Genomic DNA, 47,359 nt, shown 5'->3' on the forward strand with positions numbered 1-47,359 from the left:
CCTTTTCACAGCTATTTGGTATGGATATAACGAAACCAGTAATACTGTGGATGATTGCTTATTCAGCAATCTACGGCATATATTATATCTTTACAGTTCGTTCATTCTATAAAATTATTAGACAGGGGAATTAATATGAAAAAGGTCTTCTTAGGTATAGGAGCATTGTTCTTATTGTTCGTAGCAGGTCTTGTTGTTCTGATGACCGTAGATTTTAACCGTTTAAATAAAGAGGCATACTATGTTCATATCACTACTGATGGTAAAATAGAGGAATATAAGGTAAGTAATGGTGAAATATGGAAGTCATATTGGTACGAGATACCTGCTTATGACGAAAACGGTAAAGAGCAAACATTAAAGTTTTCAGCTCAGAAAAATTTACGTCACGATGCATACATGAAGCTTTATGTAAAAAAAGAAACGGAAGTTACATCATATGATGAAGTAAAATTCCATGAGCTACCTGCAAAAGTACAGGAGTTAATGAAGAAATAAGAAGAAGGAGTAGTCCCTAGTATCGGGCTACTCCTTTTTTCCTTCTAGTAATTGAATGCTGACAGTTGTACCTTGTTGCTCTTCAGAGGTAATAGTTACAGTTCCTCCGTGCGCTTCAATAATATCTCTAGCAATAGCAGTACCTAACCCAGTACCATGTGTTTGCTCAGTATTTGTACCACGATAATAGCGCTCAAAAATATGTTCAAGGTCTTCTGCAGAAATGCCGTTACCGTTATCAGAAATCGTAATAGAATGATCATCAACAAGAATATTAACTGAAACATCAGAAGGATTATGGAGCAATGCATTGTGTAAAAAATTCATCACTGCTCGTCGCATAAAGTGCTCGTCAATGTGATGCTTGATGACATCTTTAGTTGCATTAAATTCGATATTGGCTTGCTCATATTGTGGTGTATTGAGTGTATCAATAACAATTTCGCGAATAAATTGCACCATATTTACCTCAGTTAAGCTGAGCGGCAGCTGCTGATGTCTTAATCGCATAGTTAAGTTTAAATCATCCAGTAAATCCTGCATATGCAATGATTGTTTTTCGATAATCTGCGCATAGTCTGTTTGTTCATGAGGAGTCAATTTCCCATCATTGAGCAGCTCCGCATAACCGCGAATGGAGGCAAGAGGTGTTTTCATATCGTGTGAGACATTACTGATCCATTCCTCGCGCATCATCTCTAATCTTTTACGCTCCTGCTCATGTGCAGCAAGCTCTCTCGATACCTCATTTAAATTCTCAAAAACGGGTTTGTACACACCACCGGGCATTTTACTAGGCATATGCTCACGATTCTTTAAATGACGAATACGTTCAATCATTGCATGTAGAGGTTTGGTCAACGTACGACCGAAAAGCCATCCAACTAATGTAGCTACTAATAAGTCAGCGATGACAATGAATAACCCAAACTTGCCAATAAACTGTAATACCGATGAGCCAGAAAAATGAGTGACATATCTAGTAACGCCACTGCCCTTGATGCCGATAAGATAACTAATACTTTCTTTACTTCCCACATACACGGTTGTATCAACATCGAATTCTTTATATTTATAAACTTGAATTAAGTCAATCGGTGCATAGTGTGAAGGAGCTTTATCTGGAGCGAAATTGGCTTCAACGACCTGTCCGTTATTATCAAGTAATTGGATCCAAGCATTTCGCTGATGCAATTGTTGGAGTCCATCCTTGCTTACTGCTGGCGTTCCATTACTTATATCAATATACTGTTGGAACTCTCGCACGAAGTTTTCCTCTGAATACGAAGTTGTATTATCGTAATTAGTTCCCTGTTGGAAAATGAAAAACCCAATTAAAATGGCCGTATTGACGAAAATAACAATAATAACAATAGACAGCACAGATAGAAGGAATCTAGCAGTTAGTTTCCATTTCATCCTTGCGCCTCTTTTGGAACGCCAAATTTATAGCCAAGCCCTTTTACAGTTGTAATATACACAGGTTTTGATGCATCCTTTTCAACCTTTTCACGAAGACGTCGAATATGCACCATAACAGTATTGTCTGAGCCGAAAAAGTCCTCTCCCCATACACGCTCAAACAGCGTCTCTTTACTTAAAATTCGATTAGGATTGTTCATAAAGCAAGCCATCAAGCCGATTTCCTTTGCTGTTAGCTCCAATAAAACGCCGTCCTTATGTGCCTCCGTTTCATCCCCATTAAGCAAAAATGGACCAACTTGAATAGACTTCGTTGAAGTTACTGGTGCCGCTTCCTGCGTTTGATAACCAGCTCTGCGAAGCTGTGCCTTCACACGATAGGCAACCTCTTTAGGACTAAAAGGTTTCGTAATATAATCGTCGCCTCCGATCGCAAGTCCTAAAATTTTATCGATTTCCTCATTTTTCGCTGACATGAAAAGCACAGGCACATGCGACACGTCTCGAATACGTCGACATAAATCGTAGCCCTCGCCATCAGGAAGCATCACATCAAGAAGTACAATATCGGGTTGTGTCTGTTGAAAGCTCGTCCAAGCTTCTTGAATGGAGCCAGCTGTATGAATTTGCTTATAGCCTTCTTTTTGTAGGCTGACTTTTAGAAGGTTTGCTAAATCTGCCTCATCATCCACCACTAGAATAGTTGGTTCTTGCATTGTTTACACGTCCTTTCTTCTTTATTATTTTATCGTCATTAGAATTTTAAGAATAGTGTATAGCTAATAAGTTTTGCAGTGGCCCGATAATCAATTCCTTATTATTATTATCTCAAAAAAGGTTCTTCATTATAACGGGAGTTGATTTCCGTTCGGATTGGGTACTTTCCTAGGGGCGTCAAGCTTGAGATTTGCCCACCGATTGAAGTTTCACTTTATGTGACTCATTATAAATGAAACTTACTTTAAAAAGGTATTGAGACATTACCTGAATTAAAAAAATAGACAGATGTTCTCAATGCATATTAGCGATATTCTTCACGAAATGGCAGGAATTATCGAGCTTTATTACAAAATAAAAGTGCAGACTTTTACAATACATTTGTACGAGTCTGTGCTTTCTTATGTATAAATGGTTGAAAATACATAAAATCAATGGCATGATTTTCCATGTTAGCAATAGCTATTCTATTGGACGAAAATCATGCATTTATTCATAGAGAAAATGCACTGAAAAAGAAGAATTCCAACGCTATTTAAATTATTTAATACATACGATTATTGACATATTCCTCGAAATGGAAGGAACTATTGAACTTGATGTCGAAATTAAGTTTTACAATCGACAATTCATTACATATTAAAGACGTTGAAATCAAATTTAACAAAAATCTATAAAACTAGGAGCGTGACGAAAGAAATGACAAGCGAATTGCATGTGCTAGAAAAAGAAGGAATGCAAAGTGAAGACTTTGTACAACAGCCGCAAGCCGTCGAAACATTATTCGTAAATGAGTTCATAGATGGTATTTTAGATCCACAACAGAAAATGCTAGGACCTGTTAAAGACGGTGGAACAATTATTGCTAATACGACGCCAGGATGTTGGGGCCCGATGCTAACACCAACGATTCGTGGTGGGCATGAAGTAACAAAACCTGTATTTGTAGAAGGGGCAGAGGTAGGAGACGCCATTGTTATTAAGATTAAATCAATACAGGTAACATCAATAGCAACAGCATCTGGGCACGATGAGGCAATTTTGGATCGATTTATTGGGGATCCGTTCGTATCAGTAAAATGTCCAGGCTGTGGTAAGCTTCATCCTAGTACAGTTGTCAAAGGGATAGGTCGGCAGGCTATTCGCTGTTCGACATGTGATACAGAAACATCACCTTTTAACATGACGAATGGATATACTATGGCGTTAGATCATAATGGTAATATTGGTGTGACTGTTGGGCGAGAAGGGGCTCGCCGTATTGCACTTGATGCGAAAAATTATATGCGTACACCTGAAAATTCTGTGCAAAATCCTGTAGTTGCATTAGCACCAAGTGATTTAATTGGTGTTATGGCAAGAATGCGACCATTTTTAGGGCAGCTTGGAACGACACCTTCAAAGGCGATGCCAGACTCCCATAATGCTGGAGATTTTGGTTCGTTTTTAATTGGTGCGCCACATGAATATGCATTTACGCAAACTGAATTAGATACACACCGTACAGATGGACATATGGATATAAGCCGTGTTCGTGAGGGTGCAACAATTATTTGTCCAGTAAAGGTTCCAGGTGGCGGTGTGTATATAGGTGATATGCACGCAATGCAAGGGGACGGAGAAATTGCAGGACATACAACAGATGTTGCTGGTATTGTTCAACTTCAGGTAAGTGTAATGCAAAAAGTAGCTTTGGATGGCCCTATTTTATTGCCAAATACAGAGGATTTACCGTATACGGCTAAACCTTTTACAAAGGAAGAAAAACGTCGTGCACGTGAGCTTGCGGAGGAATTCGGCGTTAAACAAGTGGAGGAAGTATTCCCTGTATCAATTATTGGCTCTGGAACATCATTAAATGAGGCAACAACTAATGCTATAAGCCGTGCTGCAAGGCTTTTTGAGATGAGCGAGCCAGAAGTTATGAATCGAGCGACGATTACAGGATCGATTGAAATCGGCCGTCATCCGGGAGTTGTAACAGCAACCTTCCAAGTACCTAAAACAGTGCTAAAAAAAGCGAAAATTTATAAGCCAGTGAAAAAACAATATGATTAAATGAATAACGAAAAGCCCGAAAAGAAAGCAAACTAGAAGATTTCATAGTTTGCTTTTTTGTGTTATAGGGCGATAAACTACTTAACTAAAAGTCAGATGCTATTTGAAAATGTGTCTAAAATTCGACATTTTGAAATTGAATTCTATTCAGTAGTTGTTATAATAGAACAAGCTTAGAATATAAAAAAATCGATACGGTTCTATAGAATTTTGGATAGAAAGAAAGGTGAATCATGGCAGATTTCGTACGTTTGCAGGACAAGGAAGAAAAAACAAACCCTATTAAAACATACATATTCAAGATGAAAGGTGGGGGACATGCTCCTTCACGAACAAATTTTGCTGATGCCATAACAGGTGCATTCGGCGGATTAATATGTATTTCCGTATTGCTTTGGTTGACGAACTATACAGGGGCACCATGGTTAATGGCATCACTTGGTGGGAGCTGTGTACTTGTATTTGTCGTTTGGAATGCACCATTGTCCCAACCTCGAAATATTATCGGAGGTCATTTAATTTCAGCTGTCATCGGCTTAATCATGTATTCACTGTTGGGGACGAGCATTGTATCAATTAGCCTTGGTGTAGGTTTAACCATTTTTTTAATGGCCTTATTAGGAATCATTCATCCGCCAGCAGGAGCAAATCCGATTATTATTATTTTAGGAGGCTATGGATGGAGCTATCTAGTAATGCCCGTCCTTATTGGTGCTCTCATTATCGTATTTTTTGGTCTTGTGATAAATAATCTACGAGAAACGCGGAAGTATCCTTTGTTTTGGTGAGGAATAAATTTAAGCAAATTGCGGAAAAAATGCGTTGCAATTTCGGGCAGAAAAAATTCTGTCTCGCTACGCTTTAGGGGCAGAAAAACCTCCCTCAAAAAATTTGATGGAGGTTTTTTGTAACTATTTTGTTGGTCGCCCGTCTACTGTTGTGAGAATGCTTTTTTTCGATTGCATTAGCGAATGATGCATAGCTTTCTTAGTTGTGCGTACTATCGCGCTAGCTTTGATTAGCGTAGGCAATGAGCCGTTTGAGACAATACAAATGGGCTACCAACTTATGAGTAATTTTCCAATGAGCTCATTTGCCGTTCTGCTTTAAAACAGCAAAGTAAATTTTTACCCATCTATGAGGGGCAGTTGACCTTTATAGATGGCTTTTTTTATGCGTTGTAGCTGAAGATGTCGATTTTACACGAATACTTTTGTTGTTATTTCTTTTATGCATATTACGATTTTTTTAGCATATGTTGGATAAGATTTGTTATATTGAAGAAAGAGTGTTAAAACATTTAAGCAAGTATTTTACACGATAGGGGAAGATCTTTGTTGGTTGAATTTGATGGGGGGCTCCAGTTGCATGCTGTTGGATTGTGATGAGCAGTTATTCATGACATATAAACAAAGTGGTGAAAAGGGTGCTGAGAAATTACTTTCAAAATGGTTAGAGGCAGAGATTGACTCACCGGCTGACCCGAAAATTCTAGGTACTGCACTTTCACCGAATTTATTTTTAGTGAATGAGGAAACAGCGATGAATATTGCGTTTTCAACTGCACGAAAATATTGGGGTCGTGTAACGACAGATATGCAAACTTTTTTTAACAAGCATGGTTTAGATACTAAATTTGTCAATGAACGTCTCGATGCTTTTTTTTACACGCAAAAAGGCAAGGAGACCTTTTTTGAGCAGCTTTTCGCACAGCATACAATGGACTTAGAACGATTAATCTGGCTAATTTTCGGGAAGCGAATGCAAATTACATTGCCAGTTAACGAATTACAAACAATATTTTTATATAAATTTGAAAATGAATATTTCGTGCATATGATTTATAAAGAAGAAGCCCAATTTTGGCATTGGCTTTTCACGAAAAAGGTTTATTCACTGTTTATCCACAAACCATTAGAACAATTCACATTTATCCATGAAATGATGGGTCATATTGAACAATCCACAAGAGAAACTTGTGTACATGTGGATAACTTTGTGAATAATTACAGAGAAATTCTGGATAAGTGTATAACTTATGTGGATAACTGTAATTCGACTTGCTTGGCAAAAAAACAGTTACACCTTTACCAAATTGTAACGCACTATCGCTTATCAAAAGGGGATTATCGATGTGTTAAAGCTCTAATTACTTCCTTTGAAGCCGATTGGCGCTATTCGATGTATGCATTGACAGAGAAAGAAAAAGTTCTGATTGCATATCTTTTATTTCATATAGCACATCAGGAGCAGAATCATGAAACTGTTATTCACTACGGTGAGTATTTATTAGAAGATGAAAGACTTAATAATTACGCGATAGAGATTTTGTTGGAATATAAGGACTTATTGCCAAATCGTAAGCCAACACCTCCTGCTATTATTAAAAATTATGAACTAAATTTTTTAGAAAACTTGTATGCAGTATTGCTTGAGCATTATGTAAAAATGGAGCGTTATCAAGGGGGGCTCCTGCTTTTAAAGGAACATGTACTAGCATCCAATAAAAAAATACATGCCACTTTAGTACAGAATAACTATAGTAATGAGCAATTTATTGCGATTGAGGCGTCAGTTCAGCAGGATATTGCTCTCCATGTGAATAATTCATTACAGCATATCGGCTTGTCTGTGGAAGAATGGCGCAGACATTATCGTCAACCAGAAACGCCTTGCTATTTGGTAGCGCAAAGTGCATCCTTGCATATGCTTAATATTTTAAAAGTTTTATTTGTGACCGAGCAGTATGAGCTGTTTGAAAAATTAATGGAAATTTATAAAAAGTATTTACTCATTGACGATCATTTCGAAAAGCTACGAGTTTTTATAAGTGCACGTTTAATAGAAATACAAAAAAGTGTCTAATGTGTTTTACATGCATCATTAGACACTCTTTTTATTTCGTGTAGTTGGCCTACGATATTATTCTAAAACCCCTTTGTCCTTTAAGTCCGCGATTTGCTCGACACTATAGCCAAGTGAAGATAACACTTCTTTATTATGCTCTCCTAGCTTAGCACCGACATGCTTGTACTGCGGTTTAACACCGTCAAACTTAAAAGCAGATGCAATTTGTTTTTGCATAGTACCGTCGCTTTTGGGAATATCAACAATCATGTCACGAGCTTTGAGCTGAGGATGATCGCATGCTTCTGGAAAAGTTAATACTGGTTCGACACATCCCTCGAAGCTCTCGTTAAACACTTCAAGCCATTCTTCGTAAGTCTTCGATAAGAACGCATCATGGACAGCCTCTTTAAAACGAATTTGTGTATAGTATGAATCATTAAAAGTATTATCAATGAGCTCAGGAATATCAAGCGCTTCACAGAGTAATCTGCGGAATTGAGGCTCAAGACTTCCTACTGAGTAAAATCGGCCATCCTTTGTTTTGTAAAAGTCATAGTAGCTGCCACCATTTAAAATTTCCTGCTCGGGCTGAGGCACACGGCCAGCGCCGATATAGGCAGACCCATACATAGCATTGAGCGAAAATACAGCATCGGTCATACTTATATCAATATATTGTCCTTCACCTGTTTTTTCACGATGTAAAGCAGCTGCAAGTACTCCAATTGCTGCATGCATCGTGCCCCCAGCAATATCAGCTAGCTGAATACCCATGGAGACAGGTTTTTTATCTTTATGGCGTGAATAATCAAGTATGCCAGCTAATGATAAATAGTTATTGTCATGTCCTGGCCGATTGCTATATGGTCCAGTTTGTCCATAGCCTGTAATAGCACAATAAATAACCTTAGGATTTACTTCTTTTAGAGCGTCATAGCCGATACCGAGTCGTTGCATGACACCAGGTCGAAATCCCTCGATAATGATGTCGTACTCTTTCACAAGTGACTTAACAATTTCGATAGCTTCAGGCGATTTTAAATTTAATGTTAATGACTTTTTAGAACGATTCAAATGTTGATGAATATACGCCTCATGATCATCGTCGTAAGGAGGCATAATACGTGTTAAATCTACGCGCTTTGATGATTCAACGTGAATAACATCTGCGCCTAAATCAGCAAATATCATTGTCGCCATTGGTCCCGGTAGTAATGCAGAAAAATCGAGAATTTTTAACCCCTTTAAAATACCCAAATCTCCCAACCCCTTTTTGTGTAGGCTACATTGTATTCAAGAATGCATTGTAGCGCTTTTCTCATAATCCCCATTTTGTGAAAAGCATGTACCATCGCTGTATTAATACAGAGTGGTGATAAATTATCAGTATTATAACAGAAAGATTGATGGCTTGACTATGTTAAATTTTATTATAAAATAATTAGTCAGAAAATTATATGTCGGAATAACATTAAAAGTAAAAAAATTCAGAATGTAGGATTGTCTTCGTAACGGAGGTGATTTCGTTCCGATTGGTCTAATCCAATTAACTTATAGAAGGGGACCGATTTTCTGTCATATTTCAGTAAAGATACAAAAAATCTCTATGCAATAGATTTCTGCATAGAGGTTTTTGTGTATATTGGTCATCGTCGATAAGCTTCAACTATTCAAATTACTTAGAATAGAAGTTAACTGTATAATAGGGCGCACCGTTATCTTTAAAGCAGACACCAACAAATATATGTGTAAATTCTTTTCTTAAAATATTTATACGATGCCCTTTTGAATTCATCAGTGCTTCATGGGCAAATATACTATTGGGCTGACCGTGTGCTATATTTTCGCCATACCAATAGTGATTAACTCCACCAGTAGTGAGGCGGTCATTGGAATGATACCCTTTATGATCTTCATGACTAAAAAATTGATGTGTGATCATATTGCTACTATGCTGCCGAGCAATAGGATTACATCCTTTGTCATAAATGAGCGGTTGCAATCCTTCTATAACCCGCTCATGGTTAATAAGATCAACCATTAAATTTTCAAGTCCTGTGCGTAGCTCATTGGAAGGCTTACCATAATAACCACGTTTACTTAATTCTGTTTTGGCATGAATCCAAATAATAGAACGGACAATATTGTTTTTGTGTAAATCATAGAAAAAAGTAACATAGTGATCATCAATCAAATAGGTACCGTGTGTAGTATTGCCTTCACAATCGTTGTAATCGAGCAAATAGCTTGTATTTTGATAGTGAAAGTCTCTAAGTGGAAGACCGTATTTTCTATTCACATCTATTCGATTAGCACCGATACGAATACCAAATACGCTATGCCCAGTGCGTGTTTCATATCCTGCAACCTCATAGGAATTATGTTTTCCTACGAGGGAAAATTGGGAATAGTCCTTCTCTACTCGATGCCATTTCATTTTATATTCACTTTGAAAGCTGGATAGTGACAAAGTTTTTTGTGTATTTGTTATTTTTGTACGAGCTGACTTATTTGGATTGAGAGAAGTATTCGTCCAAAGAGCCATACTAAAACCAACCATTATTGGAGCTACTTTACGTAACAACATATTTAAACCCTCTTCTAATAATAAATTTATAATAAAAATCTATCAAAATAATAAAAGTTCTATAGATATAAAGTTACTATATTTTTGTTCTGTTAACGACGCTAAAATTTTGGAACTTTCCCTACTATATGGCTAACCATCAAAACGTGGGGTTGATTTCCGTTCCGGCTGGGCGCTTTCCTGGGGGCGTCCGATGAGGCGATGCTCGCTCCAGGGTCTCGGGCCAACACGATGTTGGTCACGAAGGCGTTATCACAGGACGTGATGGTTTTAGCCTTCGTTCCCCTATCGCTGATCCCCAAGGAGTCGCCCAGCCTCCACTCCAATCAACTTATATACTAGGTAAATTTTCATTTCGAATTTTTATGGTGAGTCTACTATTTTATTTTTGTTATATGAGGGAATTATTTTTACAAATTCTTTTTTCTCAATATAAGATATTTTCTTAATAAGGAATTTTTTTGTGCTTTAATAGAACCATAGAGGAAATTATAAACTAGGGGTAAAAGACAGAAAATGAAATCAAAACAGATAAAGTTAAAGTATTTAATCATGGGTGTTGCCATGGCTGCTTTTTTCTTAACGGGCATTGGTAGTATTTGGAGCGGTTACCGAATGAATGTTGACTCGATTAAAGAGAATACACTTGAAACGAATCGAGTATATTCACAAAAATTAGCAACAACCGCAAGTTCTTATCTTGAAGAATCTTTTCAGACTTTAGGGTACAGCGCCAGTACGATAAAGACGAAAATGCATGATAATAATGCATTGATTCAGGAAACTGAGCGTTTGAAGAAGCAAAATAATATGTTTAACTCTGTTCTTATTACAAATGCAGAAGGTCTTGTATTATCTATTTCACCACCATCTGAGGAGGTACAAGGGAAAGTATTAACATCCATTGGAGCGAAAGAGGCTTTATCTAAAAAGAAACCTCTTGTCTCAAAGCCTTATAAGGGAATTACAGGGCGGCTCCTTATTTTTATATCGTATCCTATATTTTCAGAGACAAATGAGTATTTAGGAATGGTAGCAGGGACAATTTATTTAAAGGAACGAAATGTTTTTAATGAATTACTTGGAGAGCATTATTATCATGATGGTTCATATGTGTACGTAGTTGATTCGGATGGGCGCGTTATCTATCATCAGGACCCAAGTCGCGTTAATGATAGTGCTATTGATAATGAAGTTGTGCAAGCAGTAGTTTCTGGAAAAAGCGGGGCTCAGCAAGTATTAAATACTAAAGGAGTAGACATGCTTGCTGGTTATAGTACCGTACCTTTAACAGGCTGGGGAGTAGTTGCTCAACGACCGTTAAAGGTAGCATTAGCTCCTTCATTTGATAGGGTACAGGAGGTAGCTATAAAATCTATTCCGCTTATGTTAATTTCAATTTTAATTGTCCTTTGGGCGGCAGCACGTATTGCCAATCCTTTACAGCAATTAGCTACTTTAACAGAGGAGAGTATGGAATCGAAAAATGTAGAAGGCTTAAAATCTGTACGTAGTTGGTATTTTGAAGCACACTATCTAAAAAGTGCTCTCATTCGGAGTTTAACATTTTTACAGGGTCAGGTGTCCTATTTTAAAGACCAATCTACAACAGATCCGTTAACAGGTGTTACTAATCGCCGCACAATGGATGCGATGCTAGCTGAGTGGCTTAAGAACGATTTGCCACATGCCCTCATTTTGCTGGACTTAGATCATTTTAAAAGTGTGAATGATACGTATGGTCATGCAGTAGGTGATAAGGTGTTACAATTTTTAGCACGCAATATGAAAACAGTCGCTCGTGAGGGAGATGTTTGCTGTCGCTACGGTGGTGAGGAATTTGTGATGTTATTGCCAACTACTACAGCTGAGGAAGCGGCACAGGTGGCCGAGCAACTGCGCGATATGTTGGCACATACTATAAGTCCATGTGATCGCCCAGTTACTTTATCTGCAGGCGTTGCAGTATATCCACAAATGGCCGACACGACGGAAAAGTTAATTGAGGTAGCGGATGGTGCACTGTATCTTGCTAAACAAGCTGGACGTAATCAAGTCATGGTAGCAGAGCAAGAAAATAAATAAAAATGTTTTGGAATAAGCATACATTTCTAATTCTTGGGGTACATGATTAATGCTACGATCATTTGGGCAAGCTACTTTTAAGTCATCCCCATATGACTTGTATACCATGTTCAAATGATACGTAAACTCGGGACACATCTCTTGATTCGACTTGACAAGATGCAAGGTTATCCCCCTTTCCCTTATAACATCACAAGTACGACTAGATGTATGCCTATATATCGTTAAAGCCAAGTGAGCACCGATGCTCCTTGGCTTTTTAATGTTTGTTGCCGATTTTTGCTAACGATTTTCTTCCAGTATTTTAGAATTATCTATGAAGGTTCACTACCTACCTGTCGATATAAAGGGTATGATGAAAATGATATTTTGAACGTATCAAATACATAGATGAAAGGAAGAGTGGGATGGATAAAACAAAAGTCCAAAAAGTGAACAAAGCACTTATAGCAACTGTTTTTGCTACTAGTGGGATTGCTGTTGTAGTACCACCACAAAATGCAGCTGCAGCTACGTCACCATTTACGGATATTAACCAATATTCAAGCCATTACGATAATATTTTAAAATTATACTCTCAAGGTGCAATTAGTGGGTATGCAGATAAAACCTTTCGACCAAATCAAAATGTAACACGTGGTCAGGCAGCAAAAATGCTGGCAACTGTTTTAGACTTGGATTTAAAAAATGTGCAAGACCCATATTTTAAAGATGTCCCAAAAAGTAGTGAATACTACAAGTATATAGCTGCATTACAAAATGCAGGAATCATGGCAGGGTATTCAAACGGAACATTTATGCCTAATGAAGTGATGACACGTGGGCAATTGGCGAAAATTTTAGTGCTTGGCTTTAAATTTGAGGTAGCATCTAATTACAACCATAGTTTCAAAGATGTAACTAGCCAAACAAGCAACGCTATCTATATTCAAACTTTAGTAGATTTAAAGATTACAGAAGGAACAACACCTGTCACTTTCTCACCATTTAATGCGGTAACACGTGGACAAATTGCATCCTTTATTGTGCGTTCACAAGAGAAAAAGGGCAATGCCACATCTTTCAAAATTACAGGTGTTGAAGACGATAATGTCTACATAAATGGTGAGCCTTACTCAGTACCGGAAAGTCTCTCGCATATTTTTAACGAAGATAATGCCCCAGTATTAAAAGGTGCACTTATTGAAGGGGATCTTTCAGGCAAAACTATCCGCTCTGTCTCAAAGTTAACATTGAATGCAAGTGGGACAAGCTCAAGATTTCTAGAGTTTGATGGCAATCATGGGTCCTTTGGTGCGACAATCGTTGTCAATGGGAACTATATTGAATTTTCCAATGTTACACTGACTGGCACAATGCTTGTCAACGAAACGGTACGTCCACCTTTACAATTAGGCGTTTCCAACTATAAGCCATTATCACTTGGCCGTGTAGCAAGCACCAATACTGCATTTATCGACTGGTCTAATCCAGATAATCCAAATGATGAAGGCTCGTCCAATAAAGGTCCGACAACAGATCTTCAGAATTGGACAGATCAGAATCCCGACAAGAATCCTGATAAAAACAAGCCATTTGAGAACTGGTCTAAAGATAAAGTGACGATGAAAAATGTTGAAAAACATATTGAATTTTATAACAGCACTGTATCACGCCTAGTTGTCTCTCAAAGCGGTACAAAAATCGAAACGAATATGAAGCTACCACGTGTAGACATCATTGGGAATGTTCGTGAATTTGAGATTCAAGGGAATATCGGCACACTAAACCTTGATACAGAAACGAAGCTAACAATTTACGGAGATGGCAACATCGATTGGATTAACTACAATAGCTATACAGATTTAGAATTGTATATAGACGGCCGCGTAGGTACTCTGTATGTTGATAATGTATACGGTTGGGTTGATCTTGGAGATTACACGTATGTTGACAAAGTGATTATACCGAAGGGCGAGGGACCGAATAATATTTTCGACGACTTCCTAGAGGATAAAGACAATATTGGTACAATTACAGATCCAGACGGTAAACCAGTCGATAAAGATGATCTTGAAAACCAAAAACCAGCTGATAAAACAAAACCTTTAATCGACATTACGAATGTATCAGTTTTAAGTGGTAGTGAGGTACAGGTAGATTTCACTTCAGATAAAGTTGGAACTTACTACTATATCGTCCGTGAAAAAGGCGCCGATGCACCAACGAAAAAGGAAATGGTAAATCGTATTTCTACTGACAATGTGGCAAGTGGAACAGGCGCAGCAGTGAATGGTAAAAACACCTTTAAAATCACTAAATTAGGTGAGAAAAAAGAATATGTCGTTTATGTGATGGTCGTTGACGGAGCGAACAATGTTTCGGATATTAAATCACAATCATTCCAAATGAAAGATGGAACACCACCAGTTGTTAAATCTTTAACAGTAACACCTTTACATGGTGGAACACGTGCAGAGTTTACATTTACAGCGAGTGAACCAGGAGACTATTACTACTACGTACGTAAAAAGACGACTGCAGCTGCTCCAACAACTGCAGATATTGTTGCTAAACCAACAGGTAAGGGTAAGGCAGTTGCAGGGAAACTTGGAATTACTGAAATTCTAACAGGCTTAGAGGCTGAAACAGAATATGAACTTTATGTAGTGATGAAGGATGATTCGGGTAATTATTCGATAGACCCAGCTGCTTCGAAAGGCTTTAAGACAGGTGCACTTGATAATATCCCACCATATATTGTAGGTGGTGAACTGTTTTTACTTGATGAAGTAAAAAATGAGTTTTATGTAACAGTGAGTGAGGAATTAGATCCTGTATCTGCTGAAAAAGTAGAGAACTATGAACTTACAGGTACAGGGATTGTCAATCAAGGCTTGCAAAAACCAATTCGTCCAGAAAAAGTCGTCTATAATAAATCACAAAAAAGATTAATATTCACAATCCCTTCATTAACAGGATTTGTAAATGGCGATAACTTAGTTGTAACTATTTCTCCAAATGTTAAAGACTTAGCTGATAATGGATTCGAAAATATTAATAATATTCCGCCTAATAGTGTTCCTAGAAATACGGCTGAATATATTCATAAAGATGGTGAATGGCCTTACTTAACAATTATAGGAGAACCTGCGATTAATGCTGCAAAAGATCAGACGCTTATTGAATTCAATGCAACTAAAGCAGGTACGTATCATTATTTGATTATGGAGTCAGACTTAAAGCTAACACGTGATGATCGTCTACGTTTAATTGAAGCTGTTCAATTGAATTCGAAAACATTTAAAGTTGGCACAGAGGATGTAGCTATTATCGGTAGTGGTGGTAATAAACCAGCTCAATTAGGAAAACAAAAGGTTACAGTTCCGCTTCCAAATACAACACCACCATTAGATCCATTTAAAAGCTATTCGATTTATATGGTGTTACGAGATCGTTCAGGAAATGTTTCTGATATTCAAGCAAAACATGTTATTGATGATCAAACACCACCGAAAATTGAAAATACATCAATAAAAATAGCTGAGGGTGACAAGAAAGCTACATTTAAATTTATGTCAGACGAAGATGGAACCTATTACTATGTCCTTAGGAAAGCTGATGATACAACTATTCCAGTTCCAACTAGTGCAGAAGAGGTTATCGCTAAAGGAACTGCTAGCAATATGCGGAAAGATACAAATGAAATTAACCTTTCTTTATCAGAACATCAAGATTACGAGCTTTATGTTGCAGTAAAGGATCGCTATAATAACGCGACAATGTTACAGGTGGGTACAGAATCAAAAGTTTACACATTTGATGAAAAACAAAATAAACCAATAACCCTGACTCCTAGTGGAAATGGAACAGGTGTTATGGCATACAAATTCTTCTCAGATGGCACACCACCAAAGGTAGAAGATCCAATCTTTAAACGTCTGGATGGTAAAACATTTGAAGTAACATTTTCAGAGGCTATTGATCTAAAAGATTCTGATTTTAAATTAGTAGAACCAGGTACAAATACTGCTATTTCGCCATCCTATCCATGGGAGTGGGAAGATACTACAGGTAAGAAGGATTGGGAATCTCGTAAGCTAATTATCAAGTTTGCTAATGAAGTAAAACAAAGCTTCGACATTACTGTAAATGCTACAGCTACAGATAAAGGTGGATGGACATTCAGTAAAGAAAGAGCAGAGTACAAATATCCAAGTTCTGATGCTAATAATAAAATTATTGAAGCATATTTAACAGGAACTTTAGGTGGTAGTGATATCAAAACATCCCCAACTATGGAAGTTAGTATTGAAATCAATACAGAACTATCTTGGGAACAAACATATTATTATGCTATTACTAACTCAGCTTCTCAGGTACTCACAAAAGAAGATATTATTAACAGTATCGAAACAGGAAAGTGGTCGCAAGGTATCACTCAAGCTGGTAAGAAATTATTACCGACAACTCCTGAACAACAAAATCAATCACAGGCAAGTTTCAGATTACAACTAAAAGCTACAGGTACTAATGCTATCTTTATGGAGAAACAAAGAGCCTATCTGTTAACTGTAGACAAGTATGGAAATATCGTAATGTCTGTTAATGGTTCATTGCCGTATTCTGAAATTAAAAGGGGTAATTAATAAAATCGTATATGATAGAGATTTTAGAATAGTATTTTAGCTATTGTGCTAAAATTCCTCGTAGTTCATGGTATAGAATAAAGCCCAGTAAAGCATTTTTCCATAATGTTTTACTGGGTTTATTAATTCTATAAAAAATATAATTATATAACTAATAAGCCAAACAATGTTTTCAATATATCATTAGAAAAGGGGAATAGAAACGCCTTTATCAAAGAATCGATGCCCTCTAAATTTCTCCTATAACCTAAATCGACAACTACAAAGAGTGTATCCATCTCCACAGTAAACATGCCTCTGAGATAGGAATAACGATTTACAACATAGCTTATTCGGTTTCCCAGGTCCCCATGGGGGATGTTCATCCAAGTATCGATCATGTCTCCACCTTGTTCAAATATGGCTTTGACAGCTCTGTTTTCTTGTATCTTGGAGTAATTGTATTCACTTTTGTATAATGCTTTGCTCATTCATTGCTAAACTCTTCGTAAGCATAATCACACCGACTTTTGATGTGTTATAAGAAGATTGGCATTGTGGGGTTTTCGCAATGATGCCAGACATAGAGGAGATATTTATGAGTTATAATTTTGTAGTGCTTGCTCAGCTTTCTGTTTTTCAATAAGAAGTTGGAAGAATACATAGTGCCCAAAAGAGACGTCTCAAAATCTATTGAGATGTCTCTTTTCATGTTTAAAAGAAAATAAAATCCGTTAAACGGCATTATTATCCGTCTATTGGTAGAGAAGTAGGACTAAAAAAATTAAGATAACTATATTTCTAAAGAGAAAAATTAACAAAAAATGAAAAGGGGATCTTAGATCAACATATTGAATAGTTTCTTTATTTTAAGAGTAATAGGCATTAATTGATGAAAGGGGAATAAAAATGAAAAATTTTTGGGCATTTGTTATGACTGGGATGCTATTAATCGTTACAACTACGGGATTTGCTCGTATGGCTTACGGAATTATATTACCTTTTATGCAGGAAGGGCTGTCATTAACTACATCACAGTCAGGTTTATTAGGTACGATGCTCTTTTTAGGTTATTTACTTACAGTAGGTCTGTCTGGGATGCTGACGATGCGTATTGGGGCGAAAAACGTGCTGTTGGTAGGCGGAGGCTTAGTTATTGCAGGTTTAGGAGGTCTTATATTTATCCCGAACTTTTGGTGGGCTGCTATAGCTTTATTTTTAGCTGGTGCTGGTAGTGCTCTTGTCTATACACCACTACTATCAATAGCAGTTAGCTCATTCCCAAAGAAAAGAGGGACGGTGATGGGGTTACTAATGAGTGGTGCGGGAGTAGGGATGTTATTGTCTGGATTAATCGTGCCCTTTATGCTTCAGCATTTTCCTAAGCTTGGCTGGCGAGGAGTGTGGTTAGTATTTGAGGTAATCACAATTATAGTCGTATTAGTAGCATTTTTTGTGATAAAGACACCACACTCGGCAGAAAAGGGGACTGCACAAGAAAAAACTAAAGCCTGGAGAAGTAAAGAGTTGTACCTCATAGCTGGAATTTATTTTGCCGTTGGACTTGTTTATCTTATTCCGAATTTATATCAAACAAGCTATATGAAGGACATTGGGATTTCGAATGCAGTGGCGGGCTTCATTTATGCTGTTGCAGGAATCGTTTCAATTGGTGGTGCGCCATTATGGGGAATGCTAGCGGATAAGATAGGCGTAAAAAAAGCATTAATGGCAGCGTTGCTTTTATCAATTGTTGGAGATGTTTTTCCAATGCTATTTCCTAATGTAGTTGGATTTATCATGTCTGCTATTATATGGGGCTCGTCTCTTGGAGGTGTCCTTGTGCTCATTCAAATGAAGGCGAGTCAAGGGGTATCGGCAAAATATGTGGCGTCAGCGATCGGCTTTATTTCTATCTTTTACGCTATCGGCCAAATGATTGGGCCTGGACTCGCAGGTTGGCTTATAGAATATGCTGGGGGATACGCTACTGCTTATGGTTTTGGAGCTACTATTTTCTTTTTATGTTTACTACTGTCAATGGTACTTACTACGAAAGAAGAATAGCTTAATCGCTGTTCGTTTGCTACACTTTGGTTATAATTGATAATAGTTCTCGATTAAAAACGGAGGATGGTGACGAACATGTTGAATACTAATTTCCATGAGAACTTTAGTGAATTTTTTCATGCATTGGAAATGTCAAAGGTACAAGAATGTCCGTTTGTATTCCAACCAAATGTGCAGGAAGGAGCTATACATCGTTTTATTCCTCGGCCAGATTTAGAAGTGGTTATATCTGATTACTCATTTTATCGAGAGCACCAAATGCAAGTAGTAACAAAGCAGCCTATGGTTGAACTTAGTTTCTGTTTACAAGGTAATAGAGGTGTTTACATCTCAGGTTCAGAATATGAAATTTCTTCAGGAACATGCTCGCTTCAATTTATAGAGCAAGTAGGGGCAAATTTTATGTTTCATAAAAATCAATCCTATCAAATGGTTGGGATTGGTATTCCGGTTTCAACTTTCAATCATTTTATGAGTGAAATTAGTAAAACTAGTGAGGAATCCCTAAATTTCTCTAAAATTCTTGATGGAAAACGATATAGACTATTTCAAGAGAGAATTAACGCATCTTCCCTAATTATTGTTCGGCAAATGTTAGATGCTATAGCAAGTAAGAAAATGACCAATTTAGAGTTAGAATGCCGAGCATTGCAGCTTTTATCTATGACATTCCGATCTCATCTATTTGATAATTCTCTTAGTCCTGTTATGTTTTCAAAAAGTGATAGAACAAAAATACAGCAAGCCCAATCAATTATTATGGAGCATATGTCCAATCCTCCAACACTAATTGAGTTATCGCGTTTAATTGGTTTAAATGATTACAAATTAAAAAAGGGATTTAAAGAGATGTTCGGAACAACTGTGTTTGGATATTTACGAGAAAAAAGGCTAGAGAAAGCATTTCTTTTACTACAAGAGGGAACTATGAATGTAACTGATATTGCGAATGCAGTGGGATATTCTAATCCTAGCTATTTTGCGGAGATTTTTAAGGAGAGATTTGGAATTAATCCTAGGGAAATATTAAGGGGTCTTAATCGATTGTAGTTAAAAACACCTTAAATTGAGTGAGTCAATTTAAGGTGTTTATTATGGGAAATAACAAAGGAATAACTAAAGTTCCTTTCCGTTAATTGTTTCTTGCTCTATCGCTTCATGAACGATTAAGCCTTTATGTGGTGTAAATACGTATGTGATACTAAATAAGGGGTGTCTGGTTTAAGACCATCCCCTCCATCATCACACCCAACCAAACGCGCGAGCAATTGTCGCCGTTAGCCATGTTACACCAATGGCAATAACAGTTGGAATTAAAAATGACATAAATGTCCACTTTGCACTTTTTGTTTCTTTATAAATATTGACTAAAGTCGTTCCGCAAGGGAAGTGTAGAAGTGAGAATAACATCATATTTAATGCTGTTAGCCAAGTCCAGCCTTGGTCGATAAACACTTGTTTTAGCCTCGATAAATCCTCAATTTCTAGCATAGCTCCTTGTGATAAATACGCCATAATTAGGATAGGGATCACAATTTCATTGGCTGGCAGCCCAAGAAGAAACGCAGCCATAATAAAGCCATCCATACCAAGAGCGTGACCAAACGGCTCTAAAAAGTTTACAAAATGCATTAGAATACTCGTATCACCAACGTAAATATTGGCGAATACCCAAGTCAAAATAGAGGCAGGCGCTGCAACGATTACTGCTCTTTTTAATACATTCCATGCTTTATCAATACTTGCTCTTAAAATTGTATCCCAGAACTTTGGTTTTCTGAACGGTGGAAGCTCTAAAGTGTAATGGGTTGGTACACCCTTTAAAGCTGTTTTAGAAAGAACCCATGAAACAGATAATGTTACAACGACGCCCAACATGACAAATCCTATTAAAATGGCTGATGTTACAAGTGTACTTGTTGCACCTGAAAAACCAGTTACCATAAATAAGGATGCTAATAAAATAAGGGTTGGCCATCTCCCGTTACAAGGAACAAAATTGTTTGTTAAAATGGCTAACATTCGTTCACGAGGGGATTCTATAATTCTCGTAGACAGAATAGCAGCAGCATTACAGCCAAAGCCCATTGCCATTGTTAATGACTGCTTCCCGTGTCCACCTGCTCGTTTAAATAAACGGTCCATATTAAATGCTACTCGTGGTAGATAACCGTAGTTTTCTAATAGAGCGAACATAGGGAAGAATATAGCCATTGGCGGTAGCATAACACTAATAACCCAACCAGTACCTCTAAATAGCCCAAGAATTAAAATACCGTGTAGCCATTCTGGTGCGTGCATTGCTTCAAAAAGAATTGTTAGCTTACCCTCTAGATAGCCAAATAAGTTTGCTAACATATCAGATGGTACGTTCGCGCCAGCAATAGTAATGTAAAAGACAGTCCCGAGCAAGATAAGCATAATAGGGAATCCCCAAATGCGGGATGTGAAAATTTCATCTAATTTATCAGATCTGTACATTGCAGGCTGCTGCGATACTACTTTTTTACATAAAGATTTGCTTTTAGTATAAATATCACTAACGATTTCATCTCGAATATCCTCATTCGAAACCTCGTTCACTTCAGCTAAAATACCCTTAAGTGAATTATGATTTAACACTGACTGGGACTCCATTCGTTCTCACCTCGTGCTGTTTATTATTCTTATGATTTTGCAGTTTTAAGATCATTTCCTCATCACCATCAAGTAAGCGCAGGGCAACCCATCTCGATGGATATTTTTCATCAAAATAACCTTCTAATTTCGATTCTATCTTTGTTATGGCTTCTTCTATTTCTTTCGAATATTTCATGCGATACGGAGTTGTAACAATCGTCCCGTTCACCAATTGACTTAAAGTATCCAACAAACGATTAATACCTTTTTTATTTCTTGCCGATATTTTTACGACTGGGACTCCTAGTTCACGAGCTAATTTCCGGTCATCAATTCGAATACCTTTCTTCTCAGCTTCATCAATTAAATTGATACAAATGATGACGTTATTCGTCATTTCTAAAACTTGGAGCGCAAGATTTAAATTTCTCTCTAATGATGTTGCATCAAGCACAACAATCGTTGCATCCGGTTGATCAAAAACAATATGGTCTCTTGCAACTTCTTCATCTGCTGAATTGGAAAATAGCGAATAGGTCCCGGGTAAATCCACTAGTACATATTGCTCTCCTTTGTGTTCAAAAGATCCTTCTGCATGAACAACCGTTTTCCCTGGCCAGTTCCCAGTATGCTGCTTCAATCCTGTTAATGTATTAAATAATGTGCTTTTACCGGTATTTGGGTTACCTGCTAAAGCTATTCTATTTACTCTCACTTTGTATTCCCCCTAACAATTTCGCCCAAAATCATAGAGCTTTCATCATTACGTAATGCAATCGTCGTATTGCTTACGCGATAAGCAACAGGGTCTCCTAAAGGACTTTTACGAAGAACAGAGATTTCTGCTTCTTTCACAAAGCCTAAATCTAATAATCTTCTTCTTAACGGACCCTTAATATTTATTTCTTTTATTAAAAAGCAATCTCCAAATGAGCATTCAGAAAGTGGTTTTAATGACGTCTTTTCCATGTGCATTTTTTATTCCTTTCTATAATAATATTTCCCGAACTTCATATTGTTTCTCTAAGGAAACTTTATTAATGATTATCCCTGTTTTATGACAATTGTCAATAGTTTTCAGGTTTTTTTTGAAAGAACGCGATAAAAGAGCGTTCTGATGAAGGGAACGACAGCGTATTGCTTAATCAGTTGTTGGACCAAGAAATGTTGAAAAAAAGGGGTAATTTGGCATATCAAGAAGAGCGAAGTTGTTGATGGAATGATATAAAAAGGTCTCTTTATGATGTATTAGAGTAAGTAGGATTTCGTTACAGGTGCCCATTGATTTTTTGAAAGAAGTGCTTTTGCTTTGAAGAAGCGATAGCGGAGCAGAAAAAAGCATAACCCTCCGCAAATAATAAAATTGGCAGAGGGTTATGCTTTTTTTTTACTGAAAATTATTAGTGGATTACTATCTAACAATTTGGAATGAACCAGATGTAGTTGTTTGAATGAAATGACGGTTTCCTTCTACTATGTAATCAGCAGGCTCTTGATCGCCAAGATCAAACGTACGAACGATGGAGGCATTTGGTGATAAATTATCGATAATGATTTCCATATCTGCCTCAAATTCAACTGGTTTTTTATTTAATGTTGCTTTGAAAGTGATACGATTCAAATTTCGTGTAATTTGAATTTCCATAACACCAGTATCCTCATTAAGAAGAGTTCCTAGCGGTGGAATAATAACAGTCATATTAGATTTTGTTGTTAAAACGAAGCGCTCTGTACTAATTTCTGAGTCAGCAACGTTTATTTTTGCTGTATAGGTATTTTTGTTTCTAGTCATAGCTGTAATTTTACCAGGTACGGCTGCCGTATCCGATAAAATTGGCGTTTTTGTCCCGTTCCCTTTAGTCGGTAGCTTATATTTCCCATTTACAAAGTCCACTAAAGTCCAGACATTAGGGACAAGCTGTTGTTGCACAGGCGTTAAAGCCTCGAAGGCTGTTTTCACTGCCTGTACATCTTGGGCAGTAGACGTTTTAGGTGATAAATCTGCAATGGCGTTTTCCACTTCCTTAGCTGCTTCCTTATCTTTCACAACAAGCTGTTCAGCATCTAATAAAAGCTGCTCTACACCAACAGGTAAAGAAGCGTTTGTAAATTTGCGTAATGCATTAAGCTCTGCTCTAGCATCAGCTACATCTTGATGGAAGGTAATGCGAGAAGAGTTTAACAATCGAATTTTATTAACCACTTTATCGATAGATGTGTTTGGTGCGATATAGGATGTCAGTATCCTTTGTGATGCAGCACTCACAAATGTTTTCTGTGCTGCATTTAACGTATTGTACCAATCTCTCGTTTCCATAACATTTTGATAGTAATTGACGGAAGTTGATTCTACCGAAGCTAATTTCTCTTCAATTTGATCAGCAAGCTTACGATACGCTACTTTTGTCTGTTTATAATTTGACAGCGTTGAATAATTCGTGACGTACTCTTGTTCCGTTACGGTTAACGCATCGTATGCTTTGCTGGCTGTCTCTAAAGTTGTTTGGAATGAAGCGGTTGTATCATTAATGTTGGAAATAAGTCGAACAACATTCGCAACATTAGCGTTGTAGTAATAAGTATTATCATATATGTAAGCAGTTTTTACCTTCCCTGTAATATCAGCAGCCGATGCTGACGTAGGTGCAGTATAGATCAGTGAAGGGGCCGCAACTAGGGCGAGTAAGGCTAATTTTCGTTTGTTTTTCATAATACGGGAAACCTCCTAATTGGTTTTTGATAAGTGTTATGGGTAAAACGTAGGATTTTTTATCCTAGATAAAACCTTTGATTGTCTCGGTAATATCCTAATTTATGTTGATAAACCAATTTTATCATAGACCAGGATTTTTTTATGTATATTTTAAGTGAATAGGTAGATAGGTTGTGCGTTTTTTTAAAATATTTTGTGTCTTATGTACTTATGGGAATATGAAAGGTAAGAGGTCGCTTTTTTAATAGCGACGGATAGAACTGTAAAACTGCCGGATAGAAACAGACGGTTAGAACCCTCATACTAAGGGGAGAGTTTGTTATAATGATGCTAAGAAGAGCGGGGGTGTTTAATTTGCAACAAAACTGGCAGAAGGTAGTTGTTGAAAAGCTTGCCTCAGCTGTTAATCCAGCCTTTGTTATTGTTTTTGGTTCTTATGCGAAAGGTTTAATACGTGAAGATAGTGATTTAGATATTGCGTATTTTGCAGATAAACCACTCTCGGGTTATGAACGTTTTCTATTAGCTGGAGAAATTGCACAGGCTTGTAATATTGATGTTGATTTAGTTGATATGAAGACGGTTGATACAGTGTTTGCAGCACAAATTTATTCAAGTGGTATGGTCATTGATTGCCAAAATGAAAACACTTTTGTTAAAGAACGAATGAAGGCTCTATCAATGTATGTGACGTTAAATGAACAACGCGCGGGAATTCTGAAGGCAATTGAAGAGAGGGGTAGTGTCTATGGTGAATAATGATGTTGTTCTAAATAAGATTGCTACAATTGAACGCTGTGTGAACCGTGTTAACGAGGTGTATGGTGGTTATCCAGAGAATTTAGAAGACATTACGAAGCAGGATAGTATCATTCTGAATGTTCAACGTGCGTGTGAAGCTAGTATTGATTTGGCCATGCATATTGTTAGTGATTTAAAGCTTGGCTTACCTAAAACGAGTAGAGAAGCATTCAAGTTACTTGAGGAAAAAGACATTATTGACCATGCATTAGCAAAAACATTAATAAATATGGTCGGGTTCCGAAATATTGCTGTGCACGATTATCAAGCTATTGATATAAATATACTTCAAGCAATTATTGAGAATCATTTAGGTGATTTTAAAAGCTATACAGAGGCAATATTGCTTATATAAAAGAAACCACAGGCTCTAGGGATATTTCTAGCCTGTTTTTTAAAAATAGTAGAACGGATAGAACCCTCAAACCGATAGAGATGATCCTACTCTTATTTAGGAATTGAGAAAGAGATGGTCGTACCTTTCCAATCACTTTCGACTGTTAATCCTACGCCAAATAATTGCTTTAGGCGTTGTTCGGTATTAACGAGGCCGGCGCTTGCTTTCTTTTTAACACGCGAATGACTTGTCATAAGGGACCCTTGTTTGGTAGCAGCAGAAAGGTGCAAGAAAAAGTTCAATCATTTTCTCCCGATGAGGAAGATAGCTATTTCACCTTGATGAAGCTCTATGATTTACTGAACAACGCTGCTGCAGTTGAAGAGCATTATTGGCTGTTAACGAAAATGCTACAGGAGCAATTAGCAGTGGAGCCTAGTGAGGAAATTGAAGAATGGTATAAAAGCTGGAGAAAAATGAGTGAGATTTCGCAGGTGGATGTTTTGGGCTAGATGTAATTTTATATGAAATGAAAAGGACTTGGCATGTGCCGAGTCCTTTTCATTAATATTTTGAGCTATAACTTTTAGCTTCTACCATTTTTTTTGTTACTTTTATAGGTTGAGATAGCTTTATTTAAATTATCGATGGCATAAGAAATATCATACTGAGTTGAATTGCTATTATAATAAATATTTTCAGCGTTTGAAACCGCGGAATCTAAAGCGTTTCTTTCAGCTTGTGTAGTCCAATAAATATAATTTGGCAATCCAGCCCCATTTTCAGAAACTTCTACATATTCAGATCGAGCGGAATCGATAAGTGACCGAAGTTGAGATTTATCCACATTATACCCATTCGTCCCATATTTCTGAGCATTCTTGTAAGTCCAAATAGCATTGTTTAAATTATTCGTAGCATTGGCAATATCATTTTGAGTTGAGTAGTAATTGTTCACAACTGTTTGAGCAGATGAAACCGCCGAAGACATAGCATTATACTCAGATTGAGTTGTCCAAGGCGTATTGTTTGGAACGTCAGAACCATCCCAAGAAACTTTTACATACTGAACAGAATTGATAAGGTTCGTTAGTTGAGATTTATCAACGTAATTTCCATTAACACCATATTTATAAGCGTTCTTGTAAGTCTGGATCGCATTGTTTAAATTATTCGTAGCATTCGTAAAATCATTTTGCGTAGAATAGTAATTATTCACAACTGTTTGAGCAGATGAAACCGCCGAAGATAAAGCATTTTTCTCAGATTGAGTTGTCCAAGGCGTGTTATATGGAACGTTGTAGCCATCCGAAGAAACGGTTACATACTGAACAGAATTGATAAGTGTTTGAAGTGAAGCCTTATCACCATAACCATATTTTGTGCCACTTTTTTGTGCAACTTGATAAACGGCTAATGCATTTCTGTACTGTGTAATAGCATTGTTTACTTGTTCCTGAGAGGCGTTGGAATTATTAGCTACTACTTTTGCGCTGCTTACGGCAGATTCGAATGCTGTACGTTCAGCTTGCGTCGTCCATTTTTCAGTTGTTAAAACGTCATATCCATTAACAGATACTGCAACGTACGGAGGTGTAGCCACTAATTTACTTAGCTCCGTTTTATTCACCACTGGTAAGGTTACAGAGGCTTTATTATCATCCACCTGCACCTTGTTAATTAGATGCCCTGAATCTAATGTCACCTTTGCCCCGTGCTTAACGATCACTTGATCAATTTTACCTTCTCCGTAAAGGCTAAAATCTTTTTCAACATCGATTGTAAGCTTATCAACATTGGCATTAACCTCAAATGCTGCAACTTTACCTACTACATCAACCTTAGAAATGTTTTTGTCAGAAGTCACATTTACTTTAGTACGCTCCATGTTAATATTTGGAGATTTGATATCTTTTAGGGAAACATTTAACCATTTAATGTTTCTCGTCACTAAAGGTTTAAACGTAATCGTATCCCCGATAGTAACGGTATCAATCGTAATTGCCTTCTTGACACGATTAGTTACGATAAGCTCATCTTTAATAGTTACATTTTGAATTTTTACATAATCCGCATTTACAGTTAGGCTTCCATCAATTTGTTCGCCACCGCCGTCAAAATATACCTCTTTTTTGTTTGTACCAGCTTTAGATAGAGTTAGTGCGGTAATACTTGTAATTTCACCGTTCTTTACGATAATAGTAGCTTCAGCATTTGCCAATGCAGTGCTATTTGATGTATTTAAGAGAGGCTTCAGCGACTGACTAATTTTAAATTGGCCATTGGATGTAAGTACTTTATCTTTAGTGATGTTGTTAATGGTAACAGTTTGCCCCTTAGCTGTGGCTGCGGCTACCTGCCCACCAATTTGAATTGAGTGGTTTAAAGATTGATCATTTGAAGCGGCGTTTGCAGATGCTACTGGCAAAACTAAGGTTGCTGTAATAGCTGTTGCCATAAAAGTCGATAACGCTTTATTTTTCAAGTTAATCACTCCAATCGTAGTATTTAGTAGATAATATATCATATATTTCAATATTTTAGTATATAAAGGGTATGTTTTACTAAACAACCAATAATAAATGGATAATTGATCCTTTTTTATGCGATTTAAATTTTTGGATTTGCAAACAGTAGAATTCTCTATAAATCATCAAAATTCTACTTGATTCGCTAAATATCTTATTGTTATACGACCTTCCATCCATTATCATTATGTATAAAAGTGGGGTGTTGTGATGGGGAAGTCTAGGAGTATCGCTTTAAAGCTATCTGCTTTAATTATAGGGCTATTTTTAGTGTTATTTATTACATATACGGTTATTGTAAGTGTTATTTTAAAGAGTCAAAGCGTTGATGATGCAGAAAGTGCAACACTGGAAACTGCTGAATATTCGGCAGCAAAGATGAGTGAACGCTTTCAAAAAGCAAACACGACTTTACTGACGACGAAACGTATAGTTGAGGGTATGGAGAAAAAAGGTAAGCTTTCTGCAGAAGACATAATAGATATGATGGAAACTAACTTAGTTAATAATGAAGATTTACTTGGTGTAGGAGCTGTTTTTGAACAGAACTCCACAAATATAGAGCCAACAATAAATGCTACTTTAGTAGATTCAAAAAATCGCTTTATACCTTATTTAAATAAGGATGGAAATGGAATAACAACGACTTCTCTTGAAAGCATCGACGACAAGAGTATTTCCGAGTGGTATTGGATACCAAAAGAAGAAGGAAGATCCGTTCTAACGGAACCATACGAATATAATATCAACGGACAAACAGTACTAATGACAACGATTGCTGTTCCGTTAGTCGATGCTTCGGGATCGTTTTTTGGCACATTGACGGCTGATATAGCTATTGACTATTTAAAGGGATTGACAGAGTCTGTAAAGCCAGATGGTGGCTATGCAGCTATTATTACTAATAATGGAGTTTTAACTGCAAATAGCTTTGGTGAGTCATTAAAAGGATTAAATATGCAGGATAAATTGGACTGGACAAGCATTAAACAAACAATGGATAGTGGCGAGCTAAAAAGTATGTATTTGGATTCCGAAGAGCTCAAGGAAAATTCATTTAACGTTTTTGCTCCGATGAATTTAGATGGGATTGATGAAACATGGACTGTACAATTAGTGCTACCAAAATCCAAAATATTAGAAACCTATAATCATGTGCTTACTTTTACCATCATAGCGTCAATTATTATAATTGTTTTAATGGCAGTTGCTAGTGCATTGTTTATCTATAAATTACTGAGGCCATTAAAGTTTTTACGCACTTCTATTGAAACGGCGGCAAATGGAGATTTAACTCAAAAAGTGGATGAGAAATATATTAAGCCTGATGAGATTGGTGCTGTTGCATTAGCTTATAATAATATGTTAGATCAAACGAATAGCGCCATTCAAACCGTGCTGAATGCTACGACATCACTCAATCAATCATCAAATTATGTTCATGAGGCGTTTAATGAAATAGTTGCTTCAAGTCAAGAGGTCTCTGTAGCTATTAATGAAATTGCGCAGGGAGCATCCAAGCAATCTGAGGATACAGAAGAAACCAATTATCGAATGATTGATTTATCCGATCAAATTGATGCTATTACAACGCTTTCAAATGAAATGGACGAGCTATCGAATAAAACGAAAACAACTACAGACGAAGGAATGAAAGAAGTCGAAAGCTTACGTGAACGTAACTCAGAAACGAATGCAATGAATGGACGTATTCAGCAGCAAATGGAGTCATTGGCGTCTAATATTGCCAATATCAATCAGATTATAGCGTCTATTCAAGGTATTACCGAGCAAACAAATTTATTAGCCTTAAATGCAAGCATAGAAGCTGCACGTGCTGGTGAACATGGTAAAGGTTTTGCAGTTGTCGCTGAGGAGGTACGAAAGCTAGCAGAGCAATCCAGAAATGAAACAGATGTTATTAAGCAAACGGTAGATAGCATTCTTGAAAATTCTCAGCAAACGGTAGCTGTCATTGCCTCAAACGCGGGCTTAATACAAGCTCAAAATGAGTCAGTACAAAGCACTGAGGTTGCGTTTAAAGACAATAGTGAGCTTTCTAATTCTATTGCAACGTCAATTAGTGAGTTAATGACTAAACTTTCTCATATGTTAGAGCATAAAAATCAAGCGATAATGGCAATCCAAAGTATTTCTGCTATTTCTGAGGAGACTGCTGCATCTGCAGAACAGGTAAGTGCATCTGCTATTGACCAACAAGCGGAACTACAAAAGGTTGCAGAGTCCATCAATAATATGAACGAGATTTCAAAAGAATTACAAGAGGTTGTTAATCGATTTAAGCTTGTTTAACTTCTTTCAGAGAAAGACTGCTTCAATTTGTGAGGCAGTCTTTTTGTTTATTTATGGTAAAAGACATTGGGCTAAAAATGCCTCGTAAAGGGCTAAGAGTTAACGGTGAGGTACATTGACCAAGTATAAAAACAGCACTACTATAGGAGAGGAAAGGGGACACGCTAGTATGTATCTCGGTATGATTTTCTTTAAAATTGTAGCTCCAATTTTAGTGCTTCTAGTACTTGGCGCAGTTTTACAAAAGAAATTTCGCTTTAATTTAAAGGCATTATCTCAACTTATTACATATTGCTTCATGCCAGCAGCTGTTTTTGTGAATATATATGAAACGAGTATAGAGCTGTCTGTACTTGGAGAAGTTGCGTTATTTATTTTACTCTTTATCGGAAGCCAAATGGTGCTTAGTCACTTTTTAGCAAAGGGGCTCGGTTTAGTAAAAACAGAGGCGGCAGTGTTTAAAAATAGTGTTGTCCTAATTAATTCAGGTAACTATGGTATTCCGGTGGCGCAAATGATTTTCGTGACCCAGCCGATTGGAGTAGCGATTCAGGTCATTCTCGTCATATTTCAAAATATGACGACCTATACTTACGGCTTGTACAATTTAATTTCTTCAACAAAATCGGGCATGTCTATTGTGAAAGACTTCCTCAAAATGCCTATTATTCATGCACTTATTATTGGTGTTGCAATGAACTATTTTAATATCGCTATTCCGCAGTTTGTAAGAATTCCGATAGACCATGTGGCAGATGGCTTTATCGCTGTAGCATTAATAACTTTAGGGGCACAACTATCACAGCTTGAAATCAAATCCATGTTCAATAAACTGGTATTCATTAGCTGTTTTACACGACTAGTCCTAGGGCCAGCCGTAGCATTGCTGATGATTTATGTGCTTGGTCTTGACGGTGTCGTGGCACAATCACTTTTTATAGCTAGCTCGTTCCCGACATCGCGAAATAGTTCTAGTCTGGCATTAGAATATGACGTAGAATCGGCAACTGCTGCACAAACAGTATTATTCTCAACGATTGTTAGCTGTATTACAGTGACGATCGTGATTTACGTAGCGGAACTATTGTTTAGTTGATAAAAACTGAAATTGTTCCGATAAAACAAGATAATATTCCGATAAAAGTTAAAATTGTTCCGATTAAATGAGATTTTGTTCCGATAAATCTTCAAAGTATATGAATTCATCAAAGAACGTGAAGTTGATTTCCGTTCCGGCTGTACGCTTTCCTGGGGTCGTCCGATTAGCTGTTTCTTGATGATGCGCAAAAATATTCAAATGAAGCTTCCATCTCTTAGCAATATCTGCTACACTAGCATCAAACTTAATAGCATTAACTAGGGGAGTCTGATGAGTCAGGCTGAGAGGGAAACGCATAGAGGTTTCTTGACCCTTTGGACCTGATCTGGCTCATACCAGCGTGGGAAAGTTAACCATTATTGCACTCTATGTTATTTGCAATAACTATACCTTTACATTCTTAGCCGGATCCAAAATTTTTTTGGATTCGGCTTTTGTTTTTGTGGGTGAGTTAGATTCGGTCCTTGTATAAATGTAAAAGGGAGCGAAGTAGTTTATGACAACAGTTAGCAACAAGAATATTACGATTATGTCAAGCTTTGATGGAAGTGAAAAAGTTTATGTAGAAGGATCTCGACCTGATATTTTAGTGCCAATGCGTGAAATTGCTCTAAGTCCAACGACAGGAAGCTTTGGTGAAGAGGAAAATGCGCCAGTACGTGTTTATGATACGAGTGGCCCGTACACTGATCCTGCGTATAAGGTGGATATTACGAAAGGATTGCCAGCTTTACGTAGTGCATGGATCAGAGAACGGGGTGACGTTGAAGAATACGAAGGTCGTATTATCAAGCCAGAAGATAATGGATTTCGCAAAGCTGATGATCCACGAATGAAAGAAAATGTTTTTCCGGATTTATCTAGAAAGCCTTTGCGTGCGAAGAAAGGTAAAAATGTAACGCAGCTTCACTATGCACGAAAGGGAATTATTACTTCAGAGATGGAATTTGTAGCGATTCGCGAAAATATGGATCCTGAATTCGTGCGCTCAGAGATCGCGGCAGGGCGTGCAATTTTGCCCTCTAATATTAATCACCCTGAGGCCGAGCCAATGATTATTGGACGTAACTTCCACGTGAAAATTAACGCCAATATTGGAAATTCAGCGGTGTCATCCTCAATTGCAGAAGAGGTAGAAAAAATGACGTGGGCTACACGCTGGGGTGCTGATAACATTATGGATTTATCTACGGGTAAACATATTCATACGACACGTGAATGGATTATCCGTAATGCCGCGGTGCCTGTAGGAACGGTGCCAATTTATCAAGCGCTAGAAAAAGTAAATGGTGTGGCAGAGGATTTAACGTGGGAGGTGTATCGTGATACGTTAATCGAACAGGCTGAACAAGGTGTCGATTACTTCACGATTCATGCAGGGGTATTGCTACGCTATGTGCCATTAACGGCTAATCGTGTAACAGGCATAGTATCTCGAGGAGGCTCGATTATGGCACAGTGGTGTTTATATCACCATCAAGAAAGCTTCTTATATACACATTTTGAAGAAATTTGCGAAATTATGAAAACCTATGATGTTGCCTTCTCTTTAGGTGATGGTTTACGTCCTGGTTCTATTGCAGATGCCAATGATGAGGCTCAGTTTGCGGAGCTAGAAACGCTAGGGGAATTAACGCAAATTGCCTGGAAGCATGATGTACAGGTGATGGTAGAAGGGCCGGGGCATGTGCCAATGCATCTTATTAAAGAAAATATGGATAAGCAGTTAGAGGTGTGTAAGGAAGCTCCTTTCTATACTTTAGGGCCGCTAACAACAGATATCGCGCCTGGCTATGACCATATTACATCGGCTATTGGTGCTGCAATGATCGGTTGGTTTGGTACGGCAATGTTATGTTATGTGACGCCTAAAGAGCATCTCGGCTTACCAAATCGTGAGGATGTTCGTGTAGGGGTGATTACGTATAAAATTGCTGCACACGCGGCAGATTTAGCGAAAGGGCATCCTGGAGCACAGCAGCGTGACGATGCACTATCTAAGGCACGCTTTGAATTCCGCTGGCGCGATCAATTCAACCTATCGCTTGATCCAGAGCGTGCAGTCGAATACCATGATGAAACATTGCCTGCAGAAGGGGCGAAAACGGCGCACTTCTGTTCAATGTGTGGACCTAAGTTTTGTAGTATGAGAATCTCACAAGATATTCGTAATTATGCAAAAGATAGTGACTTAAATACGACTGAAGCAATCCACAAAGGCATGCAGGAGAAAGCAGAGGAATTTAAAAAGGTTGGCAGTCAAATTTATCAATAATTATTAAAGCGGGCTTGTGTCTATAGGCACAAGCCTTTTTGGGTCATTAAGATAAAAAAACTCCATGTGAAGTTGCCCTTCACATGGAGTAAAAAGTTGGATTTGGATATCAATAATAAGTGGAAAAAATCAATTATGCCTCAGCAGATGTTTGTTTGCTGAAATAAGTTAAACGTTAGTTGGTTGTTTCACGTATGGGTTGGAAAGATCTACGCCTTCTAATGAAAGGCCCATAGCTTTTGCTACACCTTCACCATATGCTGGATCAGCTAAATAGCAGTGCAGGATATGACGACGTTTGATGAACTCTTCAACTGACGCCATATCATTAGCAGTATTTTCGAATAGGCGTTGTTGCTCTTCAGCAGTCATTAGGCGGAATAATTTACCCGGCTGCTCGAAGTAGTTGTTGTCGTCTTCACGGAAGTCGTGGATACCAGCATTTCCATCAATACGTAATTCAGGCTCCTTATAGTCTAAATTATGCTCCCATTCACCATAGCTATTTGGTTCATAGCCTAAAGTTGAACCAAGATTACCATCGAAACGCATAGCACCATCGCGATGGAATGAACGGAATGGGCATTTTGGTGCGTTTACAGGAAGCGAGTGGTGGTTTACACCTAAACGGTAGCGGTGTGCATCTGCATAAGCAAAGATACGAGCCTGTAACATTTTGTCTGGTGAGAAGCTTACACCAGGAATAATGTTTGACGGTGCAAATGCTGATTGCTCAACTTCCGCAAAGTAGTTGTCCGGGTTTTTGTTTAACTCGAATTCGCCTACAGGAATTAATGGGAAGTCTTTTTTATACCATACCTTTGTTAAGTCAAATGGATTATATGGTAACTCACGAGCTTGTTCCTCAGTCATTACTTGAATGTACATTTTCCACTTAGGGAAGTCACCTTTTTCAATTGCCTCATATAGGTCGCGTTGTGAAGATTCACGGTCGTTACCGATTATCTCACCTGCCTCAGCACCTGTTAAGTTTTCTATGCCTTGTTCTGTACGGAAGTGGAATTTAACCCATACGCGCTCGTTTTCAGCATTAATAAAACTATAAGTATGAGAACCGAAACCATGCATATTGCGGTAACCAGACGGAATACCACGGTCAGACATAACAATTGTTACTTGGTGAAGTGCCTCTGGTAGTAAAGTCCAGAAATCCCAGTTTGAATTAGCGTTTTTCATATTTGTACGTGGGTCACGTTTTACCACGTGGTTTAAATCTGTAAAGTGTAAAGGATCACGGAAGAAGAATACAGGTGTGTTGTTACCAACTAAATCCCAGTTACCTTCTTCAGTATAGAACTTAAGTGCAAAACCACGAATATCGCGCTCAGCATCCGCTGCACCACGCTCACCTGCAACTGTGGAGAAACGTGCAAACATTTCAGTCTTTTTCCCAATCTCTGAGAAGATTTTTGCTTTTGTATATTTAGTAATATCATGCGTTACAGTGAAAGTACCGAATGCACCTGAACCTTTAGCGTGCATACGACGTTCAGGAATAACTTCACGGTTGAAGTTCGCTAATTTCTCAACTAGCCATACATCCTGAAGTAATAGAGGACCACGGGGACCTGCTGACATTGAATCGTGGTTGCTTACTACTGGAGCGCCACCTGCTGTTGTAAATCGACGGCTACGATCATTTTCGTTTGTCATATTAGTTTACCTCCTGAAGGAAAATTGTGAGTCAAACTCTTCATCAATAACTATAGCAAACGCAAACTAGAATTGCTAGTAAATTATAATAATTATTGTTAAAGAATTTTTATATTAAGATATAAATTATAAATATATGCTGGATTTAAAAGGCTTATGAATAACCTTTACCACTAATTTAGTTTTTTTAAAACATTTTCGAGAATTACTTAAAAATAAGTTATAGAGAAGAGATAGCTCAAAATTAAAGGTGAATTCTTTTGTTTATGTAATCTTATTGAAAATGGCATGTGATAATTGAAAAAATACTATGATCACTAGGTATAAGTTGATTGCAGTGAAGACTGGCGACTCCTTGGGAATCAGTCCCCAGGAGTGAGACAGTAGAGGAAGGGATGGTTAAAATAATTAAGCCTTCATCCGCTACGCTTTCGCACAAGCGCCCAGTTGGAACGGAAATCAACCTTATGTTACGTTGATGTGCCTTTTTACGTTTTACGATAACGATGAGGCGTAATTCCGATGTGCTGTTTAAAAATTTTAATGAAGTAATTCGAATCATCGAAACCATTTAAATCGGCAATTTCACTAATAGCAAAATCTGTTTCTACAAGCATCTTTGTGGCATTTTGAATTCGGACTTGCTGTAGGTAGCGTTTAAATGGTAGGCCTTGCTTCTTAGAAAAAATCGTACTTAAATAATTAGGACTAATCCCTAATTTATGAGCAACGTAAGGTAATGATAACCCGCTATCCTGAAATTGCTGGTCGATAATTTCTATGGCCAGTTCTACATAGTCAGCCCGTTTTTCTATTCGTGCCTCATTAGCTAATTCAATCAGCCTTTGTGTAAATGATATGATGCCATTTAAAATGGTATAAAATATAGGATGCTCAATAATTAAATGAAAAAGCTGACGATAATTTTGCTCAATTGCAGCTTTCTCATGTAATTTATACTTCAGCATAAAGCGCCGAATTTGCGCCAAAACACTCGTTAGATGAATACGTAAGTCATCTTGCTTATAATAAATTTCTTCATTAGATAGTCGATATAAAAATGCTTTGACGGCTTCAATATTTCCGTCCTCTAAACTACTTATTAGTAATTGCTGCTCTTCAGGTGTTAGTAAAGGATCGAAGGGCTGTGTCTCCAATTGTTTGCTCGCATAAAAAATGTGCCCATAGCCTTCGTAAAAGCTTTGATGAAGTGCACGTTTCGTTAAGGTATACATATTCTTCATGGTGGTCGGTTCCCCATCATAAACCCCAATATTTAACGAACTATTATTCGTTAATCGCCATTCCTTCATTAATGTACGAACATCCTTCTCTAAATCATTTGTTTGGAATAAACATACAATTTTTTCTGATAAAGGATAAACCTTCATGCTAGAATAAATAGGAGTTTGCTGAAGCCAGTTATATAGTTTGTTAAACATTTCGGAATGCTCAGGCTCGATCATTGTGAAATGTATATTTGTCTCTATGGAACTAGTTTTACTATCTAAAAATAGTTGATAGTAAAAGGATTCATCTGTTGCTTCTTGATACACTGCTTCTGCTTTGGTTGTCCGAAGGGAAATAGCAGTGAGCTTTTGCTTTAATACTTCTAAATCAATTGGTTTAACGAAGAGATGTGCGACCTGTAAATCAATTGCCTTTAATGCATTTTTAAAAAGTGGCTCTGTCGTCATAGCTAAAATAGTCCCTGAATGTTTTTGTAAAACACGATAAAGTGCAATTAAACGATTATTTGAGAATAGGTCAATATTTAGCAGTATCACCTCAGGCTCGAATTGCTGGATACTTTGAAGCGCCTCATTAATAGTTGTACCTATTTCTATAGTTACATCCCCAGGAAAATATGTATGTAAAAACCAACGAATCCCTGAAAGGTCAGTGGAATCTCTGTCAATTAATAACAATTTCAAAACTCAAACCTCCTTAAAATTATCTAGTTTCGTAAAAAAATACTATTATATTATTAAAATAACAAAAATTCTGAAATAATTCATGTTTTCTCTTTTAAAATTCCCTATTTTCTGAAAAAGGTAGTTAGTACAATGTAGTTAGTGTAATTGTTATTTATCTTTTGTAGCGATAGCGAAATTGATTAAAAGCATTTTTACATAGCTCTAAGGAAACAGGGGGATGTCATTATGAAGTCTATTATCGAGCTTGATGGTCAGACATTAACAAGACAGCAAATAGGGGAAATTGTAGAAGGTCGTGCCACGGTAGCGCTTTCTCTAGACAGCGTGGAGCGTATACGTTTAAGTAGGGAACGAATTGAAAAGCGTTTAGCTGAGGGGCAAACGATATATGGTGTGAATACAGGCTTTGGAAAGCTGAGTAATATAAAGATTGAAGAGGAAGACATTGAGCTTTTACAGTTAAATTTATTGCGCTCAGATGCAACAGGTGTTGGTGCGCCGTTTCCAACAGATGTTGTACGTGCAATGATGGTTTTACGTGCGAATGCTCTAGCACGTGGTTTTTCAGGAATTCGTCTGGAAACAGTGCAGCTGCTATTGGATTTTATAAATAAGGGAGTACATCCGATTGTGCCGTCTCAAGGTTCAGTTGGGGCAAGTGGAGATTTAGCGCCATTGTCACATTTGGCTTTAGTGCTTGTAGGTGAAGGTAAGGCGGAGTTTAATGGAGAGATTATGAGCGGCAGTTCGGCGTTACAGCAAGCTGGGCTAACGCCTGTCCGACTACAAGCTAAGGAAGGTCTAGCGCTTGTAAATGGTACCCAAGCAATGACGGGTATCGGGGTTTTAACAGTCAACGAGGCAGAGCGTATTGGGCTAGCAGCAGATATGGCAGCAAGTTTAACGCTTGAGTCACTGAAGGGTATTACTTCAGCATTTGATCCAGCACTTTTGGCGGTAAGACCACACCCGGAATTAGAGCTTGTTGGCGGACGAATCCGTAAATGGCTTGATGGAAGTAAACGTGTGACAAAGCAAGGTGAAATCCGTATGCAGGATGCCTATTCACTACGTTGTATTCCGCAAGTGCATGGTGCTTCATGGCAGTCATTTTTCTATGCTCAGGACCGTGTGCAAATTGAAATGAATGCAACGACAGATAATCCGATTGTTTTAGAAAATGGAGAAGTATTATCTGGTGGGCATTTCCACGGTCAACCAATTGCATTAGCAATGGACTTTTTAAAAGTCGGTGTATGTGAATGGGCTAATATTTCGGAGCGACGTACAGAACGCATGGTTAATCCACAGCTTAATGAAGGTTTGCCTCCATTTTTAGCGACAAATCCTGGTATTGAATGTGGGCTAATGATTGCTCAATATACAGCAGCCTCTATCGTATCCGAAAACAAAGTATTGGCACATCCTTCAAGTGTGGATTCTATACCGACATCAGGGAACCAAGAGGATCATGTGAGCATGGGTACAACATCAGCGCGCCAAGTACGTCAAATCGTACACAATGCCGCTCGTGTCATTGCGATAGAAATGATTTGTGCATCGCAGGCTATCCATTTAGACAAAGCGGAAGAGCAGTTATCTCCAACAACTCGAAAGTATTTAGAAAAAGTGCGTGAATTTTGTCCGCCGCTGTTAGCGGATCAACCAATCGGCGATGAAATTGAAGCGCTTGCCAAGTATTTATTAACGAGTGATGTTCTATTGAATGAGTATGTGTAAACCTTAAGGCGATAACTTCCTATAAGAAATCCAACAAATCTTTCAACTTGTCCGGATTGACAGGGAATTCTAATTAACAGTCGAGGGGGAATAGAATGGAATTTCAACAACAAGAGCTGAGGCAAGACTCGCAATTCCGAGTCTCCTCCGCTATGAAGATGATTGCATGTAGTTTAGTCGGAATATTCAGTTTCTTTATATCATTTGAATGGCAAGGTAAGAATACGATTTTAATTGATCACATCGTGAATTTTATTCGCACCGAAGCTCCACTACTTGTAACTGCATATGTACTCATAATGCTTGTAGGTGGAGCGCTTCATCCATTCCTTACGAAAAAGTGGAATAAGTCGATCGTCAATATTGTATTATCAATTTTTAAAGTGGGCGGTATGGTTGCCGGAATTTTATTAATTTTTAATATAGCACCTGCATGGCTAGCAAATGAAAGTATCGGTCCGTATTTACTGGAGAAGCTTATTAAGCCGGTAGGGATACTAATCCCGATTGGATCTTTGTTTTTAGCACTTCTAGTAAGCTATGGGTTGCTTGAATACATCGGTGTTTTAACACAGCCGTTTATGAAGCCTATTTTTAAAACACCTGGACGTTCAGCAGTGGATGCAGTTGCCTCATTTGTCGGCAGTTATTCGGTGGGCTTACTTTTAACGAATCGTGTTTATATGGAAGGTCGCTACACAGCGAAGGAAGCCGCGATTATTGCAACAGGTTTCTCGACTGTATCTGCAACGTTTATGGTTGTCATTGCGAGTACGCTGGATATCATGCAGCATTGGAATGCGTTTTTCTGGGTGTCGCTCGTTGTAACATTTGTGGTCACAGCGTTAACAGCGCGTATTTATCCACTTCGCTCAATGAAGGATGAATACTATAAGGGCGCGACGCCGATGCCAGAAAAGATTGTTAAGAAGGACCGTTTTAAAGAAGCATGGCATCAAGCGATGGATGCAGTTGAGCAAAATCCACCTTTATCTAAAGTTTTATGGGCGAATTTAAAGGATGGCTTCATTATGGCGATGGGTGTTATTCCATCGATTCTATCAATCGGCCTGCTAGGGCTTGTACTTGCAACATATACACCAATTTTTGATTGGCTTGCGTATATTTTTGTACCATTCACATATGTGTTACAAGTTCCAGAACCATATTTAGCAGCGAAAGCGCTGTCATTATCGTTAGCAGAAGTATTTTTACCAGCACTTGTTGTCACACAGGCAGCACTTGTGACGAAATTTATTGTGGCGGTCGTATCGATATCGGCAGTGCTGTTTTTTTCAGCCGTTATTCCGCTTATTTTATCATCTGAAATTCCATTGACATTGCGCCAAATTTTACTCATTTGGTTTGAGCGTGTCGTATTAACGTTAATCATCGTAACACCAATAGCATTTTTACTATTTTAAAGGAGCGTGTTTTTAATGATAGTTAAAACAAATATTCGTGCACCACGTGGGAATGAATTAACATGTAAAGGTTGGACGCAGGAAGCTGCAATGCGTATGTTAATGAACAATCTAGATCCTGAAGTAGCAGAAAATCCAGATGAACTAATCGTTTACGGTGGGATCGGTAAAGCGGCGCGTAATTGGGAGAGCTATGAGCAAATTATTGCGTCATTAAAAGAATTAGAGAATGATGAAACACTTCTTATTCAATCAGGAAAACCGGTAGCTGTATTCCGTACACATGAACATGCGCCACGTGTATTAATTGCAAATTCTAATTTAGTGCCAGCATGGGCAAATTGGGAGCATTTCTATGAGTTAGAGGACCGTGATTTAATGATGTACGGTCAAATGACGGCTGGTAGCTGGATTTATATTGGCGCACAAGGCATTTTACAAGGAACGTATTTATCATTCGTAGAGGCAGGTAAAAAAGTATTTGGCACAGCAGATTTGCGTGGTAAATTCATCCTGACAGGCGGTATGGGTGGTATGAGTGGTGCACAGCCTTTAGCTGGAAAAATGGCTGGCGCTGTCATTTTAGTAGTCGAAGTAGATCGTGCTCGAATTGAACGCAAAATAAAAGAGGGCTACTGCGATTATCTTGTGGAGACAGTGGATGAAGCTATTGAATTAGTCAATAAACTACGTGACCAAAAAGAGCCTGCGTCGATTGGTCTTGTTGGCAACTGTGCGGATGTTAATCGTGAGCTATTGAACCGAGGAATTATCCCTGATTTTGTAACAGATCAAACATCTGCACATGATCCGATTAATGGCTATGTACCGAATGGTATGACATTTGGGGAAGCGCTTGAACTGCGTAAAAGTGATGTAAAAACGTATGAGCGAAGAGCAAAAGAGACGATGGCTGAGCATGTTCGTACAATGCTTGATTTCCAACAGGCGGGTGCAGAAGTATTTGATTACGGTAATAATATTCGTGCTTATGCTAAAGAGATGGGTGTAACGAATGCCTTTGACTTCCCTGGCTTTGTTCCAGCGTACATTCGTCCATTATTCTGTGAGGGGAAAGGACCATTCCGTTGGGCTGCACTTTCGGGTAACCCTGAGGATATTTATAAAACAGATGCACTTGCAAAAGAGATGTTTGCTGAAGATGAAGGTCTTCTGAATTGGATTGATATGGCGCAAAAAATGGTGAAATGGCAAGGGTTACCGGCACGAATTTGCTGGTTAGGCTATGGTGATCGTCATCGTTTTGCATTGAAGGTTAATGAAATGGTTGCTAATGGTGAGCTATCAGGGCCGATTGTCTTTGGTCGAGATCATCTAGACTCAGGCTCAGTTGCATCACCAAATCGTGAAACAGAGGGTATGCTTGATGGCTCTGATGCAGTATCAGACTGGCCAATTCTAAATGCACTTGTTAATACAGCAAGCGGTGCTAGCTGGGTAAGTGTGCATCACGGTGGTGGTGTAGGTATGGGTTATTCTCAACATGCTGGCCAAGTGTTAGTAGCGGATGGTTCTGAGCTAGCCGCTGAGAAGATTGCACGAGTGTTAATTTCTGATCCAGGAATGGGTGTTGCGCGTCACGCAGATGCTGGCTATGAAATTGCCATTAATACAGCAAAGAACAAAGGCGTGCATATTCCAATGCTAAAGGATGATGCCAAGTGACAATTTTAATCAAAAACGCCAATGAAGTGATCACGTTAAAAAGTGTCGAACAAGGTCCTCGTACAAAAGAACAAATGCGTGAAATTGCGGTGCTGGAAAATGGCAGTGTTTTAATGGAAGGAAATAGCATTATAGCAGTAGGGCCCATTGCACAGCTAGAAGTGGACTTCCCTAAACTTGTCAAGGCGGCTGAGGTTATTGACGCCTCAGGTAAGGTTGTTATGCCAGGTCTCGTTGATTGTCATACGCATTTAGTTCATGGAGGTACACGTGAGCAGGAGTTTAATATGCGACTCAATGGTTCCACATACATGGAAATTATGAATGCGGGTGGTGGGATTCATGCCACAACAAACCGGACTCGAGAAACTAGCTTTGATGATTTATATAGAAAAACGATGAATCATTTAGATGTGTTTTTAAAGCATGGTGTCACAACAGTTGAAGCAAAATCGGGCTATGGTTTAGATTGGGAAACTGAAAAGAAACAGCTTGAGGTAGCAAAGGAACTGCAAGCCACACATGAAATTGATGTCGTTAGTACCTTTATGGGGGCGCATGCGGTGCCACGTGATTATAAGGGTCGTGAGGATGAATTTGTGGATGTAGTCATTCATGACATGCTGCCGAAAGTAGCTGGGCTAAACCTTGCAGAATTCAATGATGTATTTTGTGAAAAAGGTGTATTTACGCCAGAGCAATCACAACGCATCTTAGAGGCGGGAAAAGCGTTGGGGTTAACACCGAAAATTCATGCAGATGAAATTGAGCCTTATAAGGGAGCGGAGCTTGCTGCGGAAGTAGGGGCAATTTCGGCGGAGCATTTACTAGTTGCTTCTGATGAGGGTATTCAAAAAATGGCTGAAGCTGGCACGATTGCCGTGTTGCTACCTGGAACAGCATTCTTCTTGCGTGCGCCATTTGCAAGGGGACGCCTCATGATTGATGAAGGGGTACCTGTTGCTATATCAACTGATTTTAATCCTGGCTCATCCCCAACGATGAGTCTGCCCTTTATTATGAATTTAGCTTGTATGCATATGGGCATGACACTAGAGGAAGTGTTAACTGCGACTACTATTAATGCTGCATATGCACTTAATCGTGGACATCAAATTGGCTCTCTTGAAGCGGGCAAACAAGCTGACGTCATTATATTGGATGTTGCCAATTATAAGCAGTTACAATATTTCTATGGCATGAATCATACGAATACTGTAATTAAAAATGGGCGAGTTGTCGTACAGGGTGGTATTCTTTTGAACAATCAATTAGTAAATTAAATAATAGGAAAGGCATAAATAAGGCAGAAATGCTTTGTTTATGCTTTTTTTATGAAGCTGTGTTTAATAAAGTTAAAGATCATGCTGAATGAGATTATATTGCATTAGACTATGAAAACCCGCAAGAGGAAGAGCGCTTGAAAATGTTTCACCTTGTTCATACTTATATCAGTAAATTTGTGACGAATTTTACAGAGAAAGAATTACAGCAAGACATTGTAGTAAATGGATCTATTCTTTACAAAGAACCAACACTTAAGGAAATCCAGTATATGTAGAAGAGAATTTACATCTACTATGGAGTGAGTATAAACGAACAATGAATCCAGAAAAGTATCCCGTCGATTTAAGTCAAGTGTGCTGGGATAACAATATGACAAGAATTAAAGAAATTAAAGAAAAAATCACGAAGATGATGAGCGGGGGAAATTAATAGGGAAGAGAACTGGAGGGGTAGATAATGGCGAAAATAGGGATATACGGATCATCCTTTGATCCAATCACAAATGTTCATCTTTGGACCGCAAGCACAGTCGCACATCGTTGCAAATTAGATAAAGTAATTTTTTTACCTTGCTCAAATAAACGAAAGGACAAGGAAATAAAAACAAAAAATACTCATCGATGGAATATGCTGCAGATGGCTATTACTAAGGATGAGCGTTTTATTGCAGATTCATATGAAATGGAGCAAGAAGGCTGGAACATTTACACGTATGATACGATGAAATATTTTAGAGAGCAGCACCCTAATGATGACATTCATTTTATTATGGGAGCCGATTTATTAGTTGATATTGGCGCAGGATTGTGGAAAAAAGGAGAAGCGTTAGTAGATGAGAACAAATTTATTGTAATGGCAAGGCATGGGATTGATATGTTATCAACAATTAGTCGTTCTCCAATATTGAGGAATCATGATGATGGAAGATTTCATTTGATTGACAAAGGCTTAGCGATGGAAATTAGCTCTACCTATATTCGAGAAGAATTCGCAATGGGCGGTGAACCCAAATATCTACTGCCTGACGCTTGTTATGACTATATTAAAGAGCATAATCTTTATCAAAAATAATCAAGGTAAGGCCAATTCATAACAGTAGGAGGAGGATAATACTGTACATTTGGTAATTTAACGGTAGACCCCGTCATGTTGCGTTTTGTAAGGAGTGTTAAAATGATCTCATTTTCCTCTATGATGAGGTTTGCCTTGGTTGAAAATTAACCAAACATATCCCATCCTAATTTAGGTTGGATTTTAAATGTTTTAATCATCGCTATACTCTTTTGATTCAGCTTGCCTACTTATACTAACGATGAGGAGCTTTGTATTCTTTTGGGAAAAATGGGGGGTAACATTTGTTAAAACGTATACTAATTATATAAGTTGATCTTCGTTCCGGCTGGGTGACTCCTTGGGGATCAGCAATAGAGGGACGAAGGCTAAAAGCATCACATCCTGTGATAACGCCTTCGTGACCAACATCGTGTTGGCCCGAGACCCTGGAGCGAGCGAAGCGGCTCATCGGACGCCCCCAGGAAAGCACCCGGCCGGAACGGAAATCAACCTCACGCTATGGTGATGAGTCTTTTATTTTGAAAAGATGGTGAACTTTCTCATATATAGTTTTGGGTAAGATATAATAAATCTAAATGATATAGCAAACGTGCAAGGTGCTGCAATTACAAAAGGTTTTGTGTAGCACCTAGCACAATGATTAATGTTAGAAAGGAATTCTTAGAAGTGCAGCTTACATTAACATTTTTTATTTTAGGAGCGACAATTTTTGCATTTGTGACAAATAAAGTACGAGCGGATCTCGTTGCGATTGTGTCACTACTGGCATTCGTCATTACAGATATTTTAACGCCAACAGAGGCGCTTGCTGGCTTTTCGAACTCTGTAGTTTTAATGATTGCAGGGTTGTTCGTTGTGGGCGCAGGAATTTTACGCACTGGGCTTGCAGGGATGGCAGGGCGATTATTGTTGAAATGGTCCGGTGATAGTGAGCTGAAGTTATTTGTGCTATTGCTCATTATTGTAGGGACGGTAGGTGCCTTTATGAGTAATACAGGTACTGTAGCTTTAATGATGCCGATCGTTGTTAGTATTGCTATTAGTATGAAGGAAAGTCCTTCGAAATTCTTGCTACCACTTTCTTATGTTGCGAGTCTTTCTGGGCTTATGACATTAATTGCCTCACCAACAAATTTAATTGTCAGTCAGTTATTAGTAGATCGAGGCTATAATAAGTTAGGATTTTTCGAAGTGACACCCATCGGTATTGTAGGAATGATAGTCGGTATTATCTATTTAGTACTCGTGCGCAATATTCTTTTACCAAATGAAAAAAATCGTACACAAACAAAAGCTGATTATAAACTATCTCCAAAGAAAATTATTAAGCAATATGATTTAAACAATCGTTTGTTTAAAGTGTTTGTCCCAGAGGATTCGTCGATTATTGACGCAACATTAGCAGAATTAAAGCTTCCGGCCAAATATGCGCTTTGTATGATGAAAATTCACCGACGATCTCAAGAAGGCATTAATTTTTTACCGATGACATATCAGGAAATGGCAGGTCCAACGAGTGTGATACATGCCAAAGATGAATTGTATGTCCAAGGTGAGGAAGAAAATATTCGTCGCTTTGCTTTGGATTATAGTCTAGAGATGCAGGAATTAGTCGAAGGAGAGGCTGATGAATTGGTAACGAAGCATCTTGGTATTGCTGAAGTATTATTAACGCCAAATTCGAGCTTTATTAATAAGACTGTTAGCACCCTAGGCTTTCGAGAAAAATATAATCTTAATATAATTGGCATTAATCGTAGAGGCGGCTATAAACTACAAGATATGGTGACGCATAAATTGAAATTTGGTGATGCCATTTTAGTGCAAGGTGCATGGGATGAAATTCTATTACTTGCAAGGGAAACGCAGGATGTCGTTGTTGTTGGTCAGCCGAAAGAGCATGCGAGTGTCGCAGCAGCAACGGGTAAAGCTGGTATTGCTGGTGTCATTATGCTTTTAATGATTGTATTAATGGCTTTTGAAATTTTCCCTGCCGTAATTTCCGTTATGATTGGTGCCGTATTGATGATATTAACAGGTTGTTTGCGAAATATGGAAGACGCATACAGCAATATGAATTTTGAAAGTATTGTGCTTGTAGCTGCAATGCTTCCGATGGCGACTGCATTGGAGAAAACAGGTGGTATGGTTATTTTATCCGATGGTATCATTAATGCACTTGGAGATTATGGACCGTATGGAGTACTAGTTGGCGTATATATTTTAACAGCTATTTTTGGACAGTTTATTAGTAATACGGCGACTGCGGTCTTGTTCGCGCCGATTGCTATGAATGCCGCGATTGCAATGGAAGCAAGTCCAACGACATTTATGATTGCTGTTGCTGTAGCAGCGAGTATGGCGTTTGTCACACCAATTGCTTCCCCAACAAATGCGCTTGTGATGACAGCTGGCGGTTATAAATTTATGAATTTTGTGAAGATTGGACTGCCATTACAGATTATTATGTTTGTTGTTATGATGCTAGCAATTCCATTTTTCTTCCCATTTTAAAAACTCGGTTTCTATACCGAGTTTTTTGTTTTTAGTGAAAAACAATTAATTTTTTAATAGAGATTATGATAAAATTATATTATAGATAACAATAGAACATTAAATTAACGTCAGAGTGTGAGCCTAATAATAAATTGTTTTCTTAATCATTATATAGGAAGCTTCTCAATGAAGTGAAAAACTATAAAGTTTTTTTAGAAAAAGTGTTGACCTTTTTAAATTAAGAGTGTAGTATTATACAAGTCGTTAAGACAGCTACTGAAAAACAATTAAATCAAATGAAAATTAGTTGTTGACATCTAGCGAACGACATGATATTATATAAAAGTTGCTGTTGAGAAAAGCGGCAACAAAATGAACCTTGAAAACTGAACAAGCAAAACGTAATCAATAAAGTTTTTAGTAACTAACCTTGAGTTGGTGAACGAAACAAAATTTTTGGAC

Annotated in this window: 35 protein-coding genes, 1 pseudogene and 1 riboswitch (1 of these 37 running past the window's edge); of the genes and pseudogenes, 22 read left to right on the forward strand and 14 right to left on the reverse strand. The window is 37.9% G+C overall.

All coding sequences use genetic code 11. The features are described 5' to 3' along the window. Both ACIQLB_RS18065 and ACIQLB_RS18070 read left to right on the forward strand, forming a co-directional pair. A protein-coding gene (locus ACIQLB_RS18065; RefSeq protein WP_400728748.1) for an FtsX-like permease family protein crosses the window boundary here: on the forward strand, window positions 1–134 show its end. The gene continues 1,735 nt to the left of window position 1, outside the view; 134 of the gene's 1,869 nt are visible here — the last part of the coding sequence; its start codon lies beyond the left edge, outside the window; it ends in the stop codon at window positions 132–134. Window position 135: 1 nt separating this feature from the next. Further along, window positions 136–498, forward strand: a complete 363-nt coding sequence (locus tag ACIQLB_RS18070; protein ID WP_400728751.1) for a YxeA family protein — start codon at window positions 136–138, stop codon at window positions 496–498. A gap of 27 nt (window positions 499–525) precedes the next feature. Here ACIQLB_RS18070 and ACIQLB_RS18075 read toward each other — a convergent pair whose 3' ends face one another. Beyond that, window positions 526–1,917 (reverse strand): sensor histidine kinase, encoded by a 1,392-nt coding sequence (locus tag ACIQLB_RS18075; RefSeq protein WP_400728754.1) that lies wholly within the window; start codon window positions 1,915–1,917, stop codon window positions 526–528. Next, window positions 1,914–2,636 carry a response regulator transcription factor gene (locus ACIQLB_RS18080; RefSeq protein ID WP_400728757.1) on the reverse strand — a complete coding sequence of 241 codons (723 nt, stop codon included), beginning with the start codon at window positions 2,634–2,636 and terminating at the stop codon, window positions 1,914–1,916. The genes ACIQLB_RS18075 and ACIQLB_RS18080 overlap by 4 nt, the downstream gene beginning before the upstream one ends. 700 nt (window positions 2,637–3,336) lie before the next feature. On the opposite strand from ACIQLB_RS18080, the gene ACIQLB_RS18085 reads away from it, so the two are divergent. The 3 genes from ACIQLB_RS18085 (at window position 3,337) to ACIQLB_RS18095 (ending at window position 7,560) form a co-directional block, all read left to right on the forward strand. Continuing rightward, window positions 3,337–4,695: an acetamidase/formamidase family protein gene (locus ACIQLB_RS18085; RefSeq protein WP_400728759.1), complete on the forward strand. Its 1,359-nt coding sequence runs from the start codon at window positions 3,337–3,339 to the stop codon at window positions 4,693–4,695. 233 nt (window positions 4,696–4,928) lie between these two features. After that, entirely contained in the window at window positions 4,929–5,483 is a 555-nt protein-coding gene (locus ACIQLB_RS18090; RefSeq protein ID WP_400728762.1) for an HPP family protein, read from the forward strand. Window positions 5,484–6,063: 580 nt separating this feature from the next. After that, window positions 6,064–7,560 (forward strand): hypothetical protein, encoded by a 1,497-nt coding sequence (locus ACIQLB_RS18095; RefSeq protein WP_400728765.1) that lies wholly within the window; start codon window positions 6,064–6,066, stop codon window positions 7,558–7,560. Window positions 7,561–7,617: 57 nt separating this feature from the next. On the opposite strand, the gene ACIQLB_RS18100 is transcribed toward ACIQLB_RS18095, so the two are convergent. Together ACIQLB_RS18100 and ACIQLB_RS18105 are read right to left on the reverse strand one after the other, a co-directional pair. Next, on the reverse strand, window positions 7,618–8,802 hold the full coding sequence (locus ACIQLB_RS18100) for a CaiB/BaiF CoA transferase family protein (protein ID WP_400728768.1): 1,185 nt from the start codon (window positions 8,800–8,802) through the stop codon (window positions 7,618–7,620). A 418-nt stretch (window positions 8,803–9,220) separates the two neighbouring features. After that, on the reverse strand, window positions 9,221–10,132 hold the full coding sequence (locus ACIQLB_RS18105) for a CAP domain-containing protein (protein WP_400728771.1): 912 nt from the start codon (window positions 10,130–10,132) through the stop codon (window positions 9,221–9,223). Between the two features lie 516 nt (window positions 10,133–10,648). Between ACIQLB_RS18105 and ACIQLB_RS18110 the strand changes: the two genes are divergently transcribed. Both ACIQLB_RS18110 and ACIQLB_RS18115 read left to right on the forward strand, forming a co-directional pair. Beyond that, window positions 10,649–12,217, forward strand: a complete 1,569-nt coding sequence (locus ACIQLB_RS18110; RefSeq protein ID WP_400728774.1) for a sensor domain-containing diguanylate cyclase — start codon at window positions 10,649–10,651, stop codon at window positions 12,215–12,217. Between the two features lie 407 nt (window positions 12,218–12,624). Beyond that, on the forward strand, window positions 12,625–16,845 hold the full coding sequence (locus ACIQLB_RS18115) for an S-layer homology domain-containing protein (protein ID WP_400728777.1): 4,221 nt from the start codon (window positions 12,625–12,627) through the stop codon (window positions 16,843–16,845). Between the two features lie 143 nt (window positions 16,846–16,988). Here the strand turns inward: ACIQLB_RS18115 and ACIQLB_RS18120 are convergent, their stop codons facing one another. After that, window positions 16,989–17,315: a hypothetical protein gene (locus ACIQLB_RS18120; RefSeq protein ID WP_400728779.1), complete on the reverse strand. Its 327-nt coding sequence runs from the start codon at window positions 17,313–17,315 to the stop codon at window positions 16,989–16,991. Further along, window positions 17,290–17,409: a hypothetical protein gene (locus ACIQLB_RS18125; protein ID WP_400728782.1), complete on the reverse strand. Its 120-nt coding sequence runs from the start codon at window positions 17,407–17,409 to the stop codon at window positions 17,290–17,292. Before ACIQLB_RS18125 ends, ACIQLB_RS18120 begins: the two co-directional genes overlap by 26 nt. Before the next feature lie 318 nt (window positions 17,410–17,727). Here ACIQLB_RS18125 and ACIQLB_RS18130 point away from each other — a divergent pair, with 318 nt between their 5' ends. Beyond that, a complete protein-coding gene (locus ACIQLB_RS18130; RefSeq protein WP_400728848.1) occupies window positions 17,728–18,891 on the forward strand; it encodes an MFS transporter in 1,164 nt (387 codons plus the stop codon). A gap of 78 nt (window positions 18,892–18,969) precedes the next feature. After that, the gene (locus ACIQLB_RS18135) at window positions 18,970–19,944 is read left to right on the forward strand and encodes an AraC family transcriptional regulator (protein ID WP_400728785.1); all 975 of its coding nucleotides are present in this window, start codon (window positions 18,970–18,972) and stop codon (window positions 19,942–19,944) included. A gap of 192 nt (window positions 19,945–20,136) precedes the next feature. Here ACIQLB_RS18135 and ACIQLB_RS18140 read toward each other — a convergent pair whose 3' ends face one another. The 4 genes from ACIQLB_RS18140 to ACIQLB_RS18155 all read right to left on the reverse strand — a co-directional run bounded on the left by ACIQLB_RS18140 (window position 20,137) and on the right by ACIQLB_RS18155 (window position 24,223). Next, window positions 20,137–21,531 (reverse strand): nucleoside recognition domain-containing protein, encoded by a 1,395-nt coding sequence (locus ACIQLB_RS18140; RefSeq protein ID WP_400728788.1) that lies wholly within the window; start codon window positions 21,529–21,531, stop codon window positions 20,137–20,139. Next, a complete protein-coding gene (locus ACIQLB_RS18145) occupies window positions 21,503–22,228 on the reverse strand; it encodes a FeoB small GTPase domain-containing protein (protein WP_400728791.1) in 726 nt (241 codons plus the stop codon). The genes ACIQLB_RS18140 and ACIQLB_RS18145 overlap by 29 nt, the downstream gene beginning before the upstream one ends. Further along, the gene (locus tag ACIQLB_RS18150; RefSeq protein ID WP_400728793.1) at window positions 22,225–22,482 is read right to left on the reverse strand and encodes a FeoA family protein; all 258 of its coding nucleotides are present in this window, start codon (window positions 22,480–22,482) and stop codon (window positions 22,225–22,227) included. Before ACIQLB_RS18150 ends, ACIQLB_RS18145 begins: the two co-directional genes overlap by 4 nt. Before the next feature lie 442 nt (window positions 22,483–22,924). Beyond that, window positions 22,925–24,223 (reverse strand): hypothetical protein, encoded by a 1,299-nt coding sequence (locus ACIQLB_RS18155; protein WP_400728796.1) that lies wholly within the window; start codon window positions 24,221–24,223, stop codon window positions 22,925–22,927. Window positions 24,224–24,550: 327 nt separating this feature from the next. Between ACIQLB_RS18155 and mntA the strand changes: the two genes are divergently transcribed. Beyond that, on the forward strand, window positions 24,551–24,985 hold the full coding sequence (mntA, locus tag ACIQLB_RS18160) for a type VII toxin-antitoxin system MntA family adenylyltransferase antitoxin (RefSeq protein ID WP_400728800.1): 435 nt from the start codon (window positions 24,551–24,553) through the stop codon (window positions 24,983–24,985). Next, window positions 24,978–25,382 carry a type VII toxin-antitoxin system HepT family RNase toxin gene (gene hepT / locus ACIQLB_RS18165; RefSeq protein WP_400728851.1) on the forward strand — a complete coding sequence of 135 codons (405 nt, stop codon included), beginning with the start codon at window positions 24,978–24,980 and terminating at the stop codon, window positions 25,380–25,382. The genes mntA and hepT overlap by 8 nt, the downstream gene beginning before the upstream one ends. 92 nt (window positions 25,383–25,474) lie before the next feature. Here the strand turns inward: hepT and ACIQLB_RS18170 are convergent, their stop codons facing one another. Beyond that, a complete protein-coding gene (locus ACIQLB_RS18170) occupies window positions 25,475–25,618 on the reverse strand; it encodes a hypothetical protein (RefSeq protein ID WP_400728802.1) in 144 nt (47 codons plus the stop codon). Window positions 25,619–25,648: 30 nt separating this feature from the next. Between ACIQLB_RS18170 and ACIQLB_RS18175 the strand changes: the two genes are divergently transcribed. After that, the gene (locus tag ACIQLB_RS18175) at window positions 25,649–25,876 is read left to right on the forward strand and encodes a bacterial transcriptional activator domain-containing protein (protein WP_400728805.1); all 228 of its coding nucleotides are present in this window, start codon (window positions 25,649–25,651) and stop codon (window positions 25,874–25,876) included. A gap of 74 nt (window positions 25,877–25,950) precedes the next feature. Here ACIQLB_RS18175 and ACIQLB_RS18180 read toward each other — a convergent pair whose 3' ends face one another. After that, window positions 25,951–27,849, reverse strand: coding sequence for an S-layer protein (locus ACIQLB_RS18180; protein WP_400728808.1), 1,899 nt, complete (start codon window positions 27,847–27,849; stop codon window positions 25,951–25,953). A 253-nt stretch (window positions 27,850–28,102) separates the two neighbouring features. Between ACIQLB_RS18180 and ACIQLB_RS18185 the strand changes: the two genes are divergently transcribed. The 3 genes from ACIQLB_RS18185 (at window position 28,103) to thiC (ending at window position 33,579) form a co-directional block, all read left to right on the forward strand. Beyond that, window positions 28,103–30,205 carry a methyl-accepting chemotaxis protein gene (locus ACIQLB_RS18185; RefSeq protein WP_400728811.1) on the forward strand — a complete coding sequence of 701 codons (2,103 nt, stop codon included), beginning with the start codon at window positions 28,103–28,105 and terminating at the stop codon, window positions 30,203–30,205. Window positions 30,206–30,374: 169 nt separating this feature from the next. Next, window positions 30,375–31,301: an AEC family transporter gene (locus tag ACIQLB_RS18190; protein WP_400728814.1), complete on the forward strand. Its 927-nt coding sequence runs from the start codon at window positions 30,375–30,377 to the stop codon at window positions 31,299–31,301. Between the two features lie 252 nt (window positions 31,302–31,553). Further along, a riboswitch (TPP riboswitch) is annotated at window positions 31,554–31,668 on the forward strand. 132 nt (window positions 31,669–31,800) lie between these two features. Next, window positions 31,801–33,579 (forward strand): phosphomethylpyrimidine synthase ThiC, encoded by a 1,779-nt coding sequence (thiC, locus tag ACIQLB_RS18195; RefSeq protein ID WP_400728817.1) that lies wholly within the window; start codon window positions 31,801–31,803, stop codon window positions 33,577–33,579. A gap of 168 nt (window positions 33,580–33,747) precedes the next feature. Here the strand turns inward: thiC and ACIQLB_RS18200 are convergent, their stop codons facing one another. Both ACIQLB_RS18200 and ACIQLB_RS18205 read right to left on the reverse strand, forming a co-directional pair. Next, on the reverse strand, window positions 33,748–35,253 hold the full coding sequence (locus tag ACIQLB_RS18200) for a catalase (protein WP_400728820.1): 1,506 nt from the start codon (window positions 35,251–35,253) through the stop codon (window positions 33,748–33,750). A gap of 488 nt (window positions 35,254–35,741) precedes the next feature. Further along, window positions 35,742–37,187, reverse strand: coding sequence for a helix-turn-helix domain-containing protein (locus ACIQLB_RS18205; RefSeq protein ID WP_400728823.1), 1,446 nt, complete (start codon window positions 37,185–37,187; stop codon window positions 35,742–35,744). A 228-nt stretch (window positions 37,188–37,415) separates the two neighbouring features. On the opposite strand from ACIQLB_RS18205, the gene hutH reads away from it, so the two are divergent. The 7 genes and pseudogenes from hutH to ACIQLB_RS18240 all read left to right on the forward strand — a co-directional run bounded on the left by hutH (window position 37,416) and on the right by ACIQLB_RS18240 (window position 46,915). Continuing rightward, window positions 37,416–38,930, forward strand: coding sequence for a histidine ammonia-lyase (hutH, locus tag ACIQLB_RS18210; protein WP_400728826.1), 1,515 nt, complete (start codon window positions 37,416–37,418; stop codon window positions 38,928–38,930). Window positions 38,931–39,025: 95 nt separating this feature from the next. Further along, the gene (locus tag ACIQLB_RS18215) at window positions 39,026–40,354 is read left to right on the forward strand and encodes a YjiH family protein (protein WP_400728829.1); all 1,329 of its coding nucleotides are present in this window, start codon (window positions 39,026–39,028) and stop codon (window positions 40,352–40,354) included. A gap of 15 nt (window positions 40,355–40,369) precedes the next feature. Then, window positions 40,370–42,040 carry a urocanate hydratase gene (gene hutU / locus ACIQLB_RS18220; RefSeq protein WP_400728832.1) on the forward strand — a complete coding sequence of 557 codons (1,671 nt, stop codon included), beginning with the start codon at window positions 40,370–40,372 and terminating at the stop codon, window positions 42,038–42,040. Beyond that, entirely contained in the window at window positions 42,037–43,323 is a 1,287-nt protein-coding gene (gene hutI, locus ACIQLB_RS18225; RefSeq protein WP_400728835.1) for an imidazolonepropionase, read from the forward strand. Before hutU ends, hutI begins: the two co-directional genes overlap by 4 nt. A 92-nt stretch (window positions 43,324–43,415) precedes the next feature. Continuing rightward, window positions 43,416–43,756: pseudogene (locus ACIQLB_RS18230) on the forward strand (nicotinate phosphoribosyltransferase); the annotation flags it as partial. A 27-nt stretch (window positions 43,757–43,783) separates the two neighbouring features. Beyond that, window positions 43,784–44,398, forward strand: coding sequence for a nicotinate-nucleotide adenylyltransferase (gene nadD / locus ACIQLB_RS18235; protein ID WP_400728838.1), 615 nt, complete (start codon window positions 43,784–43,786; stop codon window positions 44,396–44,398). 639 nt (window positions 44,399–45,037) lie between these two features. Continuing rightward, window positions 45,038–46,915 (forward strand): SLC13 family permease, encoded by a 1,878-nt coding sequence (locus ACIQLB_RS18240; protein WP_400728841.1) that lies wholly within the window; start codon window positions 45,038–45,040, stop codon window positions 46,913–46,915. Window positions 46,916–47,359: the final 444 nt, after the last annotated feature.

Origin of the sequence: Lysinibacillus sp. NPDC092081, from assembly GCF_044755845.1 — a bacterium.
Classification (GTDB): domain Bacteria; phylum Bacillota; class Bacilli; order Bacillales_A; family Planococcaceae; genus Lysinibacillus.

What these genes read in the sequence shown, in the direction of transcription:
- ACIQLB_RS18070 (WP_400728751.1), top strand. Translation starts at nt 136, where the DNA reads ATGAAAAAGGTCTTCTTAGGTATAGGAGCATTGTTCTTATTGTTCGTA.
- ACIQLB_RS18075 (WP_400728754.1), bottom strand. Translation starts at nt 1,917, where the DNA reads ATGAAATGGAAACTAACTGCTAGATTCCTTCTATCTGTGCTGTCTATT.
- ACIQLB_RS18080 (WP_400728757.1), bottom strand. Translation starts at nt 2,636, where the DNA reads ATGCAAGAACCAACTATTCTAGTGGTGGATGATGAGGCAGATTTAGCA.
- ACIQLB_RS18085 (WP_400728759.1), top strand. Translation starts at nt 3,337, where the DNA reads ATGACAAGCGAATTGCATGTGCTAGAAAAAGAAGGAATGCAAAGTGAA.
- ACIQLB_RS18090 (WP_400728762.1), top strand. Translation starts at nt 4,929, where the DNA reads ATGGCAGATTTCGTACGTTTGCAGGACAAGGAAGAAAAAACAAACCCT.
- ACIQLB_RS18095 (WP_400728765.1), top strand. Translation starts at nt 6,064, where the DNA reads ATGCTGTTGGATTGTGATGAGCAGTTATTCATGACATATAAACAAAGT.
- ACIQLB_RS18105 (WP_400728771.1), bottom strand. Translation starts at nt 10,132, where the DNA reads ATGTTGTTACGTAAAGTAGCTCCAATAATGGTTGGTTTTAGTATGGCT.
- ACIQLB_RS18110 (WP_400728774.1), top strand. Translation starts at nt 10,649, where the DNA reads ATGAAATCAAAACAGATAAAGTTAAAGTATTTAATCATGGGTGTTGCC.
- ACIQLB_RS18115 (WP_400728777.1), top strand. Translation starts at nt 12,625, where the DNA reads ATGGATAAAACAAAAGTCCAAAAAGTGAACAAAGCACTTATAGCAACT.
- ACIQLB_RS18120 (WP_400728779.1), bottom strand. Translation starts at nt 17,315, where the DNA reads ATGAGCAAAGCATTATACAAAAGTGAATACAATTACTCCAAGATACAA.
- ACIQLB_RS18125 (WP_400728782.1), bottom strand. Translation starts at nt 17,409, where the DNA reads ATGTCTGGCATCATTGCGAAAACCCCACAATGCCAATCTTCTTATAAC.
- ACIQLB_RS18135 (WP_400728785.1), top strand. Translation starts at nt 18,970, where the DNA reads ATGTTGAATACTAATTTCCATGAGAACTTTAGTGAATTTTTTCATGCA.
- ACIQLB_RS18140 (WP_400728788.1), bottom strand. Translation starts at nt 21,531, where the DNA reads ATGGAGTCCCAGTCAGTGTTAAATCATAATTCACTTAAGGGTATTTTA.
- ACIQLB_RS18150 (WP_400728793.1), bottom strand. Translation starts at nt 22,482, where the DNA reads ATGGAAAAGACGTCATTAAAACCACTTTCTGAATGCTCATTTGGAGAT.
- ACIQLB_RS18155 (WP_400728796.1), bottom strand. Translation starts at nt 24,223, where the DNA reads ATGAAAAACAAACGAAAATTAGCCTTACTCGCCCTAGTTGCGGCCCCT.
- mntA (WP_400728800.1), top strand. Translation starts at nt 24,551, where the DNA reads ATGATGCTAAGAAGAGCGGGGGTGTTTAATTTGCAACAAAACTGGCAG.
- ACIQLB_RS18170 (WP_400728802.1), bottom strand. Translation starts at nt 25,618, where the DNA reads ATGACAAGTCATTCGCGTGTTAAAAAGAAAGCAAGCGCCGGCCTCGTT.
- ACIQLB_RS18185 (WP_400728811.1), top strand. Translation starts at nt 28,103, where the DNA reads ATGGGGAAGTCTAGGAGTATCGCTTTAAAGCTATCTGCTTTAATTATA.
- ACIQLB_RS18190 (WP_400728814.1), top strand. Translation starts at nt 30,375, where the DNA reads ATGTATCTCGGTATGATTTTCTTTAAAATTGTAGCTCCAATTTTAGTG.
- thiC (WP_400728817.1), top strand. Translation starts at nt 31,801, where the DNA reads ATGACAACAGTTAGCAACAAGAATATTACGATTATGTCAAGCTTTGAT.
- ACIQLB_RS18200 (WP_400728820.1), bottom strand. Translation starts at nt 35,253, where the DNA reads ATGACAAACGAAAATGATCGTAGCCGTCGATTTACAACAGCAGGTGGC.
- hutH (WP_400728826.1), top strand. Translation starts at nt 37,416, where the DNA reads ATGAAGTCTATTATCGAGCTTGATGGTCAGACATTAACAAGACAGCAA.
- ACIQLB_RS18215 (WP_400728829.1), top strand. Translation starts at nt 39,026, where the DNA reads ATGGAATTTCAACAACAAGAGCTGAGGCAAGACTCGCAATTCCGAGTC.
- hutU (WP_400728832.1), top strand. Translation starts at nt 40,370, where the DNA reads ATGATAGTTAAAACAAATATTCGTGCACCACGTGGGAATGAATTAACA.
- nadD (WP_400728838.1), top strand. Translation starts at nt 43,784, where the DNA reads ATGGCGAAAATAGGGATATACGGATCATCCTTTGATCCAATCACAAAT.
- ACIQLB_RS18240 (WP_400728841.1), top strand. Translation starts at nt 45,038, where the DNA reads ATGATTAATGTTAGAAAGGAATTCTTAGAAGTGCAGCTTACATTAACA.